Genomic DNA, 56,567 nt, shown 5'->3' on the forward strand with positions numbered 1-56,567 from the left:
CGCTGCTCTGTTCTTCCGATGCCGCCGCGATCTCGCCCATGATGTCCGTCACGCGCTGCACCGCGCCGCTGATCTCGTGCATCGTGCGGCCCGCTTCGTCGACGAGCGCGCTGCCCGATTGCACGCGTTCCACCGACGTATCGATCAGTTCCTTGATCTCCTTCGCCGCCGCCGACGAACGTTGCGCAAGCGAGCGCACTTCGCCCGCCACGACCGCGAAGCCGCGTCCTTCCTCGCCCGCGCGCGCCGCTTCCACCGCGGCGTTCAACGCGAGAATGTTGGTCTGAAACGCGATGCCTTCGATGATCGTGATGATGTCCGCGATCTTCGCCGAGCTTTGATTGATCTCGCCCATCGTCGTGACCACTTGCGACACGACGTTGCTGCCCTTGCCCGCGATCTCGGAAGCGTTGGCCGCGAGCATGCTCGCCTGCCGCGCGTTGTCGGCGTTCTGCTTCACGGTGCCCGTGAGCTGGTCCATGCTCGACGCCGTTTCCTGCAGCGCCGATGCCTGTTCTTCCGTACGCGATGAAAGATCGATGTTGCCCGCCGCAATCTGCTTCGTCGCCGATGCAATCGATTCGCTGCCCGAGCGAACCGAGCGCACCGTTTCGATCAGGCTCGCCTGCATCGTCGAAAGGCCGCGCAACAGTTGACCCATTTCATCGTTCGACGTCACGTTCACGTCGCGGCGAAGATCGCCCGATGCGATGGCGCTGAACTGCGCGAGCGCGGCATCGAGCGGACGCGCAATGCGCCGGCGCAGCGAGACCCACGAATACGCGGCGGCCGCCACGCCGAACAGAATCGCGGCGATGCTTGCCGTGCGGAACACTTCGAACTGCGCCTGGCCGGCGTCGAACGCCTTCTGCGCCGCTTCGAACTGCAGCTTGCGCAGCGCGACGCCCGTCTTCGCCAATTCGTTGAACGCCACCTGCATGGCGCTCGCATCGGCGGTGACCTTCTCCTGATCTTTCGCGCGCACGTCGGCGTAGCCCTGATCGATCAGCTTCTGCATCTCGATGCGCTGCGCGTTGAACTTGTCCGCGATCGCTTTTTCTCCGTCGCCTTGCGGAAGCGCGGCGTAAGTGGACCATGCATCGTCCGATGTCTTGCGCATCAGCGCGCCGCGGACGATGGCATCTTCCGCCGCCGTCGTCCCGAGGTTCAATGCCGCGCGGTCGAAGCTGAGGCGCTCGCGCGCCATGAACATTTCTGCATTGCCGATGGACACCGCGCTCGGCATTTCGTCGGTGAAAAGGGCGTGCGTCACCGCATTGGACCGCGTCATGCCGATGAGTCCCACCAATCCGATTCCAATCAGCAGCGCGCTCAGCAGCGTCATGGCCAACGCCAGCCGGCCTTTGATAGTCGAAAACATGTCTTCCCCGAAGTGGCTGCATCGCGTCGTACTCGCGCCGGCTGCGATGCAGCGCCAGGCGCGCGGCCGATGAAATGCATCGGACATGAGGCATATCGACAGCCGCGCGGTCCACATGAATACAGGAAAACACGTAGACGACTCACAGAGAAGCGATCGTTCGTTCTTTACTTCGCGTACTCGTCGTGCCGCTTCCACCAGTTGCCCGTTTCGTTGCGGCCCTTCGGCGCACGGTCGAGCCATTGATACATGCCCCAAAGCGCATCGAGTCCGCGCGCGTACGCCGAATACGTGTGATAGACGACGCCGTCTTCCCGCGCGAACGCGCTCATGCCGGGGCGGTCGCGCGTGAAGCTCGGCGCGTCGGTGCCGCAATCGGCGGCGAATGCCTTGACGGGCGCGGGCGCGTCTTTCATGTCCATCGCGTGTCCACCGCGCGCGTAGTTGTATTCGATATCGCCCGCGCGTTGCTGCGCTTCCGTGAACGACACGTTGAAGTCGTAGTTGAACTCGCCGTCATGCGCGGAGGCCCACGGGAACGTCCATTCCATGCGCTTTCTGTACGCGGCGAGCTTGTCGACAGGCGCACGCGACACCGCCCACAGCGCGACATCGTGATGCGCGAGATGAATGGCGAAGCCGTCGAAGCTGTCTGCAATCGACGAACACGACGGGCATCCCGCGCTCCAGTCCGGCCCGAACATGAAGTGATAAACGAGCAGTTGCGAGCGGCCGCCGAAGAGATCGGCGAGCGTGGCGCTGCCCGTTTCGGTATCGAAGCGATACGCCTTGTCGACGCGAACCCACGGCAAATTCTGCCGTTGCCGCGCAAGTTCGTCGCTTTGGCGAGTGAGTTCCTTTTCCGCCTTGAGCAAATCGAGCCGCGCGCCCAGCCAGTCCTCGCGCGTTCCGGTGAGATGAGTCGTCATGGGTATGCCTCCGTTGTGCGTCGTGTGAAATGACATCGCGATGCATGGTGTTAGATTAGTGCGACGCATTCGAAGCGGGGAGTGACAAGTGTGGCGCGATTCGCATGGACTCGTTGATCACGGCGGCGGCGCGCGCGCTCGCGGCCGGTGATCCGCTCGGCGCGCTGAATCGCGTCGCGTTGCGCAACGATGCGCCCGCGCTCGCGTTACGCGGCATCGCCATGGCGCAGCTCGGCGACTTCGCGCGCGCGAAGATGCTCGTTCGAAGCGCGGCGCGCGCGTTCGGCGCGAAGGAAGCGGTGGCGCGTGCGCGATGCGTCGTCGCCGAAGCGGAGATCGCGCTGGCATCGCGCGAGCTTGCATGGCGCGCGAAGGCGCTCGAACATGCACGCGCGACGCTCGATGCCCACGGCGATCACATCAACGCGGCGCATGCGCGTTATCTCGAAGTGCGGCGCGCGTTGCTCATTGGGCGCATCGACGAGGCCGCGCACACGCTCGCCGCCATCGATACCGCGCTGCTGCCGCCCGCCTTGCTCGCCGCGCATGAACTGATGTCGGCGGGCATCGCGATGCGCCGCGTGCAGACGAAAGCCGCGCGCATCGCGCTCACGCGTGCGAGAGCGGCCGCGCACGATGCCCGCATTCCCGCGCTCGTGGCCGAAGTGAACAGCGCATGGCGCAGTCTCGATGCGCCCGCCGCGCGTGTCATCGTTCGGGGCGAAACGCGGCTTCTCGTGCTCGACGATGTCGAGGCTTTGTTCATATCGAATGCGCTCGTCGTCGATGCCTGCCGCAACGTCGTGCGCGACGCGCATGCGCTCGTGCCGCTCACGCGGCGTCCGGTGCTCTTCACGCTCGCGCGCATGCTCGCCGAAGCGTGGCCCGCCGATATTCCGCGCGACGCGCTGATCGCGCGCGCCTTTCGCATCCGGCATGCGGACGAGACGCATCGCGCGCGGCTTCGCGTGGAAATGGGCCGCCTGCGGACCGTGTTGCATCCGCTCGCGGGCGTCCATGCTACACGCGATGGCTATGCGCTCGCGCCGCGCCATGCAGAGACCGTGGCGGTGCTGGCGCGTCCCGTCGACGACGATCATGCATCGCTGCTGGCGTGTCTTTCCGATGGCGAATCGTGGTCCAGCTCCGCGCTCGCGCTGGCGCTCAACGCGAGCCAGCGCACGGTGCAGCGCGCGCTCGAAGGACTCGCATCGGCGGGCAAGGTGCAATCGTTCGGACGCGGCCGCGCGCGCCGCTGGATGATGCCGCCCATGCCGCCCATGCCCGGATTCGCGACGGCCTTGTTACTCCCCGCCGATCTCGCGAGCGGCTAGCATCGACTCATGCATCGCGCCGATGCCAACGAGCGAGGACACACACATGAAGCACGCGAAAGCAGAAATCATCCGTGAATATGGGCCTTTTCCGGAAGTCGAAGCCGTGCACGGCCTGACCTACGATGGCAACGCCGTGTGGTTCGCCGCCGGCGACACGCTCAACGCGCTCGACCCGGAAAGCGGCGCGCTGCAACGAAAGATCGACGTGCCGGCGCATGCGGGCACGGCCTTCGACGGCGAGTATCTGTATCAGATCGCCGAGGATCGCATTCAGAAGATCGAACCCGAAACGGGCCGCGTCCTTTCGACGATTCCCGCGCCGGGCGGCGGCGCCGACTCGGGACTCGCGTGGGGCGAGGGCACGCTGTGGGTCGGGCAATATCGCGAGCGGCGGATTCATCAGATCGATCCGGCGAACGGCGCGGTGCTGCGCACGATCGAATCGAATCGCTTCGTGACGGGCGTGACGTGGGTGGACGGCGAACTGTGGCACGGAACGTGGGAAGGCGACGAAAGCGACATCCGGCATATCGATGCACGCACCGGCGAAGTCATCGAGCGGCTCGACATGCCCGAGGGCGTCGCGGTGTCGGGCCTCGAATCGGACGGCGCGGACCGCTTCTTTTGCGGCGGCGGACGCACGGGCAAAGTGCGCGCCGTTCGAAAGCCGAAAGCGCAGTGAAGCGACGCATCTGAAGATAGCGATGCGTGTCGCGGGCGAGACGGCACTTTCACATCCTGTCGCACGATGCGGAAATAGCCTTTATGCTGGCGGATTGGCGCGCATTGCTCGAATCGTGAGACCGCGTGCGATGGTTTCTTCAGCATAGGGCCGGCTTTTGATTTTGAACGTTTCCGATCACCCGACATTCGACTCGTGGTTCGGCGAGGCGGGGCGCGCCATTCGCAGCTTCGACTGGACCACGACGCCGCTCGGTTCCATCGACGAATGGCCGCGAGCGCTCACATCCGTCGTGCAGATCATGCTGCGCAATGCGTTGCCCATGGCCGTGCTGTGGGGCAAGGAAGGCACGCTGCTCTACAACGACGCCTACGCCGCGTTCTCCGGCCCGCGGCATCCCGCCATACTCGGCATGCCGATCGAAGAAGCGTGGCCCGAAGGCGCCGAGTTCAATCGCAACGTGGTGGATTCGGGGCTGCGCGGCGAAGCGCTCTCTTATCACGACATCCTCTTCATGCTCGAACGCGGCGACAAGCCCGCGCAAGTGTGGCTCGATCTGCACTACAGCCCCGTTGCATCCGATGAAGGCGTGCCGGTCGGCGTGCTCGCGATCGTCGTCGAAACGACCGAGCGCGTGATGCTCGAACAAAGCCGCACGGAAGCGGAGGCCGTGGCCGCCGATGCCAACGAACGCCTGCATCTCGCGCTCAATTCCGGCGCGGTGCTCGGCCTCTTCGTGTGGGACATTCCGAATAACCGCGTTCGCGGCGACGGGCGGTTCGCCCGCACCTTCGGCATTCCGCCCGAGGAAATGGAAGAAGGCTGGCCGCTCGAAGCGGCGCTCGGCACCGTGCATCCCGTCGATCTGCCGCATGTGAGCGCGCTCGTCGAGCGTTCCGTGCGCGAAAGCGTGCCATATCGCGCGGAATATCGCATTCGCGCGCCCGGCGGCGGATGGACATGGATTCTCGCGACGGGCCGCTGCGACTACGACGAACACGGGCAGCCGTCGCGCTTTCCGGGCGTGATCGTCGATATTCACGATCGGCGGATCGCGGAAGAGAGTCTCAAGGAACTCACGCGCGGGCTCGAAGACAAGATATCGGAGGCGGTCGCCGCGCGCGTCGCGGTGGAAGCGCAATTGCGTCAGAGCCTGAAGATGGAAGCGCTCGGCGCGATGACCGGCGGCGTCGCGCACGACTTCAACAACACGCTGCAGGCCATCAGCGGCAATCTGGAACTGCTGCGTTATCTGCCGCCCACGGACCCGCGCGTGCCGCTTCGACTGAACGCCGCGATGGAAGCCGTGCAGCGCGGCGCGAAGCTCGCGTCGCAATTGCTGTCGTTCGCGCGACGGCAGCCGCAGTCGCCGGTGGTCATCAATCCGCGCCGGCTCTTCGACGAAATGCGCGAGTTGTTGCAGCACGCAGTGGGCGCATCGGTGCTGATCGAGACGAAGATCGCGAACGATCCGTGGAACTTCTGCGTCGATCGGAATCAGCTCGAAAACGCGCTGCTCAATCTCGCGATCAATGCGCGCGACGCCATTCGCGGCGATGGCCGCTTCACGCTTGCATGCAGTAACGAAGTGCTCGACGAAGCCGCGTGCGCCGGTCTCGATCTGTCGCCCGGCGAATACGTGCGCCTGTCCGCATCCGATACCGGCTCGGGCATGCCCGCCGAAGTGCTCGAGCGCGCGTTCGAGCCGTTCTTCACGACGAAGCCGGAAGGTCACGGCACGGGCCTCGGCCTCAGCATGGTGTTCGGCTTCGTGAAGCAGTCGGGCGGGCATATCGACCTGTCGAGCACGATCGGCGCGGGCACGACCATCCAGCTCTATTTTCCGCGCAGTTTCGAAGACGAAGCCGCGCCCGCCGTGAAGAGCGCGCTCGCGACGGTCACGGGCGGCGCAACGGTGCTCGTCGTCGATGACGATCCTGCCGTGCTTTCGTCGACGGTCGCGATTCTCGAAGCAATGCAGTACACGGTGCTCAAGGCGCCCAACGGCGATGCCGCGATGAGCGTGCTCGAAAGCGGCATCGGCGTGGATCTGATCCTCACGGATGTCGTGATGCCGGGCAAGGTCAAATGTGCCGATCTCGCCGAATGGGCGCTCGCGCAACGCCGCCCGGTGCCGGTCATTTATGTTTCGGGCTACACGCGCGACGTGATTTCGCGCGACGGCGTCCTGCGCAGCAACGTGACGCTGATGAGCAAGCCGTATCGCGCGGAAGCGCTCGCGAAGGAAATCGCGGCGGCGCTCAAGGCGGCGGCGCTCGATGCACTGAAACCGTCCCGGTAAAGGTTCTCGTTTCGCGCATCGGCTCTGTTGCGCAGCGTTGCTAAAGACTTTCCCGACAGCGCCGATAAGCACCAAGGCGCTTCACGTGTATCACGTCGGAAAGGAATAAAAGCGGTGCAGGAGAGAGCGAGCGATTTTCTCGGGACGATCGGCGAAACGGTCGCCTGGCGATTTCCGTACATTGAATGCGTGCGCCGCCTCGATGCGTTCGCACTGGCCGTTCTGGGCGTCGCGCTCGTCGCGTTGATGACGCCGTTCGTGCCGCTGCCCTGGAACGTGCTGCTCGGCGCGGCAGTGGCCGGCGCGATGACGCTCATTCATCAGATGTTTCAATGGCGGCAAGAGATCTTCGCCGCGCAACAGCTTTCGAACGGACTGCTTTCCATCGCGGAAGACTGTCTCAAGCTGCTCGATCTCGACGGACGCGTCGTGTGCATCTCGGACGTGGGCCGCAAGCTGATCGATGCGTCATGCGCGCGCGATATCGTCGGTATGGACTGGATCGCCATCTGGGACGTCCCGGATGCGCGCAATGCGTTCGAACGCGCGAAGGCGGGCGAATCGACCTCGTTCTCGGGCGCATGCCGCACCATGACCGGTTCGCTCAAATGGTGGACGTCGAGCCTCGCGCCCGTGTATGGCGAAGCGGGCCGCGTGGTCTCGGTGTTGTGCAAGTCGCGCGACATCACGGCGGAAGTCGCGCTCATCGAAGAATTGCGCGGCCATGCGCGCGTGCAGAAAGACATGGAAGATCACGTCGATGCCGTCTTCTGGACCACGACGCACGACTTCGGCGAACTGCTTCACGTGAGTTCCGCATTCGAGCGCATGTGGGAAATGCCGGTGGCCGCGCTCGAAGCCGACAAGACCGCATGGACGCAGCGCGTGCACGCCGACGATATTGCCGCCGTGCGCGGCAAGATGCGCGAAGCCGTGAACACGGGCGCGCCTTCGCAGAGCTACTTCCGTCTATGTCTGCCCGATGAACGCACGCGCTGGGTGCGCGCGGACATCTATCCGGTGAACGAGGACGGCGCGGTGTCGCGCGTGGTGAGCGTGTGCGTCGATGCGACCGACGAGCGCATGCGTCTGCAGGAATTGCATCGGCTGGCGAACATCGACAACCTCACCGGCCTGCGCAACCGCAACGCGATGACGGATGCGCTCGTGGAACGCTGCGCATCGGGCGAGCCGTTCGCGTATCTGTTCATCGACATCGACCGCTTCAAATCCATCAACGATACCGCCGGCCATAGCGCAGGCGATGCCGTGCTCAAGGCGATCGCGGCGCGCATCGCGGAAGCGATACCGGAAGGCGCGGTGGCGGGACGCCCCGGCGGCGACGAGTTCACCGTCATCCTGCCGGGCCGCTTCGATCAGGAACGCATCGAGCGCGCGTGCAGGCGGCTTGCGGTGGCGTGTCATCGTCCGATCAAGGTGGGCTGCCGTACCGTCACCATGACATGCTCGACCGGCGTGGCGCTGTATCCCGATCATGGCCGCACGCCCGAGGATCTTTTCATCAGCGCCGACATGGCGATGTACGCCGCGAAGCGTGCAGGACGCAACGCGTTTCGCTTGTTCGGCGAAAGCGAAAAGGGTGATCTCGCGCGCGCGCATCTCGAATCGGAACTGCACGACGCCATTCGCGGCAATCGCTTCCTGCTGCATTATCAGCCGCAATATTGCGTGGAGACGGACGCGCTCGCGGGCGTTGAAGCGCTGCTGCGCTGGGATCATCCGCAGCTTGGACTCATCGCGCCGGGCGAGTTCGTGCCGGTGCTCGAAGAGAGCGGGTTGATCATCGAGGCGGGGCACTGGATCATTCGCGAAGCCGTGCAGGCGGCGGGCCGTCTCGCGGTGGCCGCGCCCGATGTGCGCTCGGTGGCCGTGAACGTGTCGCCGAAGCAGTTCCGCGACCCGCGTCTCGTGTCCGTGCTCTTGCACGCGATGAAGCGATGCGGCATCGATTCGAGCTGCATCACGCTGGAAATTACGGAGTCCGCATTAATCGAGAATATCGACGATGCGCAGGAAGTCCTCGCCCGCATCCGCGCAATGGGCGTGCGCATTGCCATCGACGATTTCGGCACCGGCTATTCCAGTCTCAGCTATCTCGCGCGTTTCAGGCCCGATGTGCTGAAGCTCGATAAATCGTTCGTGGATAACATCGCCACCGACGCGATGATGCGAACCGTCGTGGAAGGCGTGATCGATCTCGCACACAAGCTCGGTGTGATCGTGGTGGCCGAAGGCGTCGAGACGCGCGAGCAACTTGAGCATCTGAGGCAAGCGGGCTGCGACAAGATGCAGGGCTTCCTGCGTGCGCGGCCCGTCGCGCTCGATACGTTGATGGAGCAGATCGCTTGCGTGGAAGCGGAAGCCGTGCGTTGAAGGCATGGCGCGCTATCGCCGCCGCTTCTTCGGCTTCGGCGTATCGCGCGCGCTGAACATGGGCATGCGATCCAACATCCATTGCAATAGCTCATGCGGTCCTGCCGCGAGCGGTCTGCCCGCCTTCACGAGGACGCGTGCGTGCGTGTTTTCGAGCACGGGATGCGCAATCGGCACGGTCTTCATCTCGCCGCTCGCAAGCTCGCGATAAGCCGCGAACGCGCCGATCAGCGTGACGAAGTTGCCCGCGCTCACCATCCGCTTCAATGCCGAAAGCGAGTTGGTCGTGAGCGTCGCGCGAATGGCGATGTTGTCCGTCATCTCGATCATCTTCACGACATGGCCGATGCCGAAGGAAGGCGGCATGAGCGCGAGCGGATAGTCGAGCAGATCGCCGATGCGTATCGCGCTGCCGCGCGCGACCAATGGATGATCGCGCCGCGTGAGCAGCACCACCGGCTGCGCGGAACTCGCGCGAATCTCGATGCGCGGATGCGGCGGCGGGTTATACGCCAGCCCGATATGCGCGCGGCTTTGCGCGACTTCTTCGATGACATCATCGACGGCGAGCATGTCCACCGCGATGTTCAGGCCAGGATAACGCGCGCAGAAGGGCGCGAGCACATCGTCGACGAGCGTGTCCACGTAGCCTTCGCTGACCGCGATGCGGATATCGCCCTGCTGAAGCCCCTTCAACGCGTGAAGCCGGTCTTCGAGCTTCTCCTGTTGCGACCGATACCCGCGCCAGAATTCGAGCAGATGAAACGCCGCTTCGGTCGGGCGCACGCCGCGCGCTTCGCGGTCGAAGAGCGTCGTGTCGAGTTCATGTTCGAGCAGCTTGATTTGCCGCGCGATGACCGATGGCGACGTGTTCAGATGATCCGCCGCGCCGCGAATGGTGCCGTGCGCGAGCACTTCGTTGAAGTAGCGCAGACGCTGCTGATTGATTTCGCGCATGACGTCCCTTTCCGTTTTGGATGCGTTGCTCGTGAAGCAACGATACGTGAACTTTGTTGCTCTTGCTCGCACGGTGCGATGCGGCCAACATGAGCGCTGTCGAAACGCTCATCGGGAGACGCATCATGACTGACTCAATCAACGCATCGCGCCGCCGTCTGCTGGGCGCGACGGTCGCAAGCATCGGTGTCATGCAACTGGGTTTCACCGGTCTCGTGCGCGCGCAGTCGTCACGCGCGACGAACGCGGCACAATCGTTCGACGAAATCCGGCAGATCAACGCGGGCACGCTCGATATCGGCTATGCGCACGCCGGTCCGGAGAACGGCCCGCCGGTGATTCTGCTGCACGGCTGGCCCTACGATATCCATGCCTTCGCCGATGTCGCGCCGATGCTTGCGTCGGCGGGGTATCGCGTGATCGTGCCTTACTTGCGCGGCTACGGCACGACGCGCTTCCTCTCCACCGATACGCCGCGCAACGGGCAGCAGGCGGTCGTCGCGGTGGACATCATCGCGTTGATGGATGCGTTGCGCATTCAGAAGGCGCTCATCGCGGGCTTCGACTGGGGCGCGCGCACGGCGGACATCATGGCCGCGCTGTGGCCCGAACGCTGCAAGGCGCTCGTGTCGGTGAGCGGGTATCTGATCGGCAGCCAGGAGGCGAATCGCGCGCCGTTGCCGCCGAAGGCCGAGTTCGCGTGGTGGTATCAGTTCTACTTCGCGACCGAGCGTGGCCGCGCGGGTTATGAAGCGAATCGGCGTGAGTTTTCTAAGCTGATCTGGCAGACGGCATCGCCGCAATGGCATTTCGACGACGCGACGTTCGAGCGCTCCGCACAGGCGTTCGACAATCCGGATCACGTCGCGGTCGTGATACACAACTATCGCTGGCGTCTGGGACTCGTGGAAGGCGAGCCGCAATACGACGCGTTGGAGAAGCGCCTTGCCGCCGCGCCGCCGATCGCCATTCCGACAATCACGATGGAAGGCGATGCCAACGGCGCGCCGCATCCGAACCCTTCGGCGTATGCGAAGAAGTTCACGGGCAAGTATCGTCACATCGACGTGGGCGGCGGCATCGGACATAACCTGCCGCAAGAGGCGCCGAAGGCCTTCGCGGATGCGGTGATCGCGGTGGATCGGATGTGACGACTTCCGGTCTATCTCATGCTGGCGATGCGGCACCACTGATAGGGATAGATGCCGTCTGCAATGCGCGCTTTGTAGAGAACGCACGACGCTGCATCGAGAGAAAAGCCGTAATCAGCCAGCGCGGTCCGCGACTCCGCAAGTTCGCGCGCGTTTCGGCCGGCGTCGTAGTCGTTCTTGTCCCAGTAGCCGGGGATCAACGCATAGACCGGTCCGCCGCGCGAACGCACTATCGCGTGAACCTTCTCGTCATAAGCGGGCCGGGCCTGCGGGAACGCGGAGCGGATCGTCGCGAACGCGACGCCCTCGGGGAAGAGCGGAACCATCCAGCCGAGCGGAGGATCGCCCGCGGTGAGGATCGCCGTCGTGTTCTCAGGCGTTGCAAGCGGCGGAAGATCGATCGCGAATGTTTTCTTCGTCCACGGGTCCTTGCCCCATCGTTCGTGACCCCACGAATGCGCGCCGCCGGCGACCACCACGATCGAGCATGCGATGAACATTCGCTTGCAGACCTTCTGTGCGGTCTCGTAGGCGAGTACCTGAGTCAGCAGCAGGTAGACGACAAGCGGCAAGCAGACTTCGACGGAGACGAGGTATCGCTGAATGCTGAAGAGCTTCATCCACACCACGAAGCCGATCGCGACGTAGGCGAGCACGAAGCGGCCGCGCGTCGGAAGCGATGGCGATGGCCGCGCGGTGCGCTTCGACGCGCGAAAGGCGCACACGATGACCCACCACCAGAAGCAGACGTAAGCGATGGCCCATATGACCTGATGCAGACGCGCCTGGCCGACTCGGCGCGGATTCAGTGAAAAGATCACCGGATAGCCCAGCGCTTCCCAGATGCTTTTCGGTAGCCATTGCGTGTCCACGATCGACACGGGCGACGTCAGCGCACTCGGGAAAACCGAACTGAATTGCGGATACAGCGGATTGCCGTAGCGATGCCAGAGTTCGACGAACCAGAAGCCGCCGGTAAGCGCAAGTCCAACGAGTACGCCCACGCCGAACACGAAGGCCGCACGCAGGCGGCCCGCGACGGAAATAGGCGCGAACAGCAGGCCGCCGCATAGCGCGACGGAATAGACGACGTTGGTCAGCTTGAGACCCGCCCCCGCGCCGGAAACGAAGCCGGCGACGAGAAGGGTCGCGATGATGGCCGCGTTTGCCTGCGCGAGTCGCGGCCATATGCGCAGAAGCATGAGAAGCGCGCCGAGGCTCAGGAGCGATGTCGTGTTGTCGCCCATGCTGTTGCCGACCGCGGATAGAAAGTTGGCGGTGAGACAACCGGCCAAAGCCAGCCAGAAGGGCGTGCGATACCGCGCGCTTTCCGGCAGATCGCTCAGCGTCAGGCGGCAGATGCCGAGCAGGATGACGAAGTTGAGACCGTGCACAACGCCCATGAGAAAGCCCACGAGCAACGCGGGCAGATGCATCGTCATGAGAAAGTACGGCACGTCCAGCAGCGGGTTGAAATAGCTCTGCATGCCGGCGGGAGCCAGGTCCGTCGACAGCCTGTCGTGCAGGAACGCGTAGGCGTTGTACAGGTGGTAGTTGCGCAGATCCCAGTTCGCATCGGCGCCCTGAGCCAGCGAGTAGAGCCCGAATATGACAGGGACGATCCAGCATGCATGCGCGAGGGACCGAGGGCTATTCATGTCGGCGCCCCGAAACCGGCGCGACCTGTTTCGTGCAGGTGAATCAATCATGGTGATGACGGACGGTGCGGCTTACTTTCCGAAGACCCAGAACTTGGCCGCGAAGAAATTGATGAACATGCCGGCGATCGATCCGCAGGCGACGCCTGCGAGCGGCAGCCATGAACTGCGCGGCCCCGTCACGATGACGAGCGAATACACCGCATAGTTGACGCTCGCGCCGCTCAGCATGGACAGAACGTAGCGCCACCATTCGGCCCACGCGGAGCGCATGGCACGCTGGCTGAAGGTGTATCGGCGATTGATCTGCCACGTCACCCACACGGCTGCGAGGAACGACAGGACGCGACCGAAGAACGGCCCCAGGCCGCATGCGAGCGCGAGATACAGCACGCCCGCATCGACTGCGAAACCGATCGCCCCGGCAATGGCGAACCGGAAAAACTGTGAGTTCATCATGCCCGGCGCGGGCCAGGAATGGTCAGATACGCGAGACGCTTCGATTCCGTGCGCCCGTGCGTGACCGTATCGAGAACGATGCCGCACGTAAGCAGGATCGCGCCGAACAGCATGAGCGCGACGCAGAGCAGCGCGGTCGGCAGGCGCGGCACGAGACCGGTGGCGAAGTAGGTTTCCAAGAGCGGAATGGCGAGTAGGACCGAAATCAGCGCGCACAGTCCGAACCCGAGCGAGAAGAACGCCAAAGGCTTCTCGGTCTTGAAGAGCCTGGCGATGGTCACGAGAATGCGAAAGCCGTCGCGATAGGTGTTGAGCTTGCTCGCCGAGCCTTCGGGACGCGACTTGTACACGGTGGACGTTTCCGCAACCGGCATGCGCAGTTCGAGCGCATGAACCGTCAGTTCCGTTTCGGTCTCGAAGCCCGATGCATGCGCCGGGAACGACTTCGCATAGCGACGCGAGAACACGCGAAATCCCGAGAGCATGTCGGTGAAGGTCCGGCCGAAAATGGACGAGACGCAGCGCGTCAGAAGCACGTTGCCGAATCGATGGCCGAACCGGTACGCCGCCTGCTCTTCCGATACCCGTGTGCCGACGATCATGTCCAGCCCTTCGTCGAGAAGCATGTCGATCATTCGGGGCGACGCGCTCGCATCGTAAGTGTCGTCGCCGTCGACGAGCACGTACACGTCCGCTTCGACGTCCGCGAACATCCGGCGGATCACGTTCCCCTTGCCGCGCAACGTGACCTTGCGCACATGGGCGCCCGCGTTCTTCGCTACCTCGATGGTCGCGTCCGTCGAGTTGTTATCGAACACGTAGACATCGCAGCCGGGCAGCGCCGACTTGAAATCGCGCACGACGGCGGCGATCGTCGACGCTTCATTGAGGCAGGGAACGAGAACAGCGATACGTGGTGCGGTCTGTAAGGACATTCGGCGTCGGAAAGGCTTCGGGTTCGGGTGCGATCACGCGCGTCGGCCTTGAAAGCCATGAAACGCGGCGACGCGTGTTTTGGGCGCACTATGGTACTCGATTCCGTTGGCGCATCGAAATCGGCGGGGCATGGCGGCACGTCATGACCACCGCTTCAGGCCGCAAACGTTTCCTTACGACCCCCATGCAGCCACATTTCGAAAACCCCTGTTTTTCCTCAGTTTAATGTGGCGCCTCACACATAACGGGGTTTCGTTCTTCAGCACAATCCATTCCGTCTAATGAATAAAACAAAACGCCCGAAGGCGGCACCATAGCGGCCAAGGGCATACGGGGAAGTCATGCAGCGAGAGAAGACCAAGCGCCTCAGAAGGCGCGCTGTCGCAGTGTGCATCATCGCGTTACCGGCTTTCGTATCCCGCGCATTTGCTCAGGATGCCGAATCAACATCGGCGTCGCATGCGAGTGCCGGTAGCCAGGCTCAACCGCTCATCTCGCTGCCGTCCACGCCGACGCCCAGCCCGGTCGGCAGGACCGCGCCGTTGCCCGCCGCGAACGGTGCGCCGCTGTCGCCGCGCGGCACGGTGAACGCAGCCGAATCGCTCGAAAAAAGTGAAACGCTCGCCGGCACGCCGCGCGCCCGCACCGCCGACATCAACGGCCAAAAGCCGCTCGACGATGCCCTCGGCGGCGTGGTCACCACCGACACGGTGACGCTCGCCGGCCAGGACTTCTATACCTGGTTCGCGCAGGCATGGAGCGCGATTCCGCTTTCCGACCGCTACATCGTGTCGGTGCACGAGCGTCCTTCGGCGCGCTACGGCAGCCTCGTCTGGGTCGAGTTCAGTCAGCGGCGCGTGTTTCAGGCGTTCCTGCCCATCGCTCGCGCCAACGTGAGACCGGTGGCGGAGAACGCGGCGCAAGTCGCTTTCCAGAACGTCATGCAGGCGGACCTGACGCGCCTGCTCTTCCGCGACGCCGACATGGCGACGGACGAACTCTAATAAAAAGCAGCACGGCCAAACTACGGGGAACACGATGAAAACGAATGCGCTTGCACGCAGCGCGGCGATCGCCTGCGCGCTCATGTCGACGCTCGCCATGCCGCTCACCGCTCACGCCACCGCGCTCGTCTACGAGCCGGTGAATCCGAACTTCGGCGGCAATCCGCTCAACGGCGCGAATCTGCTCAACGAAGCGAACGCGCAGAACAAGTACAAGGACCCGTCGCTCAGCGATCTGGGCACGAGCGGCCAGTCCACGCTCGATCAGTTCAACACGCAATTGCAGCAGGCGATTCTCTCGCGCGTCGCGTCGTCGATATCGAGTTCCATCGTCGGCACCGACGGCACGCTGCATCCCGGCACGATCAACACGGGCAACTTCTCGATCGCGATCACGTCCGTCGCGGGCGGCAATCTGCAAGTCACGACGACCGACAAGACCACGGGCGCATCGACTACTTTCATCGTCGGCAACGGCCAGTAACGCGAGCGCACACGCAATGAACATGAACGCTTTCAAGACAGCGGCGCTCGCGGCAGCCGTCATCGGAACCATGCTGCTGACCGGTTGCGTCACCGCGCCGATGCCGTCGGCCGGCAACGCGACGCTCACGCCGCCCACGCGAGTCACGCGCGATCTCACGCATCTGCCGCCGCCGAAGGGCAGGATCGTCGCGGCCGTGTACGGCTTTCGCGATCTGACCGGGCAATACAAGCCTTCGCCCGACAGCTCGTTCTCGTCGCAAGTGACGCAGGGCGGGGCGTCGTTCCTCGTCAAGGCGATGCGCGATTCGGGCTGGTTCACGCCGGTCGAGCGGGAGAACCTTCAGGACCTGCTCACCGAACGCAAGATCATGCGCGCGCTGGAGACGCCGGACGACAAGAACCGCGCGAGTTCCATACCGCAGATCGGTGCGCTGGCGCCGGCGAGCATCGTGCTGGAAGGCGGCATCGTCGGATACGACTCGAACATTCGCACCGGCGGCGCGGGCGTCGCGTATCTGGGCATCAGCGCGTCGCAGCAGTATCGCGTCGATCAGGTCACGGTGAACCTGCGTGCCGTGGATATCCGCAACGGCACGATTCTCAACAGCGTATCGACGACGAAGACCATCTATTCCGTTCAGGTCGATACCGGCGTGTACCGCTTCATCGGCTTCAAGGATCTGTTGCAGGCCGAGCTGGGCATGACGCGCAACGAGCCGCAACAGTTGTGCGTGAACGAGGCGATCGAATCGGCGCTCGTGCATCTGATCGTGCAGGGCGTGGCGAACCAGACGTGGTCGCTCAAGGACATGAAGGACTGGTACGACCCGACGATGCAGCGTTACCTGCAGGAGAACCAGGGCTATATCGCGACGATGGAAGACGTGAATCCGCCGTATAGCCCGGTGAAGATCGATCCGCCCAAGATGCTCGGCAGCTAAGGACATGAACAAGGAGACACGCATGAATCAGCCTGTCGCGCCGTGGCGCGCATCGAAGGTCGCGTTGTGCGCGGCGGTCTTCGCGATAGTGAGCCTGTCGCTCGCGGTCTTCGCGGCGGACCTCTCGCCGGTGTCGGACTTCGGGCCATCGGAGCCGGGCTTCAATGGCGGCCCGCAGATGGCGCGCGTATCGCAAGCCGGCGCGGGCAACCGGCTGACCGGCGCTCAGGCCGGCGCGAACGGATTGATGGCGAATCAGGCGGGCGTCGCGAACGCCGCGGCGATGGCGCAGGCGGGTAACGGCAACTGGACGGCGGTGGCGCAAACCGGCAGCGGCAATCTGTACGAGGGCGTGCAGGCGGGCGCCGCGAACCGGTCGATCGCCGTGCAGAACGGCAGCAACAACGCGGCAACGGTCACGCAGCTCGGCTCGTCGATGTCGTCGCAAGTGACGCAGCTCGGGCTCAACAACGAAGTATCGATTCTGCAGACGCGCAACGGCGCGGGCGTGCAGGTCATGCAGAACGGCAACGGCGCGAGGGCTTCGGTCCTCATGAAGTAGCCCGCAGTTCCGCCGGGCGTCATGCCTCGGCGCGAGGAGACCGCAGTCGAGCAGGACTTTGGATTCACAGAGGGTGCAGTTCGGTCGGGCCGGAGGGCAGCAGGGGCTGTCCGCCGTCAGGAAGCAAAGAAGTCACTTAAAACTCAAATCACGAGGCTATAAAAATGAAAGTCAAGGCATCTATCATCGCCATGGGTCTGGCAGCGCTCGCATCGGGTTCGGTGTTCGCAGCAGGTTTCTCGGTCGGCGAATCGGCCACGGTTTCGCAATACGGCGATTCGAACAAGGCGACCGTCGACCAGCAATCGTCGATTGGCGACCGCGTGAACGTGCTGCAGAACGCGAACGGCGCGAAGGCGACGGTCACGTCCAAGGACGGCGGCTACAACAGCACCGACATCACGCAGACCGGCGCTTCGCGTGGCGATTCCGGCCTCGTGGCCAACGTGACGCAAGACCGCGCAGTCGGCGAGCGCACGAGCATCACGCAGAACGGCAGCAGCTCGACGGCGAATGTCGCGCAGACGGCATCGACGGGCGACAACGACAGCGTCCGCCAGAACGGCACGAACAACTCGGCGAAGATCACGCAGACGAACGCGTCGGGCAACACGGTGAACATCGACCAGGGCCAGGGCAAGGGTTACGGCAAGCTCGACGGCGGCAGCGCCACCGTCACGCAGACGACGACCTTCGGCAACAACGTGCAGGTCTCGCAAGACGGCGACCACGGCATCGCCTTGGTCGAAACCACCGGCGGCGGTCTGAACAAGACCACCATCACGCAGACGGGCGGCGGCACCGATTCGTATGTCGGCCAGAACAACGAACTGGGCGACACCGTTTCGATCAAGCAGAACGGCTCGGAAATCGCGAAGGTGTTCTCGGCGAACGGCGGCGGCAACAAGACGAGCATAGATCAGAGCGGCGCGTACGCACCGAACTTCGCGCAAGTGAACCAGGGCAACGCCGTCAACGAAACGACGACCATCGTTCAGAGCGGCCCGCTGTACAACAAGACCTACGTGAACCAGTACAACGAGTCGAACGATCGCACGTCGGTGGTTCAGGTCGGCAGCACCAACGAAGCGATCGCGACGCAGCAAAGCGGCGGCCGCAACGTGCTGACCTCGCTGCAGGCAGGCTCGAACAACACCGCGAATCTGACGCAGCAAGCCGCGGTCGAATCGTCGCTGCTGTCGACGCAGCTCGGCGATCTGAACGTTGCGAACGCCACGCAATCGGGCAGCGACGAATCGCTTCTGCTGACGCAAGCCGGCTACGGCAACAACGCGACGGCATCGCAAGTCGGCGCGGGCAACAACGCGGTGATCACGCAGACGGGCCTGGGCAACGTGGGTTCGGTGACGCAAGCCGGCTACGGCAACTCGGCCATCCTGACGCAAAGCGGTTCGAAGAACACCGCTACGATCTCGCAGCGCTAAGCATCGGCGAGACGTCATCGATGTATTGACGGGCAGCGTGCGGCTTTCGGGCCGTATGCCGCCCGTTTTTTGTTTCGGCTGAATGTCTTTGCTTCGCGCGATGCGGCCGGTTCATCGTTTAAGATACCCCGCCTCGACAGACGACTCACCAACGCGGAGTGTGCTTCATGATTCAGCCGACCAACGTATTCAAGGATAACCTCGCCCAGATGCCTTCCATCGATGGCATCGAGCGTGTCGATCTCATCGACGGCGCGGGCGCGGTTGTCGCGAGCATCGAAAACAAGCCGGGAAAACAAGGCTCGCTCGCGGTGTATCACTATCTGAAGCAGGCCTTCGGCACGCTGGACGCGAAAGCCGCCGAGCATGGCCTCGCGGTGTTCGCCGAACATACCGCCGACGCGCGCAATCGTCCGGGCGCGCATCCGAATGTCGATCGCCTGCTGGATATCGTCGCGGGCGGCGAGGCATTGAAGATCGATGTGATCGCAGGCTGATCGTCGGCATGAAAAAAGGCGGCCCGAAAAAGGCCGCCTTTTTCATTGCATTGAAGCGCTTCACAGCAACTGCACGCGTTCGATCTTCTTCACGATCACGAGATAGCTGAACACGGTGATCAGCGCATTGACGCCGACGAACGCGAGCGCTCCGTTGAACGAACCGGTCGTCGCGACCAGATAGCCGATCACGATCGGCGTCACGATGCCCGCGATGTTGCCGAACATGTTGAAGATGGAGCCGGAGAGACCGATGGCTTCCTTCGGCGACGTATCCGCGACCACGGCCCAGCCCAATGCGCCGATGCCCTTGCCGAAGAACGCGAGCGACATCAGCGCGACCACGATCCAGTCCGTGTTCACATAGTTGCAGCCGATGATGCACGACGACAGCAGCATGCCGCCGACGATCGGCACCTTGCGCGCGACGGTCAGCGAATGTCCGCGCCGGATGAGCGAATCGGACAGCACGCCGCCCAGCACGCCGCCGGAAAAGCCGCAAATGGCCGGCAGCGACGCGACGAGTCCCGCTTGCAGAATCGTCATGTGACGCGCCTGCACCAGATAGATGGGGAACCACGTCAGGAAGAAGTACGTGAGCACGTTGATGCAGTACTGCGCGAGATACACGCCGAGCAGCATGCGGTTCGTGAGCAGTTGCCGCACGACGGGCCAGCCGACCGCGTTCGTGTTACCGGTATCGCCCGATGCACGCGCGCGCTGATGCCCGCGCACGAGGCCGCCGCCCTGCTCGATATAGTCGAGTTCGTTGCGGTTGACCTTCGGATGATCGGCGGGATTCTTCATCACCGAGAGCCAGATGACGGCGAGCATGAGGCCCGCGATGCCCATCACGATATACACGTGATGCCAGCCGAACGCATGCGTGAGCCACGCCATCAGCGGCGTGAACACGACAGCCGCGAAGTACTGCGCCGAATTGAAGATAGCCGATGCCGTGCCGCGTTCCTTCGTCGGGAACCAGCTCGCGACGACCTTCGCGTTGGCCGGAAACGCGGGCGCTTCGGCCGCGCCCATCATGAAGCGCAGCGCGAACAGCGCGCTCACCGCCGCCGCCGCGCTGCCGAGCACGCCGATCGTGCTTTGCAGCAGCGTGAACAGCGACCACAGGAAGATGCTCGACGCATACACGCGGCGCGCGCCGAAGCGGTCGAGCAGCCAGCCCGCCGGCACCTGAGAGAGCACATACGCCCAGCTGAAAGCCGAGAAGATGTAGCCCATGCGGATCGCGTCGAAACCGAACTCGGCGCGCATGGCCGCGCCCGTCACCGACAACGTGGCGCGGTCCGCGTAGTTGAACGTCGTGATCGCGAAGATCAGCAACAGAATGACGTATCGCACCTTCGTGCGCTTCATGACGTCGGCGGGATGGGCGGCGCGGCTCATCGACATGACTCCTCCTGTCTCTCTGGCTCTGATGCGCGAAGGGCCGCGCGAGCGGCCCCTTTCGATGCGGGCGCGTCTACCGGTCTGCGCGCCCGTCACGGTGCTCTTTGCGTCGTGCGTCGCTTATTGCGAGCCGAGCTTCTTGATGAGCGCGTCGAGCTGGCCCACTTCTTCTTCGGTCAGATCCGTGAGCGGCGCGCGCACCGGACCGGCGTCGTGGCCGACGAGCTTCGCGCCCGCCTTCACGATGCTCACCGCATAGCCCGCGCGGCGGTTGCGGATGGCGAGGTACGGCAGGAAGAACTCGTCGATCAGCTTGCCCGTGGTTTCGTGATCGTTCGCGGCGATCGCGCGGTAGAAGTCCATCGCCGTCTTCGGGATGAAGTTGAACACCGCCGACGAATACACCGGCACGCCCAGCGCCTTGTACGCCGCTGCGTAGACTTCCGCCGTCGGCAGGCCGCCGAGGTACGAGAAGCGGTCGCCGAGACGGCGGCGGATGGTCACCATCGCTTCGATTTCGCCGACGCCGTCCTTGAAGCCGATCAGGTTCGGGCAACGGTCCGCGAGGCGCTCCAGCATGTCCGCGTTGAGCTTGGAATTCGCGCGGTTGTAGATGATGACGCCCATGTTCGGCACCGCCTTGCAGACCTGTTCGGCGTGCGCGGCAATGCCTTCCTGCGATGCTTCGGTCAGGTAATGCGGCATCAGCAGAATGCCTTGCGCGCCGTTCTTCTCGGCTTCCTGCGCGAAAGCGATCGCCGTGCGCGTCGGGCCGCCCGCGCCCGCGAGAATCGGCACCTTGCCTCGGCACACTTCGGTCGCGGTGCGCACGATCTGCGAATATTCGGGTTGCGTCAGCGAAAAGAACTCGCCCGTGCCGCCCGCCACGAACAACGCCGACGCGCCGTAGGGCGCGAGCCATTCGAGGCGCTCGGCGTACGTATCGGCGCGGAAGTTGCCCTGTGCGTCGAAGTCGGTCACGGGGAACGAAAGCAGGCCTTCGGAAACGATTTGCTTGAGTTCTTGCGGTGTCGTCATGATTTGAGTGTCTCGGTGAAGAGCGTCCGGCGGATGCAACGCTTATAGGTCATCGTACAACATAGCCAGATGTCGGACAAGCGAATCTAGGACTTCTCTGGAAGATCGAGGGTAAATACCGAGCACAAGCCGGTCGCTATGTTGTAGGATGACATAACTCTCGAAGTCGGCTCTAACCGCGCCCAAGGATTGTCAGGAATGAATCAGCCCCCGCTTTATATTCGCGTGCATCCCGAGGACAACGTGGCGATCGTCGTGAACGACGGCGGCCTCGGCGAAGGCGCCGCTTTTTCCGATGGCCTCGTCCTGCGCGAGCGCGTGCCGCAAGGCCACAAGGTCGCGCTCACGGATCTCGCGGAAGGCGATGCGGTCATCCGCTACAACGTGGTCATCGGCTATGCGTTGAAGGCGCTGCCGAAGGGCAGCTGGATCAACGAGCACGTGCTGCGCATGCCGACGCCACCCGAACTGCACGATTTGCCGATCGCGACCATCAAGGCGCCGGACACGTCGCCGCTCGAAGGCTTCACGTTCGAGGGATATCGCAACGCGGACGGCACCGTCGGCACGCGCAACATCCTCGCGATCACGACGACCGTGCAATGCGTCGCGGACGTGGTGCAGCACGCGGTCGACCGCATCAAGGCGGAACTGCTGCCGCGTTACCCGAATGTCGACGACGTCGTGAGCCTCGGCCACACGTACGGCTGCGGCGTGGCCATCGACGCGCCCGACGCGATGGTGCCCATTCGCACCGTGCGCAACATCGCGCTGAATCCGAACTTCGGCGGCGAAGTGATGATGGTGAGCCTCGGCTGCGAGAAGCTGCAGCCCGAACGCCTGATGCCGCCCGGCACCATTCCGATCGCGGCGGCGGCCGTGGACGACACGATCGCGGATATCGGCGACATGGAAAGCGAGGACAACGGCGCGGCGGTCGTGTTGCAGGACGAAGGGCACGTCGGCTTCCAGTCGATGATCGATTCCATCATGCGCATGGCCGAAACGCATTTGAAGCGGCTGAACAATCGGCGCCGCGAGACGTGCCCGGCTTCGGATCTCGTCGTGGGCGTGCAGTGCGGCGGCAGCGATGCGTTCTCGGGTCTCACCGCGAATCCGGCCGTGGGCTTCGCGACCGATCTGCTCGTGCGCGCGGGCGCGACCGTCATGTTCTCGGAAGTCACCGAAGTGCGCGACGGCGTCGCGCAATTGACGGCGCGCGCCGCGAACGGCGAAGTGGCGGCGGCGATCATCCGCGAGATGCAGTGGTACGACGATTATCTGAAGCGCGGCGGCGCGGATCGCAGCGCGAACACCACGCCGGGCAACAAGAAGGGCGGGCTGTCGAACATCGTCGAGAAGGCGATGGGGTCCATCGTCAAGTCGGGCAGCTCGACCATTTCGGGCGTGCTGTCGCCGGGCGAGAAGGTCAAGCAGAAGGGCTTGATCTACGCGGCGACGCCCGCGAGCGACTTCATCTGCGGCACGCTGCAACTGGCCGCGGGCATCAATATTCACGTGTTCACGACGGGGCGCGGCACGCCGTACAGCCTCGCGGAAGTGCCGGTCATCAAGGTCGCGACGCGCTCGGACCTCGCGCGCCGCTGGCACGATCTGATGGACGTGAACGCGGGCACCATCGCGACCGGCGAAGCGACTATCGGCGACGTGGGCTGGGAACTGTTCCGCATGATGCTGGATGTCGCGAGCGGCAAGAAGCAGACGAAGGCCGAGGCGCTCAAGCTGCACAACGCGCTCGTGCTGTTCAATCCGGCGCCGGTGACCTGAAGCCATCCGTTTCTCTATGTCGATGCAAAAAGCCCCTTGTTTCAGGGGCTTTTTGCATTGCGTGTGCGTGTAAGCTACGCGTCTACACAAAATCGAGCGATACCCTCATGCCGAAAATAAACCCGACACGCCTGCTCAACGACCTCAAGACACTGCGCACTTTCGGCGCGACGGGACCGGGCGTGGTCCGGCTGTCGCTGACGCCGGTGGATATGGAAGCGCGCCGCTGGCTCGTCGAACGCATGAGCGATGCCGGGCTCGACGCGTCCATCGACGGCGTCGGCAACGTGTTCGGCCGCTCGCGCAACCCGGGTCCGGCGCTGCTCATCGGCTCTCACACGGACACGCAGCCCACGGGCGGCTGGCTCGATGGCGCATTGGGCGTGATGTTCGGCATCGAGATCGCGCGTGCGCTCGCCGAATGCGACGCGACGAAGCATCTCGCGGTGGACGTCGCATCGTGGATCGATGAAGAAGGCACGTTCGCGGGCTTTCTCGGCAGCCGCAGCTTCGTCGGCGATTCCGTCGACGATGCGATCCGTCACGCGCGCAATCGCGAAGGTCTCTTGCTCGCCGATGCGCTTCGTCACGCGGGCATCGCGGATGCGCCGCGCGTTCGCATCGACACGGCGCGGCACAAGGCGTATCTGGAGCCGCATATCGAGCAGGGCGGACGGCTCGAAGCGGGCGGCAAGTCGCTCGGCGTGGTGACGACCATCGTCGGCATACGGGAACTCACGCTGCGTTTCACCGGCCAGCGCAATCACGCGGGCACCACGCCGATGCACATTCGTCGCGATGCGGGCGCGGCGCTCGTGGCGTTCATCGCGCGCATGAACGATGCGTTCGCCTCGCTCGCCGATGCCGACACGGTGTGGACCGTGGGCCGCATCGATCTCGATCCGGGTTCGTTCAGCGTCGTGCCTGGCCGCGCGGACATGTCCCTGCAATTCCGCGATGCGAACGCCGCGCGCCTCGAAGCGATGGAACGCGCGCTCGCCATGCTCATCGACGAATTCAACGCGAAAGGCGGCGTGCGCGTGGAGATCATCGCGAGCGAGCCGCCGGAGCAGCCCGTCGTGATGGACCACGCGTTGCAGACGCATCTCGCCGATGCCGCCGAAGCGCTCGCGCCGGGTCAATGGGAGCGCATGCCGAGCGGCGCGTCGCACGATGCGCAGGTCATCGCGCATCATGTGCCCGCGTGCATGCTGTTCGTGCCGAGCATCGGCGGTGTGAGCCACGACTTCATCGAGGATACGGAAGAGGCGCATATCGTCCTCGGATGCGAAGTGGCGGCGCGCGCGGCGGCGAACATCCTGCATGCGTTGCATCGCGATTCCTGACCGCGCGTCATCAATGTCATGACGCGTGCGTCATTTCTTCCGCGAACGCGGCGTCCTACGATGCGAGGCGTCACGACACGGAGAAATGAAGCATGTACGCCATCACAGGAATCACCGGACAAGTCGGCGGCGCGCTCGCCGATGCATTGCTCGCAACAGGTCAACGCGTGCGCGCCGTCGTGCGCGATGCGAAGAAGGGCGAAGCGTGGACGGTGCGCGGCTGCGACGTCGCGCTCGCCGCGATGACCGATGCCGACGCGCTCGCGCAAGCCTTCGAAGGCGTGGAAGGCGTGTTCGTGCTGCTGCCGCCGCAATTCGATCCCGCGCCGGGCTTTCCGGAAGCGCGCGAAATGATCGATGCCATCGTCGCGGCCATCGCGCGTGCGAGGCCGCCCAAGATCGTGTGTCTGTCGACCATCGGCGCGCAGGCGGTCGAAGAGAATCTGCTGACGCAGCACACGCTGCTTCAGCATGCGCTCAGCGCGCAGCCGGTTTCCGTCGCGTTTCTGCGTCCCGGCTGGTTCATGGAGAACAGCGCGTGGGACGTGCAATCGGCGCGCGATGAAGGCGTCGTGCATTCGTTTCTGCAGCCGCTCGATCGCGCGATTCCGATGGTCGCGACCGAAGACATCGGCAAGATCGCGGCGAAGCTGCTTCAGGAGGAGTGGGAAGGCACGCGCATCGTCGAACTGGAAGGGCCGCGGCGCGTGAGCCCGAACGATATCGCCCGCGCGTTCTCAGCCGTGCTCGGCAGGCCCGTGCGCGCGCAGGCCGTGCCGCGCGAGCGCTGGCGTGCGCTCTTCGAGCAGCAAGGCATGCAGCATCCGATGCCGCGCATCCGCATGCTCGACGGCTTCAACGAAGGATGGATCGACTTCGAAGGGCGCGGCGCGGAGATCGCGAAGGGCGATACGCCGCTGGAATCGGTGATTCGTACGCTCGTGGGCTGACCCTCACTTGCCGCTCGTCTGCGCCACGTCCTCGTCGCGTTCCCAGCCGCCGCCGAGCGCGAGGAACAGGTTCACCTGATCCACCGCGACCTGCGCGTCCGCCGCCGCCACTTGCGCGGCGACGCTCGTGAGCGTGCGCGTCGCATCGAGATCGGCGATAAACGACTCGCGCCCCGCCGAATACAGCCGATGCGTCTCGTCCGCCGATTCCACCGCCGAGCGATACGCGGTGTGCAAGGTATCGGCGCGGGCCGTATCGGATGCATACGTCGCGAGACTGCTCTGCGTTTCACGCAGCGCGTTCAGCACGACGCCGTCGAAATGCGCGAGCGCGCCGCCCGATGCCGCTTCCGCCTGCCGCACGCGCGCGCGCTGCCCGTTGATCGGAAAGTTCCAGTTGATGAGCGGCCCGAACGCCCAGCGATTCGTCGCCCCGCCGAACAGATCTTCCGCGACGCCCACCGATCCCACCGACGCGCCGAAGCTCACCGACGGATAAAGCGCCGCCGTCGCCACGCCGATGCGCGCCGTCGATGCCGCCAACTGGCGCTCGGCCTGCCGCACGTCGGGCCGGCGCTTGAGCAGCGCGGCGCCGTCGCCGACGGGAATCGGCTGGCGCAGCTTCGGCAGCCGCTTGCAGGAAAGCGCGGCGGGCGGCAACGCGGACGGCGCGCGCGCGAGCAGCATCGCGAGCCGATACTGCGCCACGCGGCGGCGCGCGACGTATCGCGGGATATCGGCGGCGAGCGTCTCGGATTGCGTCACGCCGCGCGTCACCTCGGACTGATTGCCGCGTCCCGCGTTGCGCAGCCGCGTCGCGAGCCGCACGCGCTCGCGCTGCAGTTCGAGCGATTTCTGCGCGATGCCCAGCTCTTCCGCCGCCGAGCACGATTCGACATACGCGCGCACGACATCGGCCACGACGGTGATGCGGGCGAGATCGCCGGCGGCTTCGACGGCTTCGTCGTCGGCGACGGCGGCTTCGATGCCGCGCTTGAGCTTGCCGAAGAGATCGAATTCATACGCGACGCTCAGTTCGAGCGCGCCTTCGTTCACGACCGGCAGCTTCTCCGTCAACAAGTACTGTTCCGCCGATTCCTGCGCGCGCTGGAATGCAACCGAACTCTTGCTGGAAAAGCCGCCTTGCCGGTTGGCGAAGTCCACTTCGGCGCGCGAGCGGGCGAGGTTCGCCGCGGCCACGCGCAAGTCCGCGTTCGACACGAGCGCTTCGCTGACCAGTTCGTCGAGCGCGGGATCGTCGTAGAGACGCCACCACTTCGAGGGTGCCGTGCCTTGCGTGACGGGCGCGTCGGCGGCGCCTTCGATGGGCGCGTTCGCATACGGCGCGTTGACCGCCGCGCCTTCGGGCAGCTTGTAGTCGGGGCCCACGGTCATGCAGCCGCCGAGCGCGAGCATCGACGCAATCAGCGTCAGGCCGAGCCGTTGCGTTCTCATGCGTGCGATGCCTTTCATTGCGATGCGCCCGAAGCCGGCGTATTGCCCGGAACATGCGCCGGCACCGGCGATGCGGGCGCGGTCGCCGCTGCCGGCACGCCGTTCGCGGGCGCGCTGCGTCCGATCGACGGCCCGATGCCGCGCACCGACACCGTCGCGGTGCGGCCCGCGATCATGCGGAAATCGGCGGGAATTTCATCGAGCGTGACACGCACCGGAATGCGCTGCGCGAGCCGCACCCAGCTGAACGCGGGATTCACGTTCGGCAAAAGACTCGGGCTTTGTTGACGATCGCGGTCCTCGATCGCCGCGACGATGCTCTGTACGTGGCCGCGCAGAATGTTCGGCTCGCCCATCACCTTGATGTCCACCGGCTGGCCGATATCGATGCCATGCAGCTTCGTTTCCTCGAAGTAGCCATCGACGCGGAACGAATGCATGTCCACCACCGACAGCACCGCGCGCCCCGCCGCGACGAACTCGCCCGCACGCGGCGCGCGATCGTTCAGATAACCGTCGACCGGACTCAGGACTTCGGTGCGCTGCAGATTGAGGCGCGCGGTATCGATGGCGACTTGCGCATCGGCGAGCGCGGCGGTGGCCGTCTGCACGCGCGCCTGCGTCTCTTCCACCACTTCACGCGCGACGAGATTGCCGAGCGACCGGTTGCGCGCATCTTCGCGGCGCGCCTGATCGAGCGTCGCGCGGCGCTGTTGCGCGGTGGCTTCGGCATTGCGCAGCGCGAGCGTGTAGCGCGCCTGATCGATCACGAAGAGCACGTCGCCGCGCTTCACCTGCTGGTTGTCGGCGACCTTGACATCGGTGATGAGGCCAGACACGTCGGGCGCGACCTGGATGACATCGGCGCGCACGTGACCATCGCGGGTCCAGGGCGCGAACATGTAGTAATCGACCAGCTTCCACAGCACGACGGCTGCAATCGCGACGACGATGAGCGTGAGCAAGATCTGCCCGACGGAGAACCAGGTTTTTTTCACGTGATGAGCCGGTGCGAAACGATGACGACAAACCCCAGCACCAGAACATAGATGCCGAGATCGAAAACAGAGCGATGCCACACGAAGCGATAAAAGCCAATGCGCGCGAGCACCGTGCGGATCGCCAGATTCAGCAGATAGGCGATGAACATCAGCACGAGCACCGCGGGCACGAACACGCCGAGAATGTCGATTTCGCCGATCATGCGAAGCAGTCCAGTGACGAAAGTTGAGTGAATATCACGCCGGCTCCTCGCGAGGCGCGCCGCCGCGTGCATTCGGCTGCGTTTCCGTTGCGGGCGGATGCAGCGAAAGGCGCATGCCGACTAACGCATGCAGCGTGTCGCGCAACAGGCGCTCGCCCGGCAGCGCGGCTTGCGCATGCTTGCCGGCCTCTTCGATCGTGTGCGCCGCGACGCGCGCGACGGCGGCATCGATCGTATTCACGAGCGCGGGCGGCACCGGCTGACGATGCCGCCGAGCGATGCATTCCTCGAAATACGCGCGCACGCCGGCGAGCACGTCGTCGATGGAAGACTGCACGTCGAGCGTGAGCTTGCGTTGCGCGCGCCGCAGATCGAGCGCGTTCAGCGCGACGCGGAAATCGCGAAAACTCTCGATGGAAGGATGCTTGTGCGAATCCGTGCTCGCGTGACGCGGCAGCACCTGCATCAGACGGTCGAGCATGCGCGAGTACAGATTGCGCTGATCCGCGAGCGTCGCCGTCGATGCGCTCACCACGATGTCGCGCCACGCCGAGCGCGTGAGCCGCGCGACCGCGAGTTCGGAGCCGAAGGGCCGCGTCACGCGCGTCCACACGAACGCGAAGAGAAGACCGGCGAGTCCCGCGAGATTGCTGTTGAGAAAGACGAAGAAGTTGGCTTCGTAGGCGCTTTGAATGCTGATGAACGTCGCCGTGTTCACCGCGACGAGCATGGTGATGAGCGTGAAGCGCGGGCGCGGAATCAGAATGCCGATGGCGATGAACGGCACCGAGAAGATCACGACGAGCATCGCGAAGTCGTGCACGTAGGGCAGCACCGCGAACACGTAGAGTCCCGCGAGCGCCACGCTGATGAACGTTGCGCGGAAGAACGTGAACACTTGCGGCGCGGGTTCGTCGAGCGCGGCGAAGAAGCAGCACGAGACGGCGGCGAGCGCGACGCTGCTCGCGCCATCGGCCCAGCCGGATTCGATCCACAACACGCACGCGACGATGATCGCGCCCACCGCGACCGCCGTGGCGAACAGCATCATGCCGAGGTCGAAGAAACGCTCGGTGCCGCCGAGCCGCCAGTGACGGAAGCGCGGACGCCAGTCGTGCTCTTCGTGCAGGATCGCGGCGCGCAGCGTGCGGATGTCGCGCCACAGATCGACTACCTGAGACAGACGCCATAGCGCGCTCGAAAGCAGCGCGCCATCGACGCTCGCGAGCGCTTCAGCCGATGGCCGCATCGCCGCGATGCGCTCGCGCAAGGCATCGGGCTCGCGCTCGGATTCGGCGGGATCGTGCGCCTTGGGAACGGGCAGCGCGACCCACTTCGCGACATCGGAGAGCAGCGCCTGAAGGCCTTCGGGATGCGTGCCGCGCTTCTCGATCAGTTCGATGAGCGGATCGGCGAGCGACGAAATCAGCGGCAGGAAAATCTGCATGCGGCCTTGCAACGCACGCGCGCGGCGCACGATGTCGGGACGCGTGTGATCGTAGGTCAACTGGCTCAGCAGCATTTCGAGGCCGTTGACCGTCGTCGCCAGACGCTGACGCGCGGCCGAAACCTGCGCGCCCGCGAGCCGGCCGGACAGCGTTTCGCTCGCATAGAACGCGGCGTCGCGGAACCAGGCGTCGGTGCGCTCGACGAGCGTGGGCGCGAGACGGCTCGGGAAGAACACCGTCCCGACGATGCTCGCCACCACGATGCCGAGCGTGATTTCCTCGGTACGCGAGATCGCGAGATCGAACACGGCGGTGGGATTGGTGACCGCGGGCAGCGCGATCAGCGGCAGCGTGTAGCCCGCGAGCAGGAAGACGTAGCTGCGCGCGGTGCGGTCGAACATCGAGAGGAGGAGCAGCGTGCCCGTCCATAGCGCGACGAGCACGCTGAAGAAGAACGGCGATTCGACGAACGGCGGCACGATCAGCACCGCGCCCGACGCGCCGATCATCGTGCCGAGCGCGCGATACAGCGCTTTCGAACGCGTCGCCCCGACGAACGGATTCGAGACGATATAGACGGTGGCCATGGCCCAGTACGGGCGCGGCAGTTCGAGCGCAAGCGCGATATAAAGCGCGATCATCGCGGCTGCGAAGGTCCGCGTGGAGAACAGCCATTCGCGTGCCGACGGAAAGTTCATGGAGCGTTATGGTTGCGCTTGCCGCCCGGCGCATCGACCGATGCGTTGAACACGTCGAGCACGCGCAGTGTTGTTTCGAGATCTTCGCGGCTGACGTCCTTCAGGACGCGCGCACGCAGCGCGACGAGCCGCTCTTCCATGCGCGCGGTGACGGCGCGGCCTTCCTCGGTGAGCGTGATGGTCTTGGCGCGCTTGTCCTCGGGGTCTTCGTCGCGGCGCACGAGGCCGGCCGCGCAGAGTTGATCCAGCAGCCTGACGAGCGACGGCCCTTCGATTCCCACGCGCTCCGCGAGCGAGACCTGCCGCACCGCTTCGCCCAACCGGTTGGCAGCGAGCAGCGGCATGGCGCAGGCTTCCGACACGCCATACGACGCGAGCACGTCGTGACTCGTGCGGCGCCAGCGGCGCGCGGCGAGCACGAGCGCACTGCTGACGGAACGGCGCAAGAGATCGAGGGAAATCATGGGCCGGGATTATAGCGGCTATTCATTCGTTAGCGTCCTATTCAATTGGGGTTTTCGACAAGTGTTGCAATGTGTTGTGCGATCGCCGGCGCAGTTGAAAAAAAATGTCGTGATATCTTGCCGATTCGACCATCCCGCCGGGCCAGCCATGCCGATCAGCTACCTCAGGGGCCTGACCTCGCCGAGCCGCACCCATTCCGCCAATCGCCGCCTCGGCTGCGCGCTTGCGTTCGTCGCGGGCGCGGCCAACGCGGGCGGCTTCCTCGCGGTGGGGCAGTACACGTCGCACATGTCGGGGCTGGTGTCGTCGGTCGCGGATAACCTCGTGCTCGGTCAGGTGGCGCTCGTGTTCTCCGCGATCGGCGCGGTGCTCGCGTTTCTCTTCGGCGCGGCGACGTCGGCGCTGCTCATCAACTGGGGACGGCAGCGCGACGCGCAGAGCGTCTTCGCCACGCCGCTTCTGCTCGAAGCCTGCCTGCTGCTCGTGTTCGGGATGCTCGGCGCGAATCTGGAGACGCATCGCGTGTGGGACGTGCCGGCGACGGTCGCGCTGCTGTGCTTCGTGATGGGCCTGCAGAACGCGATGATCACGAAGATATCGAAGGCGGAGATCAGGACCACGCATGTGACGGGGCTCGTGACGGATATCGGCATCGAGCTGGGCAAGAGCCTTTACTGGAACCGTGGCGTGGCGCGTGGCGACGCGCGATATGTGCGCGCGAATCATGCGCGTCTCGGCCTGCTCGCTTCGCTGCTCGGCATGTTCGTCGCGGGCGGCTTTGCGGGCGCGGTCGGCTTCGCGCATCTCGGCTTCATGACGACGGTCCCGCTCGCGGTGATGCTGCTGCTGTTTTCATCGGTGCCCGTGGTGGATGACCTGTCGGCGGGGCGGCGGCGCGCGCGCAGATAACGTTCGCGCCATTGCCGCCATTGCCGCCATTGCGACGGCAGCAAGCGCAATGCCACTGGCGGATGCCTGGACGCGTCTCGTCCAATAGAATCCTTCTGCGTCGTTTATCACCTGCACCATGAAGGATTCAATCGATGAAGCTCAGTACGCTGAACCTGTTGGCGGCCGCCGTCCTTTCCGCATGCTCGATCCCGGTCTTTAGCCAGACACCCGTCCCGCCCCGCGACGACATCGAACATCTCGTCGATACGACGATCACGCCCCTGATGCAGCGCGACGGCATCGCGGGCATGGCGGTGGGAATCGTCGCGAATGGCGAGACACGCGTGTTCGGCTACGGGCTGGCGTCGAAGGAGACGGGCAAGCCCGTCACGCGCGATACGCTCTTCGAACTCGGCTCGGTCAGCAAGACCTTCACCGCGACGCTTGCCGAATACGCGCAACTGAACGGCCATCTTTCGCTGAGCGATCCGGTGAGCAAGCATCTGCCCGACCTGCGCGGCACGCCCTTCGGCGACGACGTGACGCTCGTCGAACTCGGCACGCACACGCCGGGCGGCTTGCCGCTGCAAGTGCCCGACGACATCCACGACGACGCGCAACTCATGCAGTACTTCAAGTCGTGGAAGCCGCGTTTTGCGCCGGGAACGTATCGCACGTACGCGAATCCGGGCATCGGCATGCTGGGGCTGATTACCGCGAAGAGCATGAAACAGGACTTCGACGCGCTCATGCAGCAGCGCCTCTTTCCCGCGCTGGGTCTGACGAACGCTTATATCCAGGTGCCGGCGGCGCGCATGAAGGACTACGCGCAGGGCTACACGAAAGACGGCGCGCCGATCCGCATGAAGCCGGGCGTGCTCTCGTCCGAAGCGTATGGCGTGAAGGCGAGCATTGCCGACATGACGCGCTTTCTGCAAGCGAACATGAACGATGCCGCGAACATCGACGCCACGCTGCAACGCGCGATCACCGCGACGCATACCGGCTACTTCCGCGCCGGAAAGATGACGCAGGACCTCATCTGGGAGCAATACGCGTATCCCGCGCGATTGCAGGATTTGCTCGACGGAAATTCATCGTCGATGGCGCTGGATGCGAAACCGGTCGAGCGCATCGATCCGCCTGAAGCGCCGCGCGGCGATGTGTGGATCAACAAGACCGGCTCGACGAACGGCTTCGGCACGTACGTCGCGTTCGTGCCGGGCAGGCATGTGGGCATCGTGATGCTGGCGAATAAAAACATCCCGAACGCGGAGCGCGTGAGCGCGGCGTATGCCATTCTCACGCCGCTGCTCGATGCGAAGCCCGTCCGTTAGCGCGCTTCGTCCTGATAGACGGCGAGCGCCGTCGTGCGCAATGCATCGATCATCACGCTCGCGGCGGGCGTGGGCAAGCCGTCCGCGCGCGTGACGATGCCGAAGTCGTCCATCTGGCAATCCATCGGCAACGGAAGCATCTGCGCGATGCCATGACGCGCGTAATAGAGCGCCACGTCCTCGGCCAGCACCGCGATCATGTCGCTCTGTTCGAGCAGGCGCGTGATGAAAAGAATCGCGGCCGTCTCGACCACGTTCGATGGCGGCGCGAGACTCGCGCGCTGAAACATCAATTCGAACCGATGCCGCAGCACGCTGCCCGCAGGCGGCACGAGCCACGCGCACGGCTGGACATCGGCGAGTGTGAGCGCAGGGCCTTCGAGCAGCGGATGCCCCGCGCGCACGACCGCGCGCACCGGCTCGCCGGCGAGCGGCTCGTAACGCAGCCGCAGCTTGTCATGCTCCGCCGACAGCCTGCCGATCACGACATCGAGCTTCGCTTGCGCGAGCCGTTCGAGCAGCACGTTGCTCGCGTCGATTTCAACCGATACGCGGATATCCGCGTGCGCGCGCTTCACGGCGGCGACCGCCGCGGGCAAGAGGCGCACGCCCGGCGACGTGATCGCGCCGACGGCCACGTGCCCGAGCCGCCCCGACTTCAGCGCGATCAACTCTTCCTGCGCCTGATCCAGACTGCCGAGCACGGCGCGCGCGTGACGAACCATCGCGTCGCCATAAAGCGTGGGACGCATGCCGCGCGGCTCGCGTTCGAACAGCGTCGCGCCGAGCGTGTCTTCGAGTTCACGCAAGAGCTTGGACGCGGCGGGCTGCGTCATATGAAGCACCGCCGCCGCGCGATGAATATTGCCTTCGTCCGCGAGCGCGACGACGAGCATCAGTTGCCGCGTCTTCAGCCGGTTGCGGATATACCAGGGACTCGAATTCAGCAACATCTAGCGGTTTTCTAGGGGTTTGCACGAATGCCGATTCGTGTATCGGAAACGTCGAACATTTCATTGGCAGATTATCACGCGGTCTCATAGACTTCGCCGGATCGACTTCAGAAAACGGACACCCTACATGTCGGCCTCGAAGCCCAAGCTGCGCTCACAACAATGGTTCGGCACCGCCGACAAGAACGGCTTCATGTATCGAAGCTGGATGAAGAATCAGGGCATCCCCGACCATGAGTTCGACGGCAGGCCGGTCATCGGCATCTGCAATACATGGTCCGAACTCACGCCGTGCAACGCGCACTTTCGCAAGATCGCGGAGCACGTGAAGCGCGGCGTGTACGAAGCCGGCGGCTTCCCGGTGGAATTCCCCGTGTTTTCCAATGGCGAATCGAATCTGCGCCCCACCGCGATGCTCACGCGCAATCTCGCGGCGATGGACGTGGAAGAAGCCATTCGCGGCAATCCGATCGACGCCGTCGTGCTGCTCACCGGCTGCGACAAGACGACGCCCGCGTTGCTGATGGGCGCGGCGAGCTGCGATGTGCCCGCTATCGTCGTGACCGGCGGACCGATGCTGAACGGCAAGCTCGACGGCAAGAACATCGGCTCGGGCACGGCGGTGTGGCAACTGCACGAATCGCTGAAGGCGGGCGAGATCGACCTGCATCAGTTTCTGTCGGCGGAAGGCGGCATGTCGCGCTCGGCGGGAACGTGCAACACGATGGGCACCGCATCGACCATGGCGTGCATGGCCGAAGCGCTCGGCACGTCGCTGCCGCATAACGCCGCGATTCCCGCCGTCGATGCGCGCCGCTACGTGCTCGCGCACATGTCGGGCATTCGCATCGTGGAAATGGCGCTCGAAGGGCTGACGCTCTCGAAGATCCTGACGCGCGAAGCCTTCGAGAACGCGATCCGCACCAACGCCGCGATCGGCGGCTCGACCAACGCGGTCATTCACCTGAAGGCGATCGCGGGGCGCATCGGCGTGCCGCTGGAACTGGAAGACTGGACGCGCATCGGCCGCGATACGCCGACCATCGTCGATCTGATGCCTTCGGGCCGCTTCCTGATGGAAGAGTTTTATTACGCGGGCGGTTTGCCGGCGGTGCTGCGGCGGCTCGGCGAAGCGAACCTGCTGCCGCATCCGGACGCGCTGACCGTCAACGGCAAGACGCTGTGGGAGAACGTGAAGACGGCGCCCAATACGAACGACGAAGTCATCCGGGAACTGAACAATCCCTTGATCGCCGATGGCGGCATCCGCGTGCTGCGCGGCAATCTCGCGCCGCGCGGCGCGGTGCTGAAGCCGTCGGCGGCGAGTCCCGAACTGCTGAAGCATCGCGGGCGCGCGGTCGTGTTCGAGAACCTCGAACACTATAAGGAGCGTATCGTCGATGAGTCGCTCGACGTCGACAAGGACTGCGTGCTCGTCATGAAGAATTGCGGGCCGAAGGGTTATCCGGGCATGGCCGAAGTCGGCAACATGGGCCTGCCGCCGAAGCTCTTGCGTCAGGGCGTGAAGGACATGGTCCGCATTTCCGATGCGCGCATGAGCGGCACCGCGTACGGCACGGTGGTGCTGCACGTCGCACCCGAAGCAGCGGCGGGCGGGCCGCTTGCCGCCGTGTGCGACGGCGACTGGATCGAACTCGATTGCGACGCCGGCACGCTGCACCTCGACATCAGCGAAGACGAGCTTGCGCGCCGCATGGCCGATCACGTGCCGCCCAAAGTGTGGGGCGATGGCGGCTATCAGCGTCTTTATGTCGATCACGTGTTGCAGGCGGACGAAGGCTGCGATCTGGACTTCCTCGTCGGCAAGCGCGGCGCGGAAGTGCCGCGTCATTCGCACTGATCCGCGCACGGAGAGCATCGGCTATGACATCTCGTTATACGCTCGCCGTCGTCGGCATTGGCAAGATCGCGCGGGACCAGCATCTTCCCGCGATCGCCGCGCAGCCGGGCTTCGAACTCGTCGCGTGCGCGAGCCGCAACGCGACCGTCGACGGCGTGCGCAACTACACGGACATCGGCGCGTTGCTGGCCGCCGAGTCGCCGCTGGATGCCGTGTCGCTCTGCGCGCCGCCGCAAGTGCGCTTCGAGCAGGCCCGCGCGGCGCTGCTCGCGGGCAAGCACGTGATGCTCGAAAAGCCGCCCGGCGCGAGCGTCAGCGAAGTGAAAGCGTTGCACGATATCGCGCGGTCCAGCGGCGTCACGCTCTTCGCGAGCTGGCATTCGCGCGCGGCGAGCGCGGTGGAACCGGCGCGCGCGTGGCTCGCGTCGAAGGAAGCGGGCAACGTGCGCGCGGTCGAAGTGCGCTGGAAAGAGGACGTGCGGCGCTGGCATCCCGGCCAGCAATGGATCTGGGAGCCGGGCGGCCTCGGCGTGTTCGATCCCGGCATCAACGCGCTTTCGATCGTGACGCGCATCTTGCCGCGTGAAATCGCGCTGCGCGGCGCCACGCTCACCATTCCGCGCGATACCGCGACGCCCATCGCCGCCGAACTCGATTGCGTCGATACGAACGGCGCGCCGGTGCGCGCGGTGTTCGACTGGCGTCACGGTCCGGTCGAGGAATGGGCAATCGACGTCGATACCGACGCGGGCCGCCTTTCGATCCGCGAAGGCGGCAAGCGCCTTTCCATTGCCGGCGAAGAGATTGCGCTCGGACCGGAGCGCGAATATCCCGCGCTGTACGAGCGTTTCCACGAACTGATCGCAGCGAAGGAGAGCGATGTCGATGTCAGGCCGCTCGGCATCGTCGCGGACGCATTTCTCCTGGGCAAGCAGATGGAGACCGAAGCGTTCGGGCGCTGAGGCAGGGAAGGGGATTTGAAAGGTGTACGAAAAAAAATGCCCCGCTTGCGCGGGGCGAATTCAGTGTGTGACTAGGACACTGAGTTGGGTGCTTCAAACCCACGCGAAGTCTACGCGTTCGAACGATTCCAACGAACCAGTTAACTCCTAAAAGATTGCGTGCGCGCATCAGTCAGTGCGCGTCAGGCGCAGCGCCATGAACAGGGAATCGTGGTACGCGTCGCCTATTTTCAGCGCACGCGGCTCGCGCGCGTAGACGCCGAAGCCGGCCGCTTCGTACAGGCGCATCGCGGCGCGGTTGTCCGGCGACACTTCCAGCTTCACCTCTTCAACCACGCTTGGCGCATGTTCCAGCACCCGCCCGAGCAACGCGGCGGCGAGGCCGGAGCCGCGCGCGCTTGCCCGCACGTACATGCCCCACAGCAAGCCCTTATGACGCGTCTTCCGGGCGACAGGCACCATCAACCCGGCGACGCCTACAAGGTTTTCCGTGCCCGAGAACGCGCCGAATACCGCGTGATCCGCGATGCGCGCGGCGAACCAGTCGAGCGGCTGCGCGCTTTCGTCGTCGTGGGAAGCGCCGAAGCAGGCCGGATGAAGGCGCAGGCCTTCGAGACGGATATCGCGAAACGCGGCGGCATCGGCGGGGTGGAGGCGTCGGATCATGTCGGATGTGACGGGAGCGTGATGAATGCGGCATCGGCGATGCTCAAACTATGACGAATCCGCTGCAAATCTAGGCAGCAGGTCATGGCCGTGTAAACTAGCGGGTTTTTGCCTCCGGTGGAATCGTGCAATCCAAGAAGCGCACGGCGGCCAGCGGCCCGGCGCTCGTGCGCCTGCTGGCGCGATTTGCCGATCTCGACGTCGATGAACCCGGCGCGTCGCTGTCCGACCGGCTGAGCCAGTGGCTCGGCTGGACCGACGCCATCGCGCTCTCGACCGCGCTCAGCGGCGATCCGCCCGCCATCTCCGGCGCGCGATCCGCAGGAGCCGCGCAACGCGAGGCCTGCGCGCGCGTGCGCGCGTCGCTCGCGAACGCCATCGCTCCGGCGAAGACGGCCGCGTCTGCGCGGCATCGCGCGCCGGTGCAGACGCCGATCGTCGAGGTGCCGGTCGATTACGCGGTGTATCGCCAGCGTTATCTGTCCCTGCAACAGACGATGGAATCCGACATCGGCGCGTTGCGCGGCCGTCTGCGCGCGGTGCTGGCCACGAAGTCGGATCGCACGGCGCGGCTTGCTGTCGTCGATGCCGTGATGGAGCAGGCGCTTTTCGCCCGCGAGCGCACGCTGTTCGCGAAGGTGCCCGCGCTGCTCGGCAAGCATTTCGAGCGCATGCGCCGCGCGCAGGAAGCCGAGGGCGCGCCGTCCGCATGGCTCGACGCATTCGAGCAGGACATGCAAAGCGTCCTGCTCGCTGAACTGGACGTACGTTTTCAACCGGTCGAAGGTTTGCTCGCGGCGTGTCAAGCCGCTCACTGAACGCTATGCCCCGATATCTTCTGAATCTAGCCGTCTTCCTGGCGGGCCTCTTGGCCGTCTGCGGTATTGCCATTGGTTATATCGGCTCGAACGCGCTCGCGTTCGCCGTCACGCTCGTGATCGGCGCGTGCTATCTCGCCGGCGCGTGGGAATTGCAGCGCTATCAACAGACGACGCACGCGCTCGCCGTTGCCATCGATCAATCGACGAGCGCGCCGAAAAGCCTCGGCGTTTGGCTCGATCAGGTGCCCGCGGGCCTGCGCAACGCGGTGCGTCTGCGCATCGAAGGCGAGCGAATCGCGTTGCCGGGACCGGCGCTCGCGCCGTATCTCGCCGGCTTGCTCGTGCTGCTCGGCATGCTCGGCACGCTGCTCGGCATGGTCGCCACGCTGCGCGGCACGGGCGCGGCGCTCGAAAGTTCGACGGATCTCGCCGCGATACGCGCATCGCTCGCCGCGCCGGTGAAGGGGCTCGGCTTTGCGTTCGGCACGTCGATCGCGGGCGTCGCGACATCGGCGATGCTCGGCCTGCTTTCCACGCTATGCCGCCGCGAAAGGCTGCACGTTGCGCAAGCGCTGGACGCGAAGATCGCGACGACGCTGCGCGCGTTCACGCAGTCGCATCAGCGCGAGGAGAGCTTCAGGCTGCTGCAGCGTCAGACCGAGATCATGCCGAAGCTGGTCGATCGTCTCGACGCGATGATGACCGCCATCGAACAGCAGAGCATGGCCGCGAACGAGCGGCAACTCGCGAATCAGACCGCGTTTCATGCGAACACGGAGACGGCGTATCGGGGGCTGGCGACGTCGGTGGAACTGTCGCTGAAGCAAAGCGTGGCCGACAGCGCGCGCGCCGCGAGCGCCGCATTGCAGCCCGTCATGCAGGCGACGATGGACGGCATCGCGCGCGAGACCGCCTCGTTGCACGCGAACATCGAACACGCGGTAGCGCGGCAACTCGATGGCTTGTCGAGCGGCTTCGAAGCCTCGACCGCGAATGTCGCGGATATCTGGAACCGCTCGCTGGCGGGGCATCGGGCGGCCAACGAATCGCTCGTCGGCAAGATGGATGCGTCGCTGGATCGCTTCGCGCACGCGTTCGAACAGCGCTCGTCGAGTCTCGTCGATAACGTGTCCGCGCGTTTGAACGATGTCTCCGGCGAACTGCATGTTTCGGTCGCGAAGATCGCGGATACGCTCGGTGAGTCGCTCGCGAAGCACGAGGAGGCGAGCGCTGTGTTCGCAAGCCAAGCGGGCGCATCGCTCGACGGCTTCGTGCAGGCGTTCGATCAGCGTTCGACGAATCTCGTCGATAACATGGCCGCGCGTTTGAACGATGTGTCGGGCGAATTGCACGCTTCGGTCGCGAAGATCGCGGACGCGTTGAGCCAGTCGGTCGAGAAGCACGATGAGACGAGCGCCGCGCTCGCAAGCCAAGCGGGCGAATCGCTGGACCGCTTCGCCGCGAGCATCGAAGCACGTTCCACGCATCTGCTCGATGCGCTTTCGTCGCGGCTCGAAAGCACGTCGGCGGGCATGTCGGACGCGTGGCGCAACGCGCTCACCGAACAACAGCGCACCGGCGAGCAACTCGCGATGCAGCATCGCGATGCACTCGACGCCGCCGCGCAACGCTTCGAACAGCATTCGGCTTCGCTGCTGCGTTCCATCGACGATGCCCACGCGAAGCTGCGCACGGACGCGGCATCGGCCAACGAAGCGCGCCTGTCCGCATGGACCGACGCGCTCACCGCGATGGCCGCGGCATTGCGCGAGGAATGGCAACAGTCGGGCGCGCTGGCCGAGCGCCGCGAGCGCGAGATTCTGGAGACGCTCGCGCGCACCGCACGCGAGATGTCCGAGGAAGCGCGTTCGCACGCGAGCGGCACCATCGCCGAAATCGAGCGGCTCGTGCAGGCCGCGTCCGAAGCGCCGAAGGCCGCAGCGGAAGTCATCGCCGAATTGCGCCAGAAGCTCTCCGATTCCATGATCCGCGACACCGCGATGCTCGACGAGCGCAGCCGCTTGCTTGCCACCGTCGAGACGCTGCTCGACGCGGTCAATCATGCGTCGAACGAACAGCGCGTGGCGATCGATGCGCTCGTCGCGACTTCCGCCGACATGCTCACGCGCGCGGGCACGCAGTTCACCGAGAAGGTCGAAGCCGAGAGCGAAAAGATCGGCGCGGTGGCCGCGCACATGACGGGCAGCGCGGTCGAAGTGGCGAGCCTGGGCGAAGCCTTCGGCGCGGCGGTGGATGCGTTCGGCGCATCGAACGAGACGCTCGTCGCGCATCTGCAGCGCATTGAAACCGCGCTCGACAAGACGCTCGCGCGCAGCGACGAACAGCTCGCGTATTACGTGGCGCAGGCGAAGGAAGTGATTGATCTCAGCATGATGTCGCAGAAGCAGATCATCGAGAATCTGCAGCAGATCGCGGCGCAACGTGAGATGGCGGGAGCGCGCGAATGAACGACGAACTCGATGTCGGCGCCGAAGCCGCCGCGCCCATCTGGGCCGCGTTCGCGGATCTGATGTCGGTGTTGCTCGGCGCGTTCGTGCTGATTCTCGTCGCGGTCATCGGCGTGCAATTGCAGTTGTCCACCAAGCTCGAACAGGCCGTCAAGGAAAAGCAGCAGGAAACGCAGCGCCGCAAGACGCTCGAAGAGGCGCTCGCGGGACCGCTTGCGTCGGGGCGCGTGACGCTCGTGAACGGGCGCATCGGCATTAGCGGCAGCGTCTTGTTCGCGTTGAATTCGGATCAGTTGCAGCCGCAGGGACGCGATCTCTTGAAGACGCTGGCCGGGCCGCTGTCCGCGTATCTCGGCTCGCATGAAGAGATTCTGATGGTCAGCGGTTTTGCCGACGACCAGCAAGTGCGCGAAGGCAATCGCCGTTTCGCGGATAACTGGGAGTTGTCGGCGAAGCGCGCGTTGACCGTGACGCGCGCGCTGATCGATGCAGGCGTGCCGCCGTCGTCGGTATTCGCGGCCGCGTTCGGTTCGGAGCAGCCGGTGAGTTCCAATGCCGACGACGAGGGCCGCGCGAAGAATCGTCGCGTGGAGATATCGCCGGTGCCGCGTCCGACGAACGCGCCGGTGAAGCGGCATGGATAACGCGATCATCGATGCATGGCGTGCGCGCGGCGAAGATCGCGTGAATCCCGTGCGTTTCGCGTTGATCGATGCCTTGGCGCGCCGCGCAACGACGCATGAAGGCGAAGCGCGGCGCATCATCGATGCAAGGCTTTCTGTGCTCATGCAAGACTATGCGCGCGAGGTCGAAGCCGCGTCGCGTACACGTGAAGCGCAGGCGGACGAGACACCGCTCGCGCGTTTGCTCGACGACATGGCGCAACACGCGGTGTCACATGCTTCGCATGCCGAACTACTCGAATACTTTCGCACGGTATGGTCGAAGGTGAGCGCGGAGCGGCAACTGCGCGAATCGCTGGAACAGGTGCCGAAAAATGCGGGACCGCTCAATTCGAGCAGTCTCGTGCATCGGTCTTTGGCGTTGATGCGCGAAGTATCGCCCGCGTATCTTCAGCACTTTCTTTCTTACGTCGATACGCTTTCGTGGATGGAAGCGATGACAAGCGCCAGTGCGCCTTCCGGTCGTGATGTGCCGCGCGGGAAGAAGTCCGCGCGCAGTGGCGCACGCTAAGGCATCACGCGAGCCGGCCTTTGATGGTGCTCGCGCTGGCATCGTGGAAAGAGTGCGTCTCGTTTTCTCAAAACGCAGCTAACGGTCAACCGCGAATCGCGCCTGCAAATTGCAGAGACCTTGACTCTCTCTGCCATTCGAGTCTTCAAGAAAAGCGCTTTATTTCGCCTCTTTAGGCAGCCGCCCCATCAGATAGAACTCGTCGTTCGGCCGCATCGATATGACATTGGCCATGCGATTCGACAAGCCGAAGAATGCGGTAATGGCCGCGATGTCCCACGCGTCTTCATCGCTGAAGCCGTGCTCGCGCAACGCGGCGAAGTCGGCATCGCCGATACTGCCCGACGCGCGGCACACCTTGAGCGCGAAATCGAGCATGGCCTTTTGACGCGGCGTGATATCCGCCTTGCGGTGATTCACCGCGACCTGATCTGCAAGAAGCGCATTCTTTTCATAGATGCGCAGAATCGCACCATGCGCGACGACGCAATAAAGGCAGTCGTTCACTGCGCTCGTCGCCACGACGATCATCTCGCGTTCACCTTTGGTGACGCCGCCTTCCTTGAGCATGAGCGCATCGTGATACGCGAAAAATGCGCGGAATTCATCGGGCCTGTGCGCAAGCGTCAAGAATACATTAGGCACGAAGCCGGCCTTTTCCTGTACCTCCAGAATGCGGGCGCGAATATCCGCAGGCCAGTCGTGCGGATCGGGAACCGGATAGCGGCTGATGAGCGGGTTCGGCATGGTCTCTCCGTCATGAAGTCGAGCGTGACTCGATCATGCAGTATGCCGGAGAGCCGTGCGACTTACTGGCCTTTGTTGCCACCGCTAACGGACGATGAACCGATCGGCGCGCCTGGCTGATGCGATGCATCGCCGTGGCCGCCGGGTGTCGCCGGTTGCATGCCGCCCGAGGAGCCCTGGCCGGGCGTGCGCGTGCCGTCGCCCGCACCGCCCGTCCCGCCGCCCGGCGTGCGCGGCTGCATGCCGCCTGCGGATCCTTGCCCCGCGTTAGTGTTGTTCTGCGATAAAGTGTCCGCTGCGAAAACGCCGCTGGACACGCCGAGCGCAAGCACGGCAGAGACTATTCCAATCGTTCGCGCTTTCATGCGAAGTCTCCATAACACGGCTGATGCGTGACCGGGCCGCGCCGCCATGGCTGACGGTGCGGCGCAAAACGGTCACTGCATGGCAACTGACTCACGGTTGCCGTTGACCACCTTGATGCATCGGTTGCTTTTGCTGGTTCTGCTGCAATTGCCCTTGTACCTTTCCTTTTCCTTGATCGTTGCGCGGGTTGGTCGGATTCGTCGGGCTGGTATTACCTTGCTTGGATTCAGGCATCGGCTTAACTCCTTTGCAAAGATGGTTGAGACTTTCATGGTCGCATTCCGTGTTCCCGGCAGCGCCTGGCGGGCGATGTGCCGACGCGCTCTCGTGGCGCAATCCTTGCTGCACGCGATTCGCCACACACAAGAAATCAAGACCATGAAAGCCACGATCGTGTCGCACGAGAAGCCGCCTGAATCGGGCGCGGCCGAGATTCATCGCTTCAGGTTCAAGCTGGACGACGGCAGTGCGCCGCCGCTGACGGAATCCATTTCATTGAGAACGGCGCGTGTGATCGTTGACAATCTCGCCGATGGCAATGCGTTCATCAAGATGCTTCATGCGATCGTGACGACGCCTCCGGACGATTATGACTCACTCGTCGGCAAGGGTTTTCCGGACCACTACTCGACTAGTCCAAGCGGTGAGCATCGAATGCCCGGACCCGACAGCGAAGGTCCGCGTCCTTAGCAGAAGGCGTGAGCGGTCACGACACGCGGCGCACTCGCGCAAGAAAGCGATCGAGTTGCGCGGCGAAATGCTTGCTGTCGCGCGGACTGTAGGGCGACGGTCCGCCCGTGTCGACGCCGCTGCCGCGTAGCTGATCCATCATCGCGCGAATGGTCAGACGTTCCTCGATATTCTCGGCGCTGAACCACTCACCGCGCGGATCGAGCGCATGCGCGGCTTTCGCGAGCACGGCGGCCGCAAGCGGAATGTCCGCGGTGACGATGAGATCGCCCGGCTGAGTGAGTTCGACGATGCGGGCATCGGCGACATCGAAGCCCGAAGGCACCTGAATGGACTTGATGAATGGCGAAGGCGGCGTGCGCAAGAACTGATTTGCAACGAGCGTCACGCACACGCTTACGCGCGGCCCTGCGCGAAAGAGAATGTCTTTCACGACGGCGGGGCATGCGTCGGCATCGACGAGAATTTGCATGAAACGTCTTTAGCGAAAGTAAGAGCGCGCATCTTACTGCACGCGCGCTTCGGTTCGCCTCGAGCAGTCACGAGTAAGTTTGGTGACAGGCGCGAGCAATCACTGTTCCGCGATGCGCCCGGCAGGGCGTTCCGTCGTCAGCGACGACAACAGCTTCAGCAGACTTTCCACGTTGACCGGTTTCACGAAGTGATAATCGAAGCCCGCCGACTGCGCGCGCAAGCGGTCTTCGGCTTGCCCGTAGCCCGTGATGGCAACGAGCAGCGGCGCGCTATCGCCCTTGCGGCGCAAGCGTCGCGCAAGCTCGTATCCGTCGATGTCCGGCAAGCCGATATCGAGCAACGCGACGTCCGCGTCGAATTGCGTGGCCGCCAGCGCTTCTTCCGACGAATACGCGACACGCGTGACATGTCCCTCGGATTCGCACAGCATCGCGAGAGAATCGGCGGCATCGCGATTGTCGTCGACGACAAGCACGCGCAGCGCAGCTTGCGTTTCGAGCCCGCTGCCGTCCGTTAGCGCCATCGCCGAATGCCGTTCATGATGATGCAGACGCGGCAATCGCACGGTGACGGTCGTGCCGAGACCCGGCCCGGGACTCTGCACGGTGATGGTCCCCTTATGCATTTCGACCAGTTTCTTCACGAGCGATAAGCCGATGCCGAGGCCGCCATTCGACCGGTCCAGCGTGCGCTCGCCTTGCGAGAACAGCTCGAACACCTTCGGCAGCAGGTCCGCCGAGATGCCGGTTCCCGTATCCGAAATCACGATCGATACCCAGTCCTGATCCGCTTCCACGCTCACTGAGATTTGCCCTTGTTCCGGCGTGTATTTCGTTGCGTTGTTGAGCACGTTGACGAGGATCTGAGAGAGACGCGTGACATCGCCGCAGACCCAGGTGGTTGCGTCGGGAACATCGACCTGTATGTGCTGCTTGCGCGATTCCACCATGCCCGCAATCGCTTCGACCGCGTGATACACCGCCGTGCCGACGAGAACCGGCTCGGTCTTCAACGCAATGCGTCCCTGCGTGATGCGCGACACTTCGAGCAGGTCGTCGACGATGCGCGTCATATGCTCGACCTGTCTGCGCATCAGTTCGATGAGATCGTCCGTGCGCGTCGAGAGCGTTTCGTCCTTTTGCAATAGCGCGATGGCCGTGCGCAAGGGCGCGAGCGGATTGCGCAACTCATGCGCGAGCATCGCGAGAAATTCATCCTTGCGCCGGCCCGATTCGCGCAGCACGAGTTCCATGTGCTTGCGTTCGGTAATGTCGATCAGACTGCCGATGATGCGCAGCGGCTTGCCGTCGTTGCTGCGTTGAAGCAGGGCGCTGCCTTGCATCCATCGCTCGCCGTCCGCGTCCTTCACGCGGAATTCGAACTGTTCGCCGGGCGCATCGCCGGCTGCGAGCCGACGCACATAGCGATCGAGCGTCGGTGCATCGTCGGGATGAATGCGGGCGAGCGCCGCTTCGTACGTGACCGTTTCGGCAGGCTCGGGCCGTTGCTTGCCGACGATCTCGAACATGAGCGACCACGTGGCCAGTTCCAGCGAAACGATGTGTATCTTCGCGGCCTGCATCGCGACCGTGAGGCGAAGACTGCGCGCCTCGATCGCGGCTTGCGCTTCATATCGCGGCGTGACGTCGGTTGTCGTGCCGAACCATTCCTGCAGATTGCCGCGCTCGTCGTAGAGCGGCGCGGCCTGCGCCTGCACCATGCGAAAGACGCCATCCCTTCGATACATGCGAAACGTCAGCGTGCATGGGCCGCCGTGACGCAACGCAGCGAGCCATGCTTCACGTGTTTGCTCGCGGTCATCGGGATGAATGAAGTCGAGCCAGCCCCAGCGCGATAGCCGGTCGCGAGGCGCGCCGGTGAAGTTCTGCCAGTCGCCGCTCGAAGGATGAATCTCGCCGTTCGCATCGGCGGACCAGATGAGCGCACCCGTCGATTCCACCAGTGCGCGATAACGGCGTTCGCTCAGGCTCAGCCGTTCTTCGTCCGCGCGATGGTCGCTGATATCGAAACTCACTCCGTACACGCGCGTAAGCACGCCGCGTGCGTCGTATTCGGGATTGCCGCGCATGCGCACCCAGCGGCGAGACGTGGCGGCGCCGTCGAGCACGAAGTCGAATTCGAATGGGCCGCGTTCGTGCAATGCTTCCGCGAGCTTGCGCTGAAACGGCTCGCGATGTTCGGGCGCCACGCGGTCCCATATCTCCGAGAGCATGGCGGACTCGGTGCCTGGCGCGAACGCATACATCTCCGCGAGTTGCGCCGTCATGCGCACGACGCGCGTGGTCATGTCCCATTCCCATGCGCCCATGCGCGCGCCCGCGAATGCGGCCTGCAAGCGGCGCTCGCTCGCCTCGTATAACTCCCACGCGTGCCGGCATTCGTGTATGTCGATAGCCACGCCTACCGTATCAGCAATCCGGCCTTCTTCGTCGCGCCGCGCCTGAAGATGCAGCGTATGCCAGCGGAATTCATGATCCACGCGCAAGAGCCGGACATCGACATTGCTGAGAAGCGCATCGCGCATTTGACGCAGTGCGTTGAGTACGCATTCTTCATCCTGATGATGAATGAATTCGCGCCAATGTCGTCCGATCAAATCATTCAGTTCGATGCCGAGATAGCGGCATGCCCACGGATTCGCATACTGAATGAAGCCGTCGCGCGCCGCGCGCCACACGAAGGACGGAAGAAAGTGAGCAGGATCGTACATGAGCGTCCTTGCTGCGGTTGAACGGCGAGCGCGTCGCCGGCGCGGCTTTCTTTGCTTAGTACTGTTTTTCTACGTACGGATACCATACCGCATTCAATGGCGCACGAACGCACGCACGTGCGCCATTAGTGCTTCGCTTCAGTTAGCCATCCTCGCCGACTGCATTCGGATCGGGTAAGGGTTGGCCCTTGTTCGCGGTAGGCGGCGCAGGTTCATTCGACGCGTTCTGTTTTTGTTCATCGCTCAAGCGGCGATCTGCCGTGGTCGGATCGCTATCGCTTTGCTTGGGCGGTGTCGAACGATCGGTTTGTTCGGGCATGTGAGCTCCTTCTGTCCTGTTAAAAGAAAGTGGTTCGTCGAACGGTATCTGCATCCGTCATGCCTGATAGCCGACAACGCTTCAATAGCGTTGGGCATGGGCGATGCTTGAATCAACGCTTCAAATCGCTTCTATTTATTCGAACGTTCATGACCGGCTTTTTTCGCAACACGGCCGCGCTATGTGCGGGGTTTGTTGCACTCACTCCATTAAACGCGCATGCCGCGACGATCGCGTCGGCTCCTTTTGGCGTTACGCAACAAGGGCAGGCCGTCGTGCAATACACGCTTTCGAATGCGCGCGGCATATCGGTGAGCTGCATGACCTATGGCGGTATCGTCACGAGAATCGACGTTCCCGACCGACGCGGCCGACGCGCGGACGTCGTGCTCGGCTTCGCTTCGCTCGCCGATTACGAGCGGTATAACGGCAACATTCATTTCGGCAGTCTAATCGGGCGCTATGCGAATCGCATCGCACAGGGACGATTCATCATCGACGGACACACGTATCAACTGCCTATTAACGATCCGCCTAATACATTGCATGGCGGGCCGCATGGCTTCGACGAGAAAGTGTGGACGGTCGTGCGCACATTCCAGAACGCGGCGGGCGCGGGCGTGCAACTGCGTTATGTGAGTCCCGATAATGAAAACGGCTTTCCGGGCGCGCTCACGGTGGACGTCACCTACACGCTCACCGACGACAACGAAGTGCGCATCGACTATCGCGCGAAGACCGACAAGCCGACTGTCGTGAATCTCACGAATCACAGTTATTTCAATCTGGCGGGCGAGGGCAGTGGGAGCGTCGAAGACCAACTCATCATGATCGCCGCATCGAGCTATACGCCCACACGCGCGGATTCCATACCGACTGGCGAGATCGCATCGGTGGAAGGCACGCCGCTCGACTTGCGTGCGCTTACGCCGATCGGCGCGCGGCTGCGTTCGTCGTTTCCTCAGCTACGTTATGCGCGCGGCTACGATCAGAACTACAAGCTCAACAAGCCAGGCCAGCGCGACGGCGAGCCCTCGTTCGCCGCGCGCGCTTATGATCCGGCAAGCGGCCGCGTGCTCGATGTCTATACGACGCAGCCGGGCTTGCAGTTCTATACGGCGAACGGACTCGATGGAAGCGTGACCGGTGTATCCGGAAGCGCGTACCGCCAAACCGATGGCTTTGCGCTGGAAGCCGAGCACTTTCCGGATTCGCCTAGCCGTCCGTCGTTTCCGTCGACCGAGCTTAGGCCCGGCGACGAATATCATGAAATCACGGTATGGAAGTTCGGCGTGCGCTAGACGCTGACTCTTGCGTCGGTACCCACGCGCAATGTCATTACGTTCGGCTTTCGCATTACGAGTAAGTCGAATGGCCGCAATGTCACTCGAGCAAACCATTGCCACTTCCCTGAAGCGCGTGAGATGCTTCGCTCTGCTGCATATTCCAAAAGACGCGAGCGGCACGAGCGGGACCAGTCCGGGTCATCACCCTTCGAAGGAGTGAACATGATCGTACTGTCGCGGTATGGCAAGGCGCGTGATGCGTCGCAACACAATTCATTCAATGCGCGTCGTCTCCTTGGCGCGTGGATCTTCTTGAGCGCGGCAAGCGTCGCTCATGCGGATACGCAAAGCGGCTACGTCGTGCCGCCGCCGCCGAGTGAGTTATATGGCGAACTGTTCGTCGCAGTGCAAACGCAGCAGATTTATCCGGATCAAAAGACTTTCGTCGATGCCACGCCGAAGATGGACCCCGCGCAAATCAACGCGCTTTATCTTCAGCAGCGTACCGTGCCGGGCTTCAGTCTCTCCGCATTTGTTGCGCAATACTTCACGCCGCCGACGGATCAGGTCATCACGCCGCCACCGAATCAGACGCTGCGCGAGCATATCAACTGGCTTTGGCCGGCGCTGACGCGCAATACATCCACCGTGCCCCCGTACAGCACGCTCATTCCCATGCCGAAGCCGTATGTCGTGCCGGGCGGACGCTTTCGCGAAGGCTACTACTGGGATACCTATTTCACGATGCTCGGCCTTCAGGAAGCCGGCCGCGAAGATCTCGTCGACGACATGCTCGATAACTTCGCCTATCTCATCGACACCATCGGCCATATTCCAAACGGCAATCGCACTTACTACGTGAGCCGCTCGCAGCCGCCGTTCTTTTCGTATATGGTCGAACTCGCCGCGCACAAGGAAGGCGGCCGCGTGTATCAGAAGTACCTGCCGCAGATGCGCCGCGAATATGGCTATTGGATGCAGGGCGCGCATACGCTGCAAGCGGGCGAGGCCGTGCGCAACGTCGTGATGCTGCCGGATCGAACCGTACTCAATCGCTACTGGGACGAGCGCGATACGCCGCGCGACGAGTCGTATCTCGAAGACGTGCAGACCGCGAGTTCGGTGCCGAGCCGTCCTGCCAACGAGGTCTATCGCGATCTGCGCGCGGCGGCTGAAAGCGGCTGGGACTTCAGTTCGCGCTGGTTCGGCGATAACCAGACGCTCGCGACAATCCGCACGACATCCATCGTTCCCATCGATCTCAATAGCCTGATGTTCCACCTTGAAACGACAATCGCACGCGGCTGTGGCGAAGCGCACGACTTCCATTGCGTGGCGGAGTTCATCGGCAAGGCGGCCAGGCGCGCGATCGGCATCAACAAGTATCTCTGGAACAGCAACGGCTATTACGGCGACTATGACTGGAGGCTCGCGCAGCCGCGCAACAATCCATCGGCGGCGATGCTTTATCCCTTGTTTGCAGGGGCCGCGTGGCCCGATCGCGCGCATATCACGGCAAATACGGTCGAGACTTTGCTTCTGAAGCCGGGCGGTCTCACAACGACCACTCATAACACCACGCAACAGTGGGATGCGCCGAACGGCTGGGCGCCGCTGCACTGGATCGCCATTCAGGGCTTGCGGCGTTATGGCCGCGCCGATCTTGCGCAGCCCATTGGCACGCGTTTCCTGGCCGACGTGAATCACGTCTATGCCACGGAACAAAAGCTGGTGGAGAAATACGTCGTGGAAGGGACGGGGACGGGCGGCGGCGGGGGCGGAGAATATCCGCTGCAGGACGGCTTCGGCTGGACCAACGGCGTGACCTTGCGTCTGCTCGATCTCTACGCGCCAGGCCAATAGCGGAAATTGAAAGCAGCGAGGCGGCTCATTCGCCGCCTCGCATTTCGATGCTTATTCCAGGCCTTCGACGACGCGGAAATCGCGCTCGCATGCATCGCCCAGCACGCGCAGCGCTTCCTGATACTTCTCGCCGTTGAACGTGGCGAGTGCCTGATCCAGCGAATCGAATTCGATCAGCACCGTGCGCTCCGCAATGCCCGCGCCGTGCGCCATCGAAGCGACGCCGCGTGCGAGCGGCCGGCCACCGCCTTCCTTGATCGCGGCCGTCGCGAGCTTCGAATATTCGGCGACCTGCTCGGGCTTGTCGATCTTGCGATATGCGCTAACCCAATATGCCTTTGCCATCTGATTCTCCTGTTCTTTGTTGAGCGCCTTGGCGCAATGCGCCGATGCGAAGGCGAGCATAGCAAATAATCGCCCAAGACCTCTTGCCGCCGATTCCGCTTGATTCAGTGAAGAGTGCTTTCCTTGTCTAGGGGTTAACCCCGAAGTCTTGCAAGCCTAGACTTCACTCACTGCTTCGACACACCAAGGGTCCTTGGAAGCGCCGAAGCAAGCACCCAAGTCACTGGAGTTAAGAAAATGAAGTCTTTGATTCGCGCAGCAGTTGTCGCCACCGCTTTGATCGTTCCCGCTCTCTCTTTCGCGCAAGGCAGTCAGATCACGCGCGCTCAAGTCCGTGCGGAACTCGTGGAACTGCAAAGCGCGGGTTATCACGTCGGCGACGGCGATCAGGCGCATTATCCCGATGCCATTCAGCAAGCCGAAGCCAAGCTCGCCGCGCGGCAAGGCGCGACTGCTTACGGCGGCGTTGTGAATGGCACGACGCAATCGGGCAATAGCGTTTCGAAAGCCGACTGGAACGCGATGTACACGCGCTAAGCGCAATTGACCCGGCGGCGCGGCGCTGAGCCGCGCTGCCGGTGAAGTGAGTTACTCCGCAGCGTATTTGCGATCGAGCTCGTCGAATAGCGGCTTATTCACGAGCCTTTGGCGTTCCGCGAAGAGCGCGACAATAGTGGGATCTTCATCCAGCCGCCCATGTTCCTTGAGCGCGCCGAGCGCCGTTTGCATGCCGCGCACCGCGCTTTGCAAAGCCGCATTGGCATACAGCACGAGGCTGAAGCCGAGTCGCTGCAATTCATCCCGGCCCGTCACGGGCGTCTTTCCGCCAATCACGATGTTGATCAGTTGCGGCGCATTCACCAGCTTGTTCAACGACGCAATCTGCTCTTGCGTTTCGATCGCTTCGATAAAGAGAATGTCCGCGCCCGCTTCGACGAACTTGTTCGCGCGTTCGATCGCGGCATCGAAACCTTCGACCGCGCAGGCATCCGTGCGCGCGATGATCTGAAAGTTCTCGTCCTCGCGCGCGTCGACGGCAGCGTGTATCTTGCCGACCATCTCGTTCGTCGAAATCACGCCTTTGCCCGCGAAATGGCCGCATTTCTTGGGCATCACCTGATCTTCGAGTTGCACCGCGTCGGCGCCCGCGCGTTCCAGCGTGCGGATGGTGTGGCGCACGTTGAGTGCATTGCCGAAGCCCGTATCCGCATCGACGACGAGCGGCAGATCGACTGCATCGCGAATGCGCGTCGTATGTTCGGCGACTTCCGCGAGGCCGATGAAGCCGAGATCCGGCATGCCGAGCGACATGTTCGTCACGCCCGCACCGGTGATGTAGAGCGCCTCGAAGCCGAGGTCGGCGGCGACGCGCGCGCTCATCGCGTTGAATGCGCCCGGCAGAAGCAGGCCGCGACGCGCATTGACCAGTTCACGAAACGCGGCGCGGCGGCGGGAAGAAGTGGTTGTCATGACAGGGTGTCCGCTAAAGAGAAGATCGGCATCGAGGCATGCGGTATGAATTCACTGCCGAATGTATGCGTCATGCACGCGATGCCATTGCCTGCCATGTTAAAGCGTGCGGACCTGAAGCGCTAATTCAACCGCCCGATACCCGCAATGGCCGCTCTTCTTTGCCGCGCAATCCATAAGCCGTCAGCATGCGGTAAAGGGTGACGCGCGAAATGCCGAGTTCGTCGGCGGCTTCGCCAAGCCGTCCGCGATGACGCAACAGCGCCACTTCGATAGCCTGCCGCTCCGCCGCCTCGCGCGCTTGCGCGAGCGTAGTCGGGGCCGCTTCGACGTAATCGCCGAGTTCGAGATCGCTCGCGAGAATCTGCCGTCCTTCGCACATGACGATTGCGCGCCGCACGCGATTGATGAGTTCGCGCACGTTGCCGGGCCATCCGTAGTTATGAAGCGCGGCGATCGCGCAAGGCGAGAAACCGCGCAGCCGGCGGCTTGCATCCTTCCTGAAGCGCTCGAGCATATGGTCCGCGAGCAGTTCGATATCCTTGCCGCGCATGCGCAACGGCGGTTCGTCGATCTGCAGCACGCACAAACGGTGATACAGGTCGGCGCGAAAGCGTCCTTCGAGCATGGCGGTCTGCATATCGACGTGCGTCGCCGAAATGATGCGCACATCCACCGACGTGGAACCTTGTCCGCCCAGCCGTTCGATCTTGCGCTCCTGCAGAAAGCGCAGCAGGCTCGCCTGGCTTTCGAGCGGCAAGTCGCCGATTTCATCGAGAAAGAGCGTGCCGCCGTCCGCCGCTTCCACGCGGCCGATCTTGCGCTGATTCGCGCCCGTGAATGCGCCGCGCTCATAGCCGAATAGTTCGGATTGCAAAAGATGTGGCGGAATGGCGCCGCAATTGATCGCGACGAAAGGCTGCGCGCGGCGCGCGGAACGTTCGTGTATGGCGTGCGCAGTGAGTTCCTTGCCGGTGCCGGATTCGCCGGAGATGAAGACGGGCGCATCGGTCATCGCGACCTTGCGGATCGAGCGATACAGTGCCTTCATCGCTTCGCAATTGCCGACCATGCCGCCTTCGGCGCCATCGGACTTTTGAGGATCGTTACTGGCGACATCGTGCAGCGAGACCATGCCGTAAGCGTGGCCCACGGCATCGACGATTCGATCCGCCGACGAGGGCACGGTCACGTAATCGAAGCAGAAATCGCGGATCAGGCGGCACAGGTCCGGGTTGTCCGTGTGATCGGCGGTGACGGTGGCGACCCAGCCGATGCGATAGCCCGACAGCAAAGCGGTGAGCGCTTCGATGTCTTTGACGAACCCGCTGCTCGTCATGTCGACGATGCCCGCAGCGACGCCCTTGCCATGCCTCGACAATCTCGGCATCTTCGCCGGATTGACGTACTCGATGTTCCAGCCGCGTGCGTGCAGGCGTTCGGCCAAGTCTTCCGACACTGCGCGTCCGGCGAAATAGAGCGTCCTGGATTCCCCGTACATGACTCTTCTCTCAGATATTGTGTGTTTGTAGGCACAGTATCCTTTGGATTCGTCGGGGTAAAAAGCCGCGCAAACGATATGCGGCTTTTTAATGTTTACATTGGCGTTCGCAACTCGATTGAAAACGTCTGCGCATATTTTGCGGAACGGGCGTTCATAAAAACGGCTTACAGTCGTGCCTTTTTCAGTGGATGCCCGCCACGTGCGGCTAAGCGCCAATCGACTGCAGGAACGTTTTACTGGCTGGCCTTAAGCAGGCCTTAAGCGTCGGTTAGCGAATAAAAGCGCTGTCAAGGGTTAACCCTTCATCGCGCGTTCGAGTTGCGCGGTTACCCACGAGCGGTCGAACGCGCCGGCGGCGATGGAACGCAACGCCAGCGCTTCCTTTTGCTCCTGCGAGCGCGCGCGTTCTATCACGTCCGCTGCATCGGCTTGAGGAATCGCGAGCACGCCGTCTTCATCGCCCACGATGATGTCGCCCGGATGCACCACCATGCCGCCGACCGTCACCGGCACGTTGATCTCGCCGGGACCGTTCTTGTAAGGTCCGCGATGCGTGACGCCTTTCGCATAGACCGGGAAATCGCGCGCGCGCAGGGCGGCCACGTCGCGGATCGCGCCATCGATCACGAGTCCCGCGATGCCGATGCTTTCCGCATAGCTCGCCATGATGTCGCCCATGAGCGCCTGATGCAGGTCGCCGCCGCCATCGATCACGAGCACGTCGCCGGGGCGGCAGTCGTCGAAGGCCGCGTGGATCGCGAGATTGTCGCCGGGGCGCGTGCGCACCGTGACGGCCGTGCCGGCCATCGCTTTCGGCCGATGAAAAGGCGTGAGGCCCACGGCGCCCGACGCGCGCGCCATGTTGTCCGAGAGAAGCGACACGGCGAGCGCTTTCAACGCGTCGAGCGTTTGAGGGCTGGCCTGAGCGGCGGACGCGTGATGCCGCCATCCGGGAGCATTCATGATGCGACTCCTTGCATCGAGAGTTGTTGTTCGAGTCTTGCGCCGAGGCGCGGATAAACGGCGCGCGCGTTGTCTTCGAAAATGCGCTGCTTGTCTTCGCTATTGAGCCACGCGATGCCGTCGATATAGCGGCGCGTATCGTCGAAGTGATGTCCCGTCTCCGGGTCGATGCCTTGCACCGCGCCGATCGTCTCCGATGCGAACAGGATGTTCTTCGCCGGTATCACGCGAGCGAGCAGTTCCGCGCCGGGCTGGTGATAGACGCAGGTATCGAAGAACACGTTGTTCAGCAAATGCTCGGACAAGAGCGGCTGTTTCATGTCTTGCGCAAGACCGCGATAGCGTCCCCAGTGATACGGCACCGCGCCGCCGCCATGCGGGATGATGAATTTCAGCGTGGGAAAGTCCGCGAACAGATTACCCGTGAGCAATTGCATGAACACGGACGTATCGCCGTTGATGTAATGCGCGCCCGTTGCATGGAAGTTCGGGTTGCACGACGACGAGACGTGAATCATCGCGGGGACATCGAGATCGACAAGCGCCTCGTAAAGCGGATACCAGTGGCGGTCGGTCATCGGCGGACCGGACCAGTGGCCGCCCGAAGGATCGGGATTCAGATTGCAGCCGATGAAGCCCAGTTCTTCCACGCAGCGCCGCAACTCGGGAATGCAATTGGCGGGATTCACGCCGGGCGCTTGCGGCAACTGACATACGCCGATGAAGTCCTGCGGAAACAGCGAAACGACACGATGAATGAGGTCGTTGCATTCAGCGGACCATAGCGCGTTGGCATTCGCATCGCCGAGGTGATGTCCCATGCCCGCGGCGCGCGGCGAGAAGATGGTGAGATCGATGCCGCGCTCGCGCTGCACACGCAGTTGCGCGTTGCGTATCGTCTCGCTGATCTGCTCGTCGCTTATGCCGGGACGCGGTGGAACCGGCGTGCCGTTGGCGAGCGCTTCGATCTGGCGCTTGCGCCATGCTTCGTGCTCGGGCGGCGACGTCGTGTAATGGCCGTGACAATCGATGATCATGAAATGACTCGCGTGTGTGTCAGATGGATTGGCTGGCATCGCTGCGCGCATCGGCGTTTTCGTCCGCATGCGCCGCTTCGTCTTCGGACGGACGCACGCGCATCACGAGCGCAATGAGCGTTGCAACGACAAGGAATGCAGCGATGGTCACCAGCGCGAGCTTGAAACTGCCCGTTGCGTTACGCACGAGGCCGATGCTCCACGGCCCGACGAGCCCGCCGAATTGCGCGATCGTATTGATGAGCGCGATGGTCGCCGCGCCCGCCGCGCCCGTTCTGAACGAAGCGGCAAGACTCCAGAAGAGCGGATTGCCTGCATAGATGAAGAGGCCGGTCACGCAGAGCAGCGCATAAGCGATGACGGGCGAGGGTGCATACGCGCTTGCCGCGATCGCCACTGCGCTCATGCCATAGACGAATGCGAGGTGCTTCTTGCGATCGCCGGTGCGGTCCGAACTGCGGCTGATCAAGAACGTACCGAGCACGCCGAGCAAAGGCGGTGCAGCGGAAAGAAAACCCACTTCCATGTTCGTGAGATGGCCGAGGCTTTTGACGATCTGCGGCAGCCACAGGAAGAGACCATAGATGCCGACGAGCGCGCAGCCGAAGAGACAGGCGAGGCTCCAGACGCGGATATCGCCCGCGACGCGCCACATCGATACATGCGTGTGGCCGCCCAACGCATTGCGCTCCGCTT

53 protein-coding genes (2 of these 53 running past the window's edge) are annotated in these 56,567 nt (G+C 63.7%); 26 read left to right on the plus strand and 27 right to left on the minus strand.

Translation table 11 applies throughout. From position 1 onward, the window contains the following. Positions 1-1,381, minus strand: the 5' portion of a protein-coding gene (locus NCR39_RS26900; RefSeq protein ID WP_284507380.1) for a methyl-accepting chemotaxis protein. It extends 158 nt beyond the left edge of the window; 1,381 of the gene's 1,539 nt are visible here — the first part of the coding sequence; the start codon lies at positions 1,379-1,381; its stop codon lies off the left edge, out of view. Between the two features lie 167 nt (positions 1,382-1,548). Then, entirely contained in the window at positions 1,549-2,310 is a 762-nt protein-coding gene (locus NCR39_RS26905) for a DUF899 domain-containing protein (RefSeq protein WP_250455607.1), read from the minus strand. Between the two features lie 104 nt (positions 2,311-2,414). On the opposite strand from NCR39_RS26905, the gene NCR39_RS26910 reads away from it, so the two are divergent. From NCR39_RS26910 to NCR39_RS26925, 4 genes are all read left to right on the plus strand, one after another. Further along, entirely contained in the window at positions 2,415-3,644 is a 1,230-nt protein-coding gene (locus tag NCR39_RS26910) for a helix-turn-helix domain-containing protein (RefSeq protein WP_250455610.1), read from the plus strand. A gap of 46 nt (positions 3,645-3,690) precedes the next feature. Beyond that, complete coding sequence (locus NCR39_RS26915) at positions 3,691-4,329, plus strand: Vgb family protein (protein WP_250455612.1); 639 nt, start codon at positions 3,691-3,693, stop codon at positions 4,327-4,329. Positions 4,330-4,492: 163 nt separating this feature from the next. Beyond that, a complete protein-coding gene (locus NCR39_RS26920) occupies positions 4,493-6,631 on the plus strand; it encodes a hybrid sensor histidine kinase/response regulator (RefSeq protein WP_250455614.1) in 2,139 nt (712 codons plus the stop codon). Between the two features lie 114 nt (positions 6,632-6,745). After that, on the plus strand, positions 6,746-9,025 hold the full coding sequence (locus NCR39_RS26925; protein WP_250455616.1) for an EAL domain-containing protein: 2,280 nt from the start codon (positions 6,746-6,748) through the stop codon (positions 9,023-9,025). A 12-nt stretch (positions 9,026-9,037) separates the two neighbouring features. On the opposite strand, the gene NCR39_RS26930 is transcribed toward NCR39_RS26925, so the two are convergent. Next, the gene (locus NCR39_RS26930; protein ID WP_250455618.1) at positions 9,038-9,982 is read right to left on the minus strand and encodes a LysR family transcriptional regulator; all 945 of its coding nucleotides are present in this window, start codon (positions 9,980-9,982) and stop codon (positions 9,038-9,040) included. A gap of 125 nt (positions 9,983-10,107) precedes the next feature. Between NCR39_RS26930 and NCR39_RS26935 the strand changes: the two genes are divergently transcribed. Further along, positions 10,108-11,133 (plus strand): alpha/beta hydrolase, encoded by a 1,026-nt coding sequence (locus tag NCR39_RS26935; protein ID WP_250455620.1) that lies wholly within the window; start codon positions 10,108-10,110, stop codon positions 11,131-11,133. Positions 11,134-11,144: 11 nt separating this feature from the next. Here the strand turns inward: NCR39_RS26935 and NCR39_RS26940 are convergent, their stop codons facing one another. The 3 genes from NCR39_RS26940 to NCR39_RS26950 form a co-directional block, all read right to left on the minus strand. Then, positions 11,145-12,791: a hypothetical protein gene (locus NCR39_RS26940; protein ID WP_250455622.1), complete on the minus strand. Its 1,647-nt coding sequence runs from the start codon at positions 12,789-12,791 to the stop codon at positions 11,145-11,147. Between the two features lie 72 nt (positions 12,792-12,863). Next, positions 12,864-13,250 carry a GtrA family protein gene (locus NCR39_RS26945; RefSeq protein WP_250455624.1) on the minus strand — a complete coding sequence of 129 codons (387 nt, stop codon included), beginning with the start codon at positions 13,248-13,250 and terminating at the stop codon, positions 12,864-12,866. Next, positions 13,247-14,185, minus strand: a complete 939-nt coding sequence (locus NCR39_RS26950) for a glycosyltransferase family 2 protein (RefSeq protein ID WP_250455626.1) — start codon at positions 14,183-14,185, stop codon at positions 13,247-13,249. Before NCR39_RS26950 ends, NCR39_RS26945 begins: the two co-directional genes overlap by 4 nt. Positions 14,186-14,728: 543 nt before the next feature. Here NCR39_RS26950 and NCR39_RS26955 point away from each other — a divergent pair. From NCR39_RS26955 to NCR39_RS26980, 6 genes are all read left to right on the plus strand, one after another. Next, positions 14,729-15,190 carry a CsgE family curli-type amyloid fiber assembly protein gene (locus NCR39_RS26955; RefSeq protein ID WP_250455628.1) on the plus strand — a complete coding sequence of 154 codons (462 nt, stop codon included), beginning with the start codon at positions 14,729-14,731 and terminating at the stop codon, positions 15,188-15,190. 34 nt (positions 15,191-15,224) lie between these two features. Next, the gene (locus NCR39_RS26960) at positions 15,225-15,674 is read left to right on the plus strand and encodes a curli assembly protein CsgF (RefSeq protein ID WP_250455629.1); all 450 of its coding nucleotides are present in this window, start codon (positions 15,225-15,227) and stop codon (positions 15,672-15,674) included. 22 nt (positions 15,675-15,696) lie between these two features. After that, the gene (locus NCR39_RS26965) at positions 15,697-16,617 is read left to right on the plus strand and encodes a CsgG/HfaB family protein (protein ID WP_250455630.1); all 921 of its coding nucleotides are present in this window, start codon (positions 15,697-15,699) and stop codon (positions 16,615-16,617) included. 22 nt (positions 16,618-16,639) lie between these two features. After that, positions 16,640-17,179, plus strand: coding sequence for a hypothetical protein (locus NCR39_RS26970; RefSeq protein WP_250455633.1), 540 nt, complete (start codon positions 16,640-16,642; stop codon positions 17,177-17,179). Between the two features lie 164 nt (positions 17,180-17,343). Further along, positions 17,344-18,624, plus strand: coding sequence for a hypothetical protein (locus NCR39_RS26975; RefSeq protein WP_250455635.1), 1,281 nt, complete (start codon positions 17,344-17,346; stop codon positions 18,622-18,624). 167 nt (positions 18,625-18,791) lie between these two features. Continuing rightward, a complete protein-coding gene (locus NCR39_RS26980; RefSeq protein ID WP_250455637.1) occupies positions 18,792-19,121 on the plus strand; it encodes a DUF2322 family protein in 330 nt (109 codons plus the stop codon). A gap of 60 nt (positions 19,122-19,181) precedes the next feature. Here NCR39_RS26980 and NCR39_RS26985 read toward each other — a convergent pair whose 3' ends face one another. Together NCR39_RS26985 and kdgD are read right to left on the minus strand one after the other, a co-directional pair. Continuing rightward, positions 19,182-20,534 carry an MFS transporter gene (locus NCR39_RS26985; protein ID WP_250455639.1) on the minus strand — a complete coding sequence of 451 codons (1,353 nt, stop codon included), beginning with the start codon at positions 20,532-20,534 and terminating at the stop codon, positions 19,182-19,184. Positions 20,535-20,651: 117 nt separating this feature from the next. Further along, a complete protein-coding gene (gene kdgD, locus NCR39_RS26990; protein ID WP_040052546.1) occupies positions 20,652-21,569 on the minus strand; it encodes a 5-dehydro-4-deoxyglucarate dehydratase in 918 nt (305 codons plus the stop codon). 198 nt (positions 21,570-21,767) lie between these two features. Here kdgD and garD point away from each other — a divergent pair, with 198 nt between their 5' ends. The 3 genes from garD (at position 21,768) to NCR39_RS27005 (ending at position 25,653) form a co-directional block, all read left to right on the plus strand. Further along, on the plus strand, positions 21,768-23,357 hold the full coding sequence (gene garD, locus NCR39_RS26995; RefSeq protein WP_250455641.1) for a galactarate dehydratase: 1,590 nt from the start codon (positions 21,768-21,770) through the stop codon (positions 23,355-23,357). Between the two features lie 107 nt (positions 23,358-23,464). Continuing rightward, positions 23,465-24,703: a Zn-dependent hydrolase gene (locus NCR39_RS27000; protein WP_250455643.1), complete on the plus strand. Its 1,239-nt coding sequence runs from the start codon at positions 23,465-23,467 to the stop codon at positions 24,701-24,703. A 92-nt stretch (positions 24,704-24,795) separates the two neighbouring features. After that, complete coding sequence (locus NCR39_RS27005) at positions 24,796-25,653, plus strand: NmrA family NAD(P)-binding protein (RefSeq protein ID WP_250455645.1); 858 nt, start codon at positions 24,796-24,798, stop codon at positions 25,651-25,653. A 3-nt stretch (positions 25,654-25,656) separates the two neighbouring features. On the opposite strand, the gene NCR39_RS27010 is transcribed toward NCR39_RS27005, so the two are convergent. Genes NCR39_RS27010 through NCR39_RS27030 form a run of 5 tightly spaced genes read right to left on the minus strand, consistent with a single transcriptional unit; the run spans position 25,657 to position 30,922 of the window. Then, positions 25,657-27,108: an efflux transporter outer membrane subunit gene (locus NCR39_RS27010; protein ID WP_250455647.1), complete on the minus strand. Its 1,452-nt coding sequence runs from the start codon at positions 27,106-27,108 to the stop codon at positions 25,657-25,659. A 14-nt stretch (positions 27,109-27,122) separates the two neighbouring features. Further along, the gene (locus NCR39_RS27015) at positions 27,123-28,106 is read right to left on the minus strand and encodes an efflux RND transporter periplasmic adaptor subunit (protein WP_250455649.1); all 984 of its coding nucleotides are present in this window, start codon (positions 28,104-28,106) and stop codon (positions 27,123-27,125) included. Beyond that, positions 28,103-28,312 (minus strand): DUF1656 domain-containing protein, encoded by a 210-nt coding sequence (locus NCR39_RS27020; protein WP_040052540.1) that lies wholly within the window; start codon positions 28,310-28,312, stop codon positions 28,103-28,105. The genes NCR39_RS27015 and NCR39_RS27020 overlap by 4 nt, the downstream gene beginning before the upstream one ends. 34 nt (positions 28,313-28,346) lie before the next feature. After that, positions 28,347-30,458, minus strand: a complete 2,112-nt coding sequence (locus tag NCR39_RS27025) for an FUSC family protein (RefSeq protein WP_250455651.1) — start codon at positions 30,456-30,458, stop codon at positions 28,347-28,349. Next, on the minus strand, positions 30,455-30,922 hold the full coding sequence (locus NCR39_RS27030; protein WP_250455653.1) for a MarR family winged helix-turn-helix transcriptional regulator: 468 nt from the start codon (positions 30,920-30,922) through the stop codon (positions 30,455-30,457). The genes NCR39_RS27025 and NCR39_RS27030 overlap by 4 nt, the downstream gene beginning before the upstream one ends. A 148-nt stretch (positions 30,923-31,070) precedes the next feature. Between NCR39_RS27030 and NCR39_RS27035 the strand changes: the two genes are divergently transcribed. Together NCR39_RS27035 and ampC are read left to right on the plus strand one after the other, a co-directional pair. After that, positions 31,071-31,832 carry a YoaK family protein gene (locus tag NCR39_RS27035; protein ID WP_250455655.1) on the plus strand — a complete coding sequence of 254 codons (762 nt, stop codon included), beginning with the start codon at positions 31,071-31,073 and terminating at the stop codon, positions 31,830-31,832. Positions 31,833-31,966: 134 nt separating this feature from the next. Further along, positions 31,967-33,151, plus strand: a complete 1,185-nt coding sequence (gene ampC, locus NCR39_RS27040; RefSeq protein ID WP_250455657.1) for a class C beta-lactamase — start codon at positions 31,967-31,969, stop codon at positions 33,149-33,151. On the opposite strand, the gene NCR39_RS27045 is transcribed toward ampC, so the two are convergent. Beyond that, positions 33,148-34,101: a LysR substrate-binding domain-containing protein gene (locus NCR39_RS27045; RefSeq protein ID WP_250455906.1), complete on the minus strand. Its 954-nt coding sequence runs from the start codon at positions 34,099-34,101 to the stop codon at positions 33,148-33,150. The two genes, ampC and NCR39_RS27045, sit on opposite strands and share 4 nt — an antisense overlap. A 130-nt stretch (positions 34,102-34,231) precedes the next feature. On the opposite strand from NCR39_RS27045, the gene NCR39_RS27050 reads away from it, so the two are divergent. Further along, the gene (locus tag NCR39_RS27050; RefSeq protein WP_250455659.1) at positions 34,232-35,965 is read left to right on the plus strand and encodes an IlvD/Edd family dehydratase; all 1,734 of its coding nucleotides are present in this window, start codon (positions 34,232-34,234) and stop codon (positions 35,963-35,965) included. Positions 35,966-35,988: 23 nt separating this feature from the next. Beyond that, a complete protein-coding gene (locus NCR39_RS27055) occupies positions 35,989-36,927 on the plus strand; it encodes a Gfo/Idh/MocA family protein (protein WP_250455662.1) in 939 nt (312 codons plus the stop codon). Positions 36,928-37,095: 168 nt separating this feature from the next. Here NCR39_RS27055 and NCR39_RS27060 read toward each other — a convergent pair whose 3' ends face one another. Beyond that, positions 37,096-37,593, minus strand: a complete 498-nt coding sequence (locus NCR39_RS27060; protein WP_250455664.1) for a GNAT family N-acetyltransferase — start codon at positions 37,591-37,593, stop codon at positions 37,096-37,098. Positions 37,594-37,715: 122 nt separating this feature from the next. Here NCR39_RS27060 and NCR39_RS27065 point away from each other — a divergent pair, with 122 nt between their 5' ends. The 4 genes from NCR39_RS27065 to NCR39_RS27080 are packed head-to-tail and all read left to right on the plus strand — an operon-like array spanning position 37,716 to position 42,076. After that, positions 37,716-38,411: a DUF3348 domain-containing protein gene (locus tag NCR39_RS27065; protein ID WP_250455908.1), complete on the plus strand. Its 696-nt coding sequence runs from the start codon at positions 37,716-37,718 to the stop codon at positions 38,409-38,411. Between the two features lie 5 nt (positions 38,412-38,416). Further along, positions 38,417-40,882, plus strand: a complete 2,466-nt coding sequence (locus NCR39_RS27070; protein ID WP_250455666.1) for a DUF802 domain-containing protein — start codon at positions 38,417-38,419, stop codon at positions 40,880-40,882. Next, entirely contained in the window at positions 40,879-41,526 is a 648-nt protein-coding gene (locus tag NCR39_RS27075; protein WP_040052531.1) for an OmpA family protein, read from the plus strand. The genes NCR39_RS27070 and NCR39_RS27075 overlap by 4 nt, the downstream gene beginning before the upstream one ends. Next, complete coding sequence (locus tag NCR39_RS27080) at positions 41,519-42,076, plus strand: DUF2894 domain-containing protein (RefSeq protein ID WP_250455668.1); 558 nt, start codon at positions 41,519-41,521, stop codon at positions 42,074-42,076. The genes NCR39_RS27075 and NCR39_RS27080 overlap by 8 nt, the downstream gene beginning before the upstream one ends. Before the next feature lie 159 nt (positions 42,077-42,235). On the opposite strand, the gene NCR39_RS27085 is transcribed toward NCR39_RS27080, so the two are convergent. The 3 genes from NCR39_RS27085 to NCR39_RS27095 all read right to left on the minus strand — a co-directional run bounded on the left by NCR39_RS27085 (position 42,236) and on the right by NCR39_RS27095 (position 43,423). Continuing rightward, complete coding sequence (locus NCR39_RS27085) at positions 42,236-42,823, minus strand: peroxidase-related enzyme (RefSeq protein ID WP_250455671.1); 588 nt, start codon at positions 42,821-42,823, stop codon at positions 42,236-42,238. 62 nt (positions 42,824-42,885) lie between these two features. Beyond that, positions 42,886-43,065 carry a hypothetical protein gene (locus NCR39_RS27090; protein WP_250455673.1) on the minus strand — a complete coding sequence of 60 codons (180 nt, stop codon included), beginning with the start codon at positions 43,063-43,065 and terminating at the stop codon, positions 42,886-42,888. Between the two features lie 214 nt (positions 43,066-43,279). After that, a complete protein-coding gene (locus tag NCR39_RS27095) occupies positions 43,280-43,423 on the minus strand; it encodes a hypothetical protein (RefSeq protein WP_250455675.1) in 144 nt (47 codons plus the stop codon). A 36-nt stretch (positions 43,424-43,459) separates the two neighbouring features. Between NCR39_RS27095 and NCR39_RS27100 the strand changes: the two genes are divergently transcribed. Further along, entirely contained in the window at positions 43,460-43,879 is a 420-nt protein-coding gene (locus NCR39_RS27100; RefSeq protein ID WP_250455677.1) for a hypothetical protein, read from the plus strand. 16 nt (positions 43,880-43,895) lie between these two features. Here NCR39_RS27100 and NCR39_RS27105 read toward each other — a convergent pair whose 3' ends face one another. From NCR39_RS27105 to NCR39_RS27115, 3 genes are all read right to left on the minus strand, one after another. Continuing rightward, positions 43,896-44,351 carry a YaiI/YqxD family protein gene (locus NCR39_RS27105; RefSeq protein WP_250455679.1) on the minus strand — a complete coding sequence of 152 codons (456 nt, stop codon included), beginning with the start codon at positions 44,349-44,351 and terminating at the stop codon, positions 43,896-43,898. A 99-nt stretch (positions 44,352-44,450) separates the two neighbouring features. Next, positions 44,451-47,084, minus strand: a complete 2,634-nt coding sequence (locus tag NCR39_RS27110; protein ID WP_250455681.1) for a PAS domain-containing hybrid sensor histidine kinase/response regulator — start codon at positions 47,082-47,084, stop codon at positions 44,451-44,453. 142 nt (positions 47,085-47,226) lie between these two features. Continuing rightward, positions 47,227-47,403 carry a hypothetical protein gene (locus NCR39_RS27115; protein WP_250455683.1) on the minus strand — a complete coding sequence of 59 codons (177 nt, stop codon included), beginning with the start codon at positions 47,401-47,403 and terminating at the stop codon, positions 47,227-47,229. Between the two features lie 149 nt (positions 47,404-47,552). On the opposite strand from NCR39_RS27115, the gene NCR39_RS27120 reads away from it, so the two are divergent. Together NCR39_RS27120 and treA are read left to right on the plus strand one after the other, a co-directional pair. Continuing rightward, positions 47,553-48,704 (plus strand): aldose epimerase family protein, encoded by a 1,152-nt coding sequence (locus NCR39_RS27120; RefSeq protein ID WP_250455685.1) that lies wholly within the window; start codon positions 47,553-47,555, stop codon positions 48,702-48,704. Between the two features lie 207 nt (positions 48,705-48,911). Beyond that, positions 48,912-50,552 carry an alpha,alpha-trehalase TreA gene (gene treA / locus NCR39_RS27125; protein ID WP_250455686.1) on the plus strand — a complete coding sequence of 547 codons (1,641 nt, stop codon included), beginning with the start codon at positions 48,912-48,914 and terminating at the stop codon, positions 50,550-50,552. Between the two features lie 51 nt (positions 50,553-50,603). Here the strand turns inward: treA and NCR39_RS27130 are convergent, their stop codons facing one another. Further along, positions 50,604-50,897, minus strand: coding sequence for a DUF1330 domain-containing protein (locus NCR39_RS27130; protein WP_250455688.1), 294 nt, complete (start codon positions 50,895-50,897; stop codon positions 50,604-50,606). A gap of 237 nt (positions 50,898-51,134) precedes the next feature. Between NCR39_RS27130 and NCR39_RS27135 the strand changes: the two genes are divergently transcribed. Then, complete coding sequence (locus tag NCR39_RS27135; protein WP_250455689.1) at positions 51,135-51,434, plus strand: DUF4148 domain-containing protein; 300 nt, start codon at positions 51,135-51,137, stop codon at positions 51,432-51,434. 51 nt (positions 51,435-51,485) lie between these two features. Here NCR39_RS27135 and NCR39_RS27140 read toward each other — a convergent pair whose 3' ends face one another. From NCR39_RS27140 to NCR39_RS27160, 5 genes are all read right to left on the minus strand, one after another. Then, positions 51,486-52,367 (minus strand): isocitrate lyase/PEP mutase family protein, encoded by an 882-nt coding sequence (locus tag NCR39_RS27140; RefSeq protein WP_250455691.1) that lies wholly within the window; start codon positions 52,365-52,367, stop codon positions 51,486-51,488. Positions 52,368-52,494: 127 nt separating this feature from the next. Continuing rightward, entirely contained in the window at positions 52,495-53,868 is a 1,374-nt protein-coding gene (locus NCR39_RS27145) for a sigma-54 dependent transcriptional regulator (protein WP_250455693.1), read from the minus strand. A 297-nt stretch (positions 53,869-54,165) separates the two neighbouring features. Then, on the minus strand, positions 54,166-54,834 hold the full coding sequence (locus NCR39_RS27150; RefSeq protein WP_250455695.1) for an RraA family protein: 669 nt from the start codon (positions 54,832-54,834) through the stop codon (positions 54,166-54,168). Next, a complete protein-coding gene (locus NCR39_RS27155) occupies positions 54,831-55,871 on the minus strand; it encodes an amidohydrolase family protein (RefSeq protein ID WP_250455697.1) in 1,041 nt (346 codons plus the stop codon). The genes NCR39_RS27150 and NCR39_RS27155 overlap by 4 nt, the downstream gene beginning before the upstream one ends. 19 nt (positions 55,872-55,890) lie before the next feature. Beyond that, positions 55,891-56,567, minus strand: the 3' portion of a protein-coding gene (locus NCR39_RS27160; protein ID WP_250455698.1) for an MFS transporter. It continues 634 nt past the right edge of the window; 677 of the gene's 1,311 nt are visible here — the last part of the coding sequence; its start codon lies beyond the right edge, outside the window — the gene reads right to left on this strand; its stop codon occupies positions 55,891-55,893.

Source organism: Caballeronia sp. ATUFL_M2_KS44 (assembly GCF_023630965.1).
Taxonomy (GTDB): domain Bacteria; phylum Pseudomonadota; class Gammaproteobacteria; order Burkholderiales; family Burkholderiaceae; genus Caballeronia; species Caballeronia concitans.

Coding starts and splice junctions, on each gene's coding strand:
- NCR39_RS26930 (WP_250455618.1), bottom strand. CDS start 9,982: ATGCGCGAAATCAATCAGCAGCGTCTGCGCTACTTCAACGAAGTGCTC.
- NCR39_RS27070 (WP_250455666.1), top strand. CDS start 38,417: ATGCCCCGATATCTTCTGAATCTAGCCGTCTTCCTGGCGGGCCTCTTG.
- NCR39_RS27075 (WP_040052531.1), top strand. CDS start 40,879: ATGAACGACGAACTCGATGTCGGCGCCGAAGCCGCCGCGCCCATCTGG.
- NCR39_RS27150 (WP_250455695.1), bottom strand. CDS start 54,834: ATGAATGCTCCCGGATGGCGGCATCACGCGTCCGCCGCTCAGGCCAGC.
- kdgD (WP_040052546.1), bottom strand. CDS start 21,569: ATGACGACACCGCAAGAACTCAAGCAAATCGTTTCCGAAGGCCTGCTT.
- NCR39_RS27035 (WP_250455655.1), top strand. CDS start 31,071: ATGCCGATCAGCTACCTCAGGGGCCTGACCTCGCCGAGCCGCACCCAT.
- NCR39_RS27145 (WP_250455693.1), bottom strand. CDS start 53,868: ATGTACGGGGAATCCAGGACGCTCTATTTCGCCGGACGCGCAGTGTCG.
- NCR39_RS26935 (WP_250455620.1), top strand. CDS start 10,108: ATGACTGACTCAATCAACGCATCGCGCCGCCGTCTGCTGGGCGCGACG.
- NCR39_RS27135 (WP_250455689.1), top strand. CDS start 51,135: ATGAAGTCTTTGATTCGCGCAGCAGTTGTCGCCACCGCTTTGATCGTT.
- NCR39_RS27060 (WP_250455664.1), bottom strand. CDS start 37,593: ATGATCCGACGCCTCCACCCCGCCGATGCCGCCGCGTTTCGCGATATC.
- NCR39_RS26985 (WP_250455639.1), bottom strand. CDS start 20,534: ATGTCGATGAGCCGCGCCGCCCATCCCGCCGACGTCATGAAGCGCACG.
- NCR39_RS26980 (WP_250455637.1), top strand. CDS start 18,792: ATGATTCAGCCGACCAACGTATTCAAGGATAACCTCGCCCAGATGCCT.
- NCR39_RS26905 (WP_250455607.1), bottom strand. CDS start 2,310: ATGACGACTCATCTCACCGGAACGCGCGAGGACTGGCTGGGCGCGCGG.
- NCR39_RS26945 (WP_250455624.1), bottom strand. CDS start 13,250: ATGATGAACTCACAGTTTTTCCGGTTCGCCATTGCCGGGGCGATCGGT.
- NCR39_RS27110 (WP_250455681.1), bottom strand. CDS start 47,084: ATGTACGATCCTGCTCACTTTCTTCCGTCCTTCGTGTGGCGCGCGGCG.
- NCR39_RS27080 (WP_250455668.1), top strand. CDS start 41,519: ATGGATAACGCGATCATCGATGCATGGCGTGCGCGCGGCGAAGATCGC.
- NCR39_RS27100 (WP_250455677.1), top strand. CDS start 43,460: ATGGTCGCATTCCGTGTTCCCGGCAGCGCCTGGCGGGCGATGTGCCGA.
- NCR39_RS26975 (WP_250455635.1), top strand. CDS start 17,344: ATGAAAGTCAAGGCATCTATCATCGCCATGGGTCTGGCAGCGCTCGCA.
- NCR39_RS26950 (WP_250455626.1), bottom strand. CDS start 14,185: ATGTCCTTACAGACCGCACCACGTATCGCTGTTCTCGTTCCCTGCCTC.
- treA (WP_250455686.1), top strand. CDS start 48,912: ATGATCGTACTGTCGCGGTATGGCAAGGCGCGTGATGCGTCGCAACAC.
- NCR39_RS27050 (WP_250455659.1), top strand. CDS start 34,232: ATGTCGGCCTCGAAGCCCAAGCTGCGCTCACAACAATGGTTCGGCACC.
- NCR39_RS27005 (WP_250455645.1), top strand. CDS start 24,796: ATGTACGCCATCACAGGAATCACCGGACAAGTCGGCGGCGCGCTCGCC.
- NCR39_RS27090 (WP_250455673.1), bottom strand. CDS start 43,065: ATGCAGCCGCGCACGCCGGGCGGCGGGACGGGCGGTGCGGGCGACGGC.
- NCR39_RS26965 (WP_250455630.1), top strand. CDS start 15,697: ATGAACGCTTTCAAGACAGCGGCGCTCGCGGCAGCCGTCATCGGAACC.
- NCR39_RS27085 (WP_250455671.1), bottom strand. CDS start 42,823: ATGCCGAACCCGCTCATCAGCCGCTATCCGGTTCCCGATCCGCACGAC.
- NCR39_RS26915 (WP_250455612.1), top strand. CDS start 3,691: ATGAAGCACGCGAAAGCAGAAATCATCCGTGAATATGGGCCTTTTCCG.
- NCR39_RS27115 (WP_250455683.1), bottom strand. CDS start 47,403: ATGCCCGAACAAACCGATCGTTCGACACCGCCCAAGCAAAGCGATAGC.
- NCR39_RS26960 (WP_250455629.1), top strand. CDS start 15,225: ATGAAAACGAATGCGCTTGCACGCAGCGCGGCGATCGCCTGCGCGCTC.
- NCR39_RS27000 (WP_250455643.1), top strand. CDS start 23,465: ATGCCGAAAATAAACCCGACACGCCTGCTCAACGACCTCAAGACACTG.
- NCR39_RS26910 (WP_250455610.1), top strand. CDS start 2,415: ATGGACTCGTTGATCACGGCGGCGGCGCGCGCGCTCGCGGCCGGTGAT.
- NCR39_RS27025 (WP_250455651.1), bottom strand. CDS start 30,458: ATGAACTTTCCGTCGGCACGCGAATGGCTGTTCTCCACGCGGACCTTC.
- NCR39_RS27095 (WP_250455675.1), bottom strand. CDS start 43,423: ATGCCTGAATCCAAGCAAGGTAATACCAGCCCGACGAATCCGACCAAC.
- ampC (WP_250455657.1), top strand. CDS start 31,967: ATGAAGCTCAGTACGCTGAACCTGTTGGCGGCCGCCGTCCTTTCCGCA.
- NCR39_RS26970 (WP_250455633.1), top strand. CDS start 16,640: ATGAATCAGCCTGTCGCGCCGTGGCGCGCATCGAAGGTCGCGTTGTGC.
- NCR39_RS27055 (WP_250455662.1), top strand. CDS start 35,989: ATGACATCTCGTTATACGCTCGCCGTCGTCGGCATTGGCAAGATCGCG.
- NCR39_RS27130 (WP_250455688.1), bottom strand. CDS start 50,897: ATGGCAAAGGCATATTGGGTTAGCGCATATCGCAAGATCGACAAGCCC.
- NCR39_RS26940 (WP_250455622.1), bottom strand. CDS start 12,791: ATGAATAGCCCTCGGTCCCTCGCGCATGCATGCTGGATCGTCCCTGTC.
- NCR39_RS27105 (WP_250455679.1), bottom strand. CDS start 44,351: ATGCAAATTCTCGTCGATGCCGACGCATGCCCCGCCGTCGTGAAAGAC.
- NCR39_RS27030 (WP_250455653.1), bottom strand. CDS start 30,922: ATGATTTCCCTCGATCTCTTGCGCCGTTCCGTCAGCAGTGCGCTCGTG.
- NCR39_RS27010 (WP_250455647.1), bottom strand. CDS start 27,108: ATGAGAACGCAACGGCTCGGCCTGACGCTGATTGCGTCGATGCTCGCG.
- NCR39_RS27020 (WP_040052540.1), bottom strand. CDS start 28,312: ATGATCGGCGAAATCGACATTCTCGGCGTGTTCGTGCCCGCGGTGCTC.
- NCR39_RS27140 (WP_250455691.1), bottom strand. CDS start 52,367: ATGACAACCACTTCTTCCCGCCGCCGCGCCGCGTTTCGTGAACTGGTC.
- NCR39_RS27155 (WP_250455697.1), bottom strand. CDS start 55,871: ATGATCATCGATTGTCACGGCCATTACACGACGTCGCCGCCCGAGCAC.
- NCR39_RS27120 (WP_250455685.1), top strand. CDS start 47,553: ATGACCGGCTTTTTTCGCAACACGGCCGCGCTATGTGCGGGGTTTGTT.
- garD (WP_250455641.1), top strand. CDS start 21,768: ATGAATCAGCCCCCGCTTTATATTCGCGTGCATCCCGAGGACAACGTG.